The following is a 57671-nucleotide window of genomic DNA, read 5'->3' as shown; positions in this document are numbered from 1 at the left end:
GTGGTGGAACGCGGCGGTTCCCGGCTGGTGGTGGCGGGCGTGGACGACATCACCGCCGTGCACTCCGGCCGGGCCGGGCACCGCGCCGACCACGCCGCCGCGCTGGCCGGCGCCGACCCGGACGCCCCGGTGCTGCTCCTGGCCCACCAGCCGAAGCAGATCGGTGACGCCGTCGCGCACGGGGTCGACCTGCAGCTCTCCGGGCACACCCACGGCGGTCAGATGTGGCCGTTCCACTACCTGGTCCGGCTGGACCAGCCGACCGTGCAGGGGCTGAGCCGGCACGGCGCCCGGACCCAGCTCTACACCAGCCGGGGTACCGGCTTCTGGGGTCCGCCGTTCCGGATCTTCGCGCCCAGCGAGATCACCCTGCTCACCCTGCGCGCCGGCTGACCGCCCGCAGCCGGTAGCGGTTCGCGCCGAGCGACGCGTGCGGTGGCTGCGTATGCTCGTTGCTCGTGGTGACCCCGCTCGGGGCGTCCCGGGCCGTGACACCGGCCGTGGGCGCCGTCCGCCAGTTCCTCTCCGGTGTCGGGCTGCTCGTCCGGGGGCTCGGCCTCTACGCCCGCAACCCGAAGCTGGTGCTGCTCGGCATCGTGCCGGCGCTGATCACCGGCACCCTCTTCCTCGCCGGGTTCGTCGGATTGATCTACGTGGTCTCCGACCTGGCCGGCTGGCTCACCCCGTTCGCCGACGACTGGTCGACCGGCTGGCGGGATCTGTTCCGGCTGGTCGCCGCGTTCGCCATCCTGGGGGTGGCCGGCCTGATCGGGGTGCTCACCTTCACCGCGGTCACCCTGCTGATCGGGGACCCGTTCTACGAGAAGATCTCGGAGCGGGTGGAGGAGCGCTGCGGGGGCGTACCCGACCAGGTCGACGTGCCGTTCTGGCGGTCGCTGCGGCACAGCCTGGCCGACTCGGTCCGGTTGATCGCGCTGTCGGTGCTGATCGGCATCCCGCTCTTCGTCGCCGGCTTCCTGCCGGTGCTGGGGCAGACGGTGGTGCCGGTGCTGGGCGCCCTGTTCGGTGGCTGGATTCTGGCGCTGGAGCTGGTCGGCGCGCCGTTCTACCGGCGCGGGCGGCGGCTGCCGGACCGGCGCCGGGCGCTGCGCGCCAACCGGCCGACCGCGCTCGGCTTCGGGGTCGCGGTCTTCTGCTGCTTCCTGATCCCGCTCGGCGCGGTGCTGATCATGCCGGCGGCGGTGGCCGGCGCCGCCCTGCTCGCCCGCCGCTCCCTCGGCCTGCCCATCGACCCGCCACCTCCCGGCACCGCGCCGGCGAGCACCGCGCCGGCGAGCACCGCGCCGCTCGGGAGCGCGCCGGTCGGGAGCGCGCCGGCCCGGCCAGAGGACGGGGCCGGGCGCCAGGACATGGCCGAGGTCGAGGTCGAGGAGAGGTGACGGCGATGGAGATCGTCCTGGTCCAGGGGGACATCACCGAGCAGCGGGTGGACGCGATCGTGAATGCGGCCAACTCGTCGCTGCTCGGCGGCGGCGGGGTGGACGGCGCGATCCACCGCAAGGGTGGCCCGGCGATCCTCGCCGAGTGCAAGGAGCTGCGGGCCTCCCGCTACCAGCGTGGGCTGCCGACCGGCCAGGCCGTTGCCACCACCGCCGGCGACCTGCCGGCCCGCTGGGTCGTGCATACCGTCGGCCCGGTCTGGTCCGAACGGGAGGATCGCTCGGCGCTGCTACGCGGTTGCTACACCAACAGCCTCTGGGTCGCCGACGCGCTCGGCGCGACCACCGTGGCGTACCCGCTGATCTCCGCCGGCATCTACGGCTGGCCGATCGAGGACGCGGCGCGGCAGGCGCTGACCGCGTTGCGCGAGGCCACCCCGTCGACGGTAAGCGAGGTGAGGCTGGTGCTGTTCAGCGCTGAGACCTACGCCGCCGCCGAACGGGCCCGCGCGGCCGGCTGAGTCGTGCTGCCCGCTCTGCGCCCTGACTCGGCAAACCCGCGATCGTGGCGCATTGAGCCGTCGAGTTCGGCGGTGTCGTGACGGCTGGGTGGGCCACGATCCTGAGCCGCCCACGCAGCTGCCGTGCACGACCGAGGTACCAGGTTGCCGGACGCTAATCGTGTCCTGCCTGTTGACGGACGAGTTCGGCGAACCGGCGGTTGCGCACCATCTCCCCCAGTGGTACGCCGGCCCGCTCCTCGATCTCGATGGCTCTGGTGATCGCCGGAAGCAGCCCGACGACCAGGCGTTCCGCCGCACCCTCGGGCCACATCACCTCGGTCAGTTTCCGAGCCCAGTCCCGTGCCTGTTTCGGCGCGTTCGGTGGCCGTCCGTCGCCGAGTAGTTGCCGTTTCACCGCCGCCATCAGGTGAAAGCGCGCAGGCCGCAGTCGGGCCGGGATTCGCCGGGTGCGGAACAGCCACTCGACGCGGTAGTGGGTTACGGCGGCGGCGTAGTACACCTCACGGTGCCCGCCCGGCTGGAACAGCTGGGCTCGGTGCCGGTCCGTGAGCGATCTGTAGTGGCCGACCGTCGACGGTTCACCCAGTACGATCGCCGCGTACGCGCGGGTCAGCTGAGCTCGGTTGACGACCCTGGCCTTGTCAAACTCCTGGCGGGCGCTGTACTGCTTGGACCGCCGCTCGTAGTAGAGCCGATGGGCAGGCTCCTGCGCGGCGAAGAAGTCCTCCAGCTCCATGTGGAAGTCCTCGCGTGAGGAGAGCTCCTCCTCGCTCACCGCGGTCTGCCGGTTCGTCGCGGCGATGATCCCGGCAATCACGTCCTCGTCCTCGGAGTGGACAATCCGGACGCTGACCTGCGTCTCGTCGGTGAGCTGGTCCCGTTCGTGGAAGAGCACGTGGCAGGTCTGACAGCCGTTCACGATCTGGAAATCCCGGATCTGGATCCGGTCGCCGACCACGGTCAGCTCCCGGCCGACGATGGTGATGCCGTTGTTGAGGACGGCAAACCTCTCCCGGCGTACGGGATCCCGCAGGGTGTCCCGGATCTGGGTGTTGACGGCGTTGTACCCCTGGAAGTCGCGGACGTTCTCGTGGAACAGCGCCTTACGGATGTTGCCGGTCGGATCGGTCAGCACCTGTTCGACAAGTCGACGGGCCGGGACCAACCCGAACACCGACTGCACCACCCCCGGCATCGTGGGCGGAGACAGTTTCTTCACCATGTCGAAGGTGACCGACACCGCCTGGGTCGCCCGGTGGTACAGCCCGCGCAGCTCCCGCTGAGTCACGCAGCAGACGTCGACCTGGTCGAAGAGTTCGGCCCTGGACAGCAGCCGTTCGGCGGATCGAGCCTTCTCGGCGACCAGCTTCGCCACCTGACTGCCCGTGGTGATGTAGCGGATGTGCAGCTTGGGTAGCTTGCCGGTGAACTTGCCGATGTTGGCGAAGATGGCACGCAGACAGCCACGGATGTTCTCCACGTCCGGGGAGATCGGGTACGGCGGCGGGGCCTCGCCGAACAGGTGGTGCAGGTTGTCGGCCAGGTCGGAGAGCACCTTTCCCTCGAACCCGGCGGTAGTCTTCGCCTGGCCGAGGACGATGCGTACGTCGAGCTGGCGCGCCTGCTCGGTGGCCGCCCTCACCTCGGCCTCGTCGTGCAGCAACTCGCCGTTGATCAGAATGCCGAAGAAGTCGATGCCGAGGTCGTTCCCGCCACCCGTCCGGAACACATCAGGGCTGAACTCGTCCTCGTAGAACGAACTGAGGACGCAGAACCCCGCGAAGGTCTCGAACGCCTCCTCCAGCTTGAGGTCGGTCAGGTCGCGGTCGCGCTGGAACTGCCGGACCAAACCCTCGATAACGATGTCCATCTTCGCCTCCTCCCGCCGAAGGGTCGTTACGCTCGGGCCCGTCTCAGGACCTCTTCGTTGGTCAACGCGCTCTTGGGGTGCGCACTGAGGCACATCGGAGTGGCCACCTTCTGGAAGCCAAGGCCCTCGCCCGCGGCGTAGAACTGGCCGGCGGTCAGTCGGGAGATGTCCAGCACTCCGCTTGCCTTGGCCTGTGCCATCTCCTTGGCGGCGGTGATCTGGGCCTGGCTGTTGAGGAAGCCGTAGAACTGGGTGGCCGCGTTCCCGACGATCCGGTTGTGGATGCCCCGGGGTGCCTGAGTGGCGAAGACCAGGCCGAGTCCGTATTTGCGAGCCTGACTGGCCAGCGCCAGCGTGCTCTCGGTGCAGGCCGTCATGGCACCGGACGGCGCCAGGGTCTGCGCCTCGTCCATCACGAACAACCCGCCGAGCGGGCGGTCGCCGGCCGGATGCTGCTTGATCCAGGCGAAGAGTGCCATCTGCAACTGGTTGGCGAAGCTCTGCCGCTGCTCGTTGCTGGGCAGGCCGATCAGGCTGATCACCGAGACCCGGGCCCGCTTGCCCGCCGCCGGGGTGAACAGCACGCCGGGATCGAGTGGCACCCCGGAACCACCGAAGAGTGGGTCGTTGATCATCGCGGCGGCGAGTGTCTGCGCCATCTCGTGGGCGAGTTCGGCCGCCTTCGACAGCGGTGTCACCTCGTCGGGCAACTCCGCCAGCAGGTCGACGAAGCCGGTCAGCCGGTTACCACCGCGACGGGCGTAGAAGCTGAGCGCTTCCCGCAGCACCGCCCGCCCGCGTTCCATCTTCGCGGTGTTGCCGGCCATCCGGGCGCGGGGCGCGAGCGCCGCTACGGCCGTGTCCAGGGCCAGCTCGAAGTCGTCCGGGTCGTCGAGCACTGCCCCGAAGTCCGGCAGCGGCTGCAGGCTGAGGGGTCGGCCGGACTCCCGGCGCGGAGTCCAGATCACGACGTCCGTGCCGGCCAGGTAGGCGTCGGCCCGGCGGCTGTCCCCGGCGGCCCAGGTAGCGGGGGGCACCGGCCACCGGTCGCCGAGCCGGGCCAGGTCGTTGTTCGGATCCAGCGCGATCGTAGAGACGCCGGCCAGCGCGGACTCCTCGATCAGGCGCCGGATGAGCACGGTCTTGCCGGAACCCGAGCCGGCGAAGATCGCCACATGCTTCCGGAGCGACTCCAGCGCGACTTGGAAGGGAGTGCCGGGACCAAGCACGGTCCCCAACCGGATCGACGCGGCCGGTTCCGCTGGTCCGGCCGGTTCCGCCGGGTCGCCCGCCGGTCCGGCCTGGTCCGAGGCCGGACCTTGTCTCGGTCCATTCGGCGGGTCGGCGACTGGCCGTGCCCCGCCCGGCGGCGGTGGCCCGAAGACGGTTCGGAAGAGGTCGGTGCTGCAGGCCGGGCGGCGCGACTTCAACCACGCAGGAAACGCTTGGTGCTTTTCGTCGAACATCGTGGCCAGCGAGTCGAAGACCTTGAGGTCGTCGACGATCGCCGTGGCGACCGTGCCGCCCAACCGCCTGAACTCCCGCAGCTTCCGCTGGGTGACAGGCCCGCCCGGCCACGGGACGCCAGCCGGGCGCAGCAGGACAGCCCGTCGGCTGGTGATCTCCGGATCGAGATCCGCGATCACCCGAACCCGTTCGATGCGGGCCTGTACGGCCCGGTGGTGCGACCGGGAGATCGCCCGGAACGACCAGTGCGCCTCGTCCTCGATCGTCTCGTCGAGGATCTCCCGCAGCATCGCGTGTACGGTCGGATTGGTGCCGAGCCCCGGCGTGACGACGTAGCGGCCGGCCGGCGCGCCCTGCTCCTCCACCCACGCGTGCAGACCCGCCGACAGGAGCTGCGGCATCCGCTGGTCCTCGGTCGCTGGGTCGAGCGCGGCGCTGACGTCCGCCGACTGGCACAGTCGGGCGAATCGTGCGTCGAGCTCGGCGAGTTCGTCAGGTCGAGCCGGCGTTTCGTCCGGGGCGGTCAGGTCGAGGGTGTCGGCGAAGCTCTCCAGCGGCACCACCCGGTCGCGACGCAGGCAGGACTGGATGTGTGCCTCCACCCGTTGCAGCAGCTGGCGGGGGGTGAAGTCGGGCGCATCCTGGAAGGCGGCCGGTCGTACCGGCCAGGTCGGCCAGGGCGGCTCGAAACCGGCCGCCTGATAGGGCGGGGCCAGGCTGGCGGCGATCAGTTTCCGGCCGACCTCGGGCGAGGCCAGCCTGGTGAGCCGGGTCTCCCGCCGGAACCGGTCCCCGATAGAGGCAAGCGCGTGATCTCTTATCAACTGCCAGGAGGTCGATAGGCAGGCGACCACGGTGACGGTTCGGTGCAGCGTCTCCCGAAGATCCATCAGACCCGTGCCGAGCTCGTCCGCCACCTGGACCCGGTGGTCCGGCTCCGGCCTGTCGCCGGTGGCCCGGACAGTCGTGTGCTGGGCCTGGGCGAAGATCGTGTCGATCTGGTCGGCCGCGATCAGGCTCGGCCCGGTGGTCGCCAACAGCCGGGAGATCTCCTCGGCTACCTCGTGTGGGGTCTGGGGCGCGACCGATACCCCCCACCTGGCCCACTCCTCGGCCTCGCCGTCGGGCTGACAGGCGAGAACAGCCTCGCCGATGTCCTGGAGGTCGACGTCGGCGGCGCCGAGGAGGACCAGCGCCCGGAGTACCTGCCGGGACCGCCGGCCGAGGTTCGGATTGGCCCGGCGGACCGCGGCGACGAAGGCTCCGAGCGACTCGCCGGTCAGTGCTTGTCGACCGGTTACCCGGTCGCGCAGGCCGGCGTCGACGCCGGCGCGGTCGGCCAACCGGTCGAGCAGGGCGACCAGCTGGCTGCGGTCATCCGATCCGGGCTTACGCAGACCGGTGAGGTAGGTCTGCACGATCGTCGACCAGAAGTTCTTGCCCTGGGTTAGGCCGATCAGGAAGAAGTACCCGTTGCGTCGCAGCACCTGGGTGCGCGTCCAGCGCAGCATGTGGGTCTTGCCGACCCCGTGCTGTCCCTCCACGACGACGCCGAGCGGACAGGGACCGGGACTCGCCGCCGCCTCGTCGAAGGCGTCCAGGATGGCCCGCGCGACGTAGTCGTTCAGCCCTTCGACGTGGACACCGGGGGGCTGCCAGACCTGCTCCCGGTTGGGTGCCAGGTCGAACCTCACTTCGCCGAGCGCACGCCGCTCCCACTCGTTCACGAGCGCCCACTCGTGATCAGATGCTTGTCCTCACCACCGATGCTGATCGCGGCCTCCCTGGCCTCCGGTTCGAGCGCCTTGCGGTTGGTCTCCGGTTCGAGATGGATCCGCCGATCCCGGTCCATCGCCTTGAGCGCGGCGTCCAGCACCGGACGCTCGACATCGGCCAGTCGGCGCCGCACTCTGGCCAGGCTCACCAGATCGCCCGGGTTGCCGGCCAGTTCGTGGTAGACGGCCAGCACCCGCTCCTCGACCCCGGCCGGCGCGGCCTGGGTGTCGTCGGTCGCGGGGTGTTCAATCGCGCGCAACGCGTCCTCGAACCGCACACCGGTACGGGCCAGGTGGCGGGAGAACATGTCGACCCAGCCGTAGAGCAACCTGGCGAGCGCGGTCACCTGTGGCGGTAGCGGCTCGGCGGCCACGGTGCCTCCGCGTTCCCAGCCTTTCGGGGTGAGCGTGTGGAAGATCGTGCCGCGGAATCCAGCCCGCCATTCGATCAGTTTGGCGTCTGCCAGTTCATTCCGGACCGATTTCTCGATCTTGAATCGGAAGCGCTCGTGGAGCTGGGGATTCGATGCCTCGTTGACATTGATCATTAGTGCGATGAGGGCCTGTCGAGCGGGCGCGCTCAACTGCTTGTCCGGCATGGTCATGATCTCCGGGGGTGAGCCGACGGACGGGAATCGCCATCATGGCGAAGCGCAACAGGCAACAGGGAGGGGTTGATCGGTGGAAATTTCCCGGCCAGCCTGTCTGGTATTGGACATCGCAGATCCGAAGGCCGGCCATTACTCGGTGCCGATTCCCCGCCAACAGGCCGATTCCCCACCCATCGTTCGGCGCGGATCGGACGGACGGACCGTCCCGGTGAGTCAGGCCGACTCGCGGACGATCAGGTCGGTCGGGAGGATCAGGGCCGGTTCGATCTGTTCGCCGGCCGCCAGCCGGAGCAGTTGCCGGGTCATCTCCCGGCCGATCTGCAGGATCGGCTGGCGCACGGTGGTCAGCGGCGGATCGGTGTAGCGGGCGATCTCGATATCGTCGAAGCCGATCACCGCCACGTCGTCGGGCACCCGCCGGCCGGCCTCGCGCAGCGTGCGCAGCGCGCCGTGCGCCATCAGGTCGGAGGCGACGAAGACCGCGTCCAGCTCCGGGTCGTCGGCGAGCAGTTGCCGCATGGCCAGCGCCCCGGACTCCCGGGTGAAGTCGCCGACCGCCACGATCGACCGGCGGCTGGAGTCCTGCAGCTCGGCCCGGTAACCGGCCAGCCGTTCGATGCCGGCGACCATGTCCTGCGGGCCGGCGATGGTGGCGATCCGCCGCCGCCCCGAGTCGAGCAGGTGCCGGACCGCCCGGGTCACCCCGCCGATGTGGTCGACGTCGATGTACGACACCGGCACCGGGGCCCGGCCGAGCGGGCGGCCACCCACCACGACCGGGATGCCGAGCCGGGCCAGCGTGCCGGGCAGCGGGTCGCTGCCGTGCAGCGAGGCGAAGAGTACGCCGTCGACGTGCCGGCCCATGGCGTACCGCTCGACCCGGTCGTGGCTGGCGGTCGACTCGGCCAGCATCAGCACCAGCTGCTTGTCGGCGGCCTCCAACTCCTGGCTGACGCCGCGGATGATGCCGGGAAACCACTGGTCGTCGGAGAAGACCCGGGTGGCGGCCTCGGGCAGCACCAGCGCCACCGAGTCGGTCCGCTGGGTGACCAGGCTGCGGGCGGCCAGGTTCGGCACGTACCCGAGTTCCTGGACGGCCCGGCGGACCGCCTCCTGGATCGGCTCGGCGACCGTGGTCGAGCCGTTCACCACCCGGGAGACGGTGGCCCGGGACACGCCGGCACGGCGTGCCACCGCCTCCAGCGTGGGTCGCTCCCGTGCCGCCGTCATCCCGCCCCCCATGTCCCGGTCGCCGCCGGCCCTTACAGACCGTTACGGCGTATCACGTCCTGGTACCACAGTGCGCTGTCCTTGGGCACCCGTCGCTGGGTCTGGTAGTCGACGTGGATGATCCCGAACCGCTTGCGGTAGCCCTCGGCCCATTCGAAGTTGTCAAGCAACGACCATACGAGATAGCCGCGCAGGTCGACCCCCCGGGCGATCGCCTCGTGCACGGCCCGCAGGTGGCCGTCGAGGTAGCTGATCCGGTCGGCGTCGGGGACCCGGTCCCGTTCGTCGCCGCCGAACTTGTCGGCGAACGCGGCACCGTTCTCGGTGATCATCAGCGGTACCGGTGGGTAGTCGCGGGCGATCCGTTCCAGCAGCCGGGTCAGCCCGGCCGGCTCGATCATCCAGCCCATGTCGGTGACCGGGCCGGTGGGGGCCTTGAACTCGATCCCCTCGGTGCCCGGGTACGCCCCACCGCCGCCGGCCGCGTCCGGTCGCCCGGCGACGTAGGTCGGCGCGTAGTAGTTGATGCCGAGCAGGTCCAGCGGCTCGTTGATGATCTTCTCGTCGCCGTCCTGCAGAAAGGCGGTGTCGGTGAACCGGTCGATGTGCGCCAGCACGTCCTCGGGGTAGCGGCCGAGCAGCAGCGGGTCGTAGAAGATCCGGTTGTGCAGGCCGTCGACGAGGTGCGCGGCGGCCAGGTCGGCGGCGCTGTCCGGGTCGGCGGGGAAGACCGCCGCCGGGTTGAGCGTGATCCCCAGCGTGTCCACCCCGGCCGCCCGCAGCGCCCGCCCGGCCAGCCCGTGGCCGAGCAGCAGGTGGTGTACGGCGGCGAAGGTGTCCGCCGGGTCCTGCCGGCCGGGCGCGTGCACCCCGTTGCCGTAGCCCAGGTACGCCGAGCACCACGGTTCGTTGAGCGTGGTCCAGGTGCCGACCCGGTCGCCGAGCCGGGCGTGCACCGCGACCGCGTACTCGGCGAACCGTTCGGCGGTCTCCCGGTTGGGCCAGCCGCCCCGGTCCTCCAGGCTCTGCGGCAGGTCCCAGTGGTAGAGCGTGACGATCGGGTCGATGCCGCGGCCGTGCAGCGCGTCCACCAGCCGGTCGTAGAAGTCCAGCCCGCGCGGGTTGACCGGGCCGGCGCCGTCCGGCTGGATCCGGGGCCAGGACACCGAGAACCGGTACGCCTGCAGCCCCAGCTCGGCCATCAGCGCCACGTCCTGCGGGTACCGGTGGTAGTGGTCGCAGGCGACGTCGCCGGTGTGGCCGGCGTGCACCTTTCCCGGCGTACGGCTGAAGGTGTCCCAGATCGACGGGCCGCGACCGTCGTCGTGGGCCGCGCCCTCGATCTGGTACGCGGCGGTGGCCGCGCCCCACAGGAATCCGTCCGGGAACCGCACGCTCGCCTCCAAGTGGCTCACTGTTTGACCGCGCCTTCCATGATGCCGCCGATTATCTGTCGGCCGAAGATGACGAAGACAGCCAGTAGCGGCAGGGTGGCCAGCGCGGTGCCGGTGAAGACCTGCGACATGTCCTGGTAGTAGCCGTTTGACAGGGCCCGCAGGCTCAGTTGCACGGTCGGGTTCTCCGGGTCGTTGAGCACCGCGTACGGCCAGAGGAAGTCGTTCCAGGTGGTCATGAAGGTGAGCAGACCGAGTACGGCGGCGGCCGGCCGCAGCGCCGGCAGCACCACGTGCCAGAAGATCCGGACCGTGCCGCAGCCGTCCATCCTGGCCGCCTCGATCAGCTCGGTGCTGACCGCCTGGCTGGCGTACTGGCGCATCATGAACACCCCGAAGCCGGTGACCAGGGCGGGGACGATGACGGCCTGGAGCTGGTCGTTCCAGTCCAGCCGGGTCATCAGCATGTAGAGCGGGATGACGCCGAGCTGGGTGGGCACCATCATGGTCGCGATGATCACCATCAGCAGCGCGTTGCGGCCCCGGAACCGCAGCTTGGCGAAGGCGAAGCCGGCCAGCGAGGAGAAGAACACCACCGAGATGGTGACCGAGCCGGCCACGATCGCCGAGTTGAGCATGCCGGTGAGGAAGTACGCGTCGGTGTTGGCGAAGAGCCGTTCGATGTTGCCGGGCAGGTTGCCGCCGGGGGTGACCGGCGGCGGCACCTGCCCCATCGTGTCGCTGGACCGGGTGGCGACGACGAACATCCAGTAGATCGGGAAGATCGACAGCACCGCGGCGGCGACCAGGGCGAGGTAGGTCAGCGGGCTGGCCGCCCAGAGGTGGCTGGTGGCGCCGCCGCGCCGGTTGGTGGCGCCGAGCCGGGGCTTGGGCGCGACGGCCGGTGGGGGAGCGGTGAAGGTGGTCAAGGTCGTCACCGGCCTTCGCTGGGGTCGCCGGCGCGTGAGCCGTTGCCGAGCCGGCGGATGATCAGGACGTTGATGATGGCCACGACGACGATCAGCGCGAAGAGCATCCAGGCCACGGCGGAGCCGTACCCGAAGTTGTAGTTCGGGGCGAACGCGTTCTCGAACATGTACATCGTCATGGTCTGCGACTCGCGCAGCGGCCCGCCCCGGATCGGGTTGGTGCCGGAGTTGAACAGCAGCGGCTCGGTGAAGAGTTGCAGGCCGCCGATGGTGGAGATGATGACGCAGAAGATGATCGTCGGCCGCAGCAGCGGCACGGTGATCGACCAGAACTGCCGGGCCCGGGCGGCGCCGTCGATGGCCGCCGACTCGTACAGGTCGCGCGGGATGGCCTGCATCGCGGCGAGGAAGATCAGCGCGTTGTAGCCGGTCCAGCGCCAGTCGACCATGGTGGAGATGGCCACCCAGGAGGCGAACCGGTTGGCCTTCCAGTCGATGGCGTCGACGCCGACCAGGTCGAGCAGCCAGTTGATCATGCCGAACTCGCGGCTGAAGAGCTGGGCGAAGATGATCGCCACGGCGGCGGTGGAGGTGATGTTCGGGATCAGCACCCCCATCCGGAACAGCGTCCGGCCGCGTAGCCGCCGGTTGAGCAGGTTGGCCAGCCAGAGCGCGAGCAGCAGTTGCGGCACCGTGGAGATGACGAAGATGCCGAGGGTGTTGACGACCGCGTTCCAGAAGTCGCCGTCGGCGAGCAGCGTCGAGTAGTTGTCGAGGCCGACGAAGGTGTGTTCGGTCGCCAGCAGGTCCCAGTCGTGCAGTGAGACCCAGAGCGTGTAGCCGAGCGGGTAGGCCCCGAAGATCGCGAAAAGAACGAAGAACGGAGCGATGAACAGGTACGGGGAGAGCTTCACGTCGAGGCGGCTGAACCCGACCCGGGGCGGCTTCTGCGGGGGCGCCGCCGCTCTGGTCCGCGGGCGCAGCTCCTGCTGGACGGTCATGCGCGGTCTTCCTTTCGATCCGGCCGGGGGGCGATCCGGCCGGCCGGCGGCGGCGCCTGCCGTCCCGGGCCCTGTCGGTGGTCCGGGACGGCAGGCGGGACGGGCTACTTCTCGGCGGCCTTCTTGGCGTTGCCGACCGCGTCGGCCCAGCCCTCGTCCGGGCTCCGCTGTCCCAGTTCGACGGTCCGGACGGCGTTCTCCACCTCGGTGCGGACGGCCTGGTTCTTCGGACCCATGTAGACCGGCTTGAGGTTCTTGGCGCCGGAGCCGAAGATCTGCCCCACCGGCGCGTTGTTGAAGTACGCGTTCGTCGAGTCGGCCACCGCCGGGTCGTCGAGCGCTTGCGGCGAGGACGGCAGCGGTCCCTTGGCCTTGAACGCGCCGATCTGCCCTTCGGTGCTGGTCAGGAACTTCGCCAGCGCGGCCGCCTCGGCCTGGTGCTCGCTCTGTTTCGGCACGGCCAGGAACGAGCCGCCCCAGTTGCCGCCGTTGCCGGGCACGGTGGCGATGTCCCACTTGCCGGCCGCGTCGGCGCCCGCGTTGCCCTCGATCACGCCGGTCATCCAGGCCGGGCAGGCGATGGTGGCGAACTTGGCCTGTTTGAAGGCGGCCACCCACTCCTCCGACCAGGCGCCGTACTTGCCGGACAGGCCGGAGTCGATGATGTCCATGGTGATGTCCCAGGCCTGCCGGACGGCCGGGTTGCTGTCGACGACCAGGTTGTCGCTGGTGTCGTAGTAGTGGTAGCCGCCCGCGTTGCCGGCGGTCTGCAGCACGATGGTGTTGAAGGTGTTGGTGGCCGCGTCGAGGAACGACGCGCCGGTGTCGGCGGCCTTGAACCGCTCACCGGTGGCGATGTAGTCGGCCCAGGTCGGCCAGAGCTTGCTGACCTCCTCCCGGTCGGTCGGCAGGCCGGCCTTGGCGAACAGGTCGCTGCGGTAGCACATCGCCATTCCGCCGACGTCGGTGCCGAGCCCGATGAGCTGGCTGCCGTCGGCGGTCAGCCCCTGGTTCCACTTCCACTCCATGAAGTTGCCCTGGAGTTCGGCGGCGCCGTGGTCGAGGAGGTTGACGAAGTTGCCGGGGTTGGCCTTGTACTCGACGAGCAGTCCTTCCTCGATGGCGACGATGTCGCCGGCGCCCTTGCCGGCGGCCAGCCACTGGGTCAGCTTGGGGGAGTACTCGTCCAGGTTGCTGCCGGTGCCCCGCTCGACGATCTTCACGTCGGGGTTGGCGGCCATGTATTCCTTGTAAAGCTCTTCGTAGCCGAACTGGCCGAAGACGTCGACGGTCAGGGTGATCGTGCCGTCCTCGCCGGCATCGTCGCCGCCACCGCAGGCGGTGGCGGCGAGCAGCACGCCGACGGCTGCGACGGCGGTGGCGACGAGTCGGCGACGGCGCGGGTTGACGCCCATCTGGACCCCTCTCAGGTCGTGATGTGGTGGGGTGTTTGTCCGGTTCTGACGGTCCGGAGCGCCCGCCGCATTCGGCTGTGAGAGCGCTCTCAGGAAGCGTGGGACTTGTGTCGAGCGGTGTCAAGAGAGCGCTCTCAGAATGTTGCCGGCGCGTTACCTGAGCCGGGGGAGAGCGTTGACGCGGCCGCTCAGCGGGCGCGCAGGCCGGCCAGCAGGGTGGCGTCGCCGGTCACGTCCAGCACGTCGAAGCCGATCCGGCCCCAGAGCGCCAGCAGCAGATCGCTTGCCGTACCGGTGGCGTGCACCCGGGCGTGGTGGTCGTCGTCGTCCAGGATCGTATCGGTGTCCAGCAGCGCGATGCCCTCGCCGCGCAGCCGCAGATACCACTCCTGGCCGGCGTCGGCCGCGACCAGTTGGACCACTCCGTGCAGCGGCTCCCGGGAGAGTCGCCGGCCGCCCGGCAGCCAGGTGTCGAGCACCTCGCTGACCCCGTCGATGGCCAGCTTCATCTCGACCGGACCGCCCGCTGCGGTGGCCATCTGCGCGTCCCACCGGTGAATCGCCGTCTCGTGGGCCATCCGGCGGTGCCAGAAGATTGCCTTGTTCGGCTGCGGCGCCCAGTTCCACCGGGTCGCTTCCGGGTCCACCGACTCCAGCGCCGCCATCAACGCGTCGAACTCGGTGCGCCACCAGTCGAGGGCGGCCGTCCCGGTCGGCAGGTCGGTCGGCTGGGAGCGCGGTGCGGGTGGCTCGGTGTCGTCTCGGTCCAGCACGCCGCGGACCCAGCCGTACACCGAGCCGAGGTGATGGACCAGGTCGGTCATGGTCCACTCGGGACAGGAGAGGATCGGGGTGTCCGGGGGAGCCTGGGAAACCGCGTCCGCGAAGGCCGGACCCTCGGCGCGGAGCGCGCTGATCCAGAAGTCCTTCGTCCCGTGCGGTCTGCTCATGCGTTCCTCCGTGTCCGACCGGGCGACCAGTGGGTCGCGCGGCTGCCTCTCAGCCTAGGGTGAATGGCGTGCGAGACGTTAGTGCCCAGCCGACAACCGCGACAGACCCGGCCCGCCCGGACCTGTTGGCGAGGTACACCACCCTGCGTCTCGGTGGGGCACCCTACCGACTGGCGGTGGCGAACTACCGGGACGAAATAGTACAAAACATACGGGAAGCGGAGCGTCGGGGTGACCCAATGCTCATTCTCGCGGGTGGCAGCAACGTGGTGATCGGCGACGCCGGCTTCCCCGGCACCGCCCTGCTGATCCGCTCCCGGGGCTCCCAGGTGGTGGCCGAGGACGACACCACGGTCACCCTGCGGGTCGAGGCGGGCGAGCCGTGGGACGACCTGGTGGCGACCACCGTCGAGGCGGGCTGGTCCGGCGTCGAATGCCTCTCCGGCATCCCGGGCTCGGCCGGCGCCACCCCGATCCAGAACGTCGGCGCGTACGGCCAGGAGGTTGCCGAGACGGTCGTCTCGGTGCAGGTCTACGACCGGGTGCACGGCGAGATCGGGCAGCTCCCGGCCGGCGACTGCGGCTTCGCGTACCGGTCCAGCGTCTTCCGGCACAGCGACCGGTGGGCCGTGCTCGCGGTCGACTTCCGGCTGGCCCGCTCCCCGCTCTCCGCCCCGGTCCGCTACGCCGAGCTGGCCCGGGCCCTCGGCGTCGAGGTAGGCGACCGGGTGCCGCTGGCCGACGCCCGGGCCGCCGTCCGCGCCCTGCGGGCCGGCAAGGGCATGGTGCTCGACCCGGCCGACCCGGACACCCGCTCGGTCGGCTCGTTCTTCACCAACCCCGTCCTGGACGAGACGGGCTACCGGTTGCTGCGCGACCGGGCGGCCGACCTCGGCGACCCGCCGCACTGGCCCGGACCCGGCGGCACCGTCAAGATCAGCGCTGCCTGGCTGATCGAGAAGGCGGGTTTCCGCAAGGGTCACCGGGGCGCCGAGGGGGTCGCCATCTCCAGCAAGCACACACTGGCCCTGACCAACCCCGGCACCGGCTCGACCGCCGCCCTGCTCGGGCTGGCCCGGCAGATCCGCGACGGCGTACACGACCGGTTCGGCGTCCCGCTGCATCCGGAGCCGGTCCTGGTGAACTGCACGATCTGACCGGCCGCCCCGCCCGCCCCCGGGCCGTGCCGCCGCGCCGCGTCGCCCTGCCCCCGGCCGTCGCCGGCTGGGCGGGTCAGGTCGGTGGGGCCACCGCTGACCAGGCCACGGTCAGCTCGCCGAGCCGCCAGCGGGCCGGCCGGTCCAGTACCGGCCAGCCGGCCGCGCGGACCGCCGCCACCGCGTGTCGCCACCGCTGCCGGGGGCCGAACGGCGCGTACGGGGCGGCCGCCGCCCACCCGTCGTCCAACGCCCGCAGCAGGGCGTGTACGCCGGTGCCGGGCACGTTGTGGTGGATCAGCGCCTTCGGCAGCCGCTCAGCAAGCGTCGCCGGCCGGTCGAGGGTGGACAGCTTCGCGGCCAGCGTCAGCGACCGGGGACCGTCCCGGTCCAGCAGCAGCCAGCTCGCCAGCCGGCCCAACTCGTCGCAGGTGCCCTCCACGATCAGCCCGCCGGGGGCCAGCGCGGCGGCCATCGTCCGCCAGGCGTCCGGCACCGCCCACTCGTCGTACTGGCGCAGCACGTTGCAGGCCCGCACCAGGGCGGGGCGCAGGCCGGCCAGCTCGAAGCCGCCCCGGCCGAAGGTCAACCAGGGCGGGTCGGCGGCCGGCGCGGCGGCGGCCACCCGTACCGGATCGATCTCCAGGCCGACCACCCGCAGGTCCGGCCGGACCGCGGCGGCCAGCCGGGCGCGCAGCTCGACGGCGGTGATCGGGGTGGCGCCGTAGCCGAGGTCGATCACCAGCGGGTCGGCCGCGTCGCGCAGCGCGGGGCCACACGTCGCCGCGATCCAGTTGTCCACCCGGCGCAGCCGGTTCGGATTCGTGGTGCCCCGGGTCACCGCCCCGACGGGCCGGCCGGCGGGCACCCGGTCACCCGGTGGCCGCCGGGTCGCTGACCCGGTGCACCTTGTGCTGGGCGGCCTGGGCCAGCGGCCGGACCACCAGCCGATCCACGTTCACGTGCTGCGGCCGGGTCGCGCACCAGGCGATGCAGTCGGCCACGTCCTCGGCGACCAGCGGCTCGGCCACCCCGGCGTAGACCGCCGCCGCCCGCTCGGCGTCGCCGTCGAAGCGGACCAGCCCGAACTCGTCGGTCTTCACCATCCCCGGATCGATCTCGATGACCCGCACCGGGCGGCCGCAGAGCTCCAGCCGGAGCGTCTCGGTGAGCGCGGTCTGCGCGTGCTTGGCCGCCGCGTAACCGCCGCCTCCCTCGTAGACGATCAGGCCGGCGGTCGAGCTGACCATCACCACGGTGCCGGCGCCGGAGGACTCCAGCGCCGGCAGCAGCGCCCGGGTCACCCGCAGCGTGCCGAGCACGTTCACGTCGTACATCCACTGCCAGTCGGCGACGTCGCCGGACTCGATCGGGTCCAGGCCGCGTGCCCCGCCCGCGTTGTTGACCAGCAGCGCCACCGGCCCGGCCAGCGTCCCGGCCCGCTCGGCCAGCTCCGCCACCGAGTCGTCCGAGGTGACGTCGCAGACGGCCGCGGTGGCCTGCCCGCCGGCCGCGGTTATCGACTCGACCAGCTCGGCCAGCCGGTCGGCCCGCCGGGCGGCGGCGAGGACATGGAAGCCGTCGGCGGCCAACCGCCGGGCGGTGGCCGCGCCGATTCCGCTGGAGGCGCCGGTGACGATCGCGACGGAGGTCATCGCGACATTGTCCCCCAGCCCGGCGGGGGGGCCGCCGGATGAGGTCGGTCACCTCCGGGGACACCTGGCAGGCATGGGAGATCGCCGATCGGGAAGATGACAGCCGCGGCAGAGGTTGTTCCCTGGGACGCCCGGTGTGTGGGGCACGGCACAGAACCGACGTGACCAAAGGAGCGGATGTGGCGGAGCAGCACACCGGCGTGGCGCGGCAGCGGTGCGCCCAGGCATGGCCGACCCCTCGACGGATCGCGACCCTGTCGGTCCACACCTCGCCGCTGCACCAGCCGGGCACCGGCGACGCCGGCGGCATGAACGTGTACGTCGTGGAGGTGGCCCGGCGGCTGGCCGAGTTCGGCGTGGAGGTGGAGATTTTCACCCGGGCCACCGCCAGCGGCCTGCCGCCAACGGTGGAGATGGCGCCCGGCGTGTCGGTCCGGCACGTCACCGCCGGCCCCTACGAGGGGTTGGCCAAGGAGGAGCTGCCGAGCCAGCTCTGCGCGTTCACCACCGGAGTGCTGCGGGCCGAGGCCGCCCAGCCGCCCGGCTTCTACGACCTGATCCACTCGCACTACTGGCTCTCCGGCCAGGTCGGCTGGCTGGCCAAGGAGCGGTGGGGGGTGCCGCTGGTGCACACCGCGCACACCCTCGCCAAGGTCAAGAACTCCCGGCTCGCCGAGGGCGACCGGCCCGAGCCGAAGGCCCGGGTGATCGGCGAGGAGCAGGTCGTTGCCGAGGCCGACCGGCTGGTGGCGAACACCTCGGTGGAGGCCCGCGACCTGATCGCCCGGTACGCCGCCGACCGGGCCCGGGTCGCGGTGGTCGAGCCCGGCGTCGACCTGGACCGGTTCCGCCCGGCCGCCGCCGGTGGCGAGGCCGCGGCGCGGCGCGCGGCCCGCCGCCGGCTGGGCCTGCCCGAGCGCGGGTACGTGGTGGCGTTCGTCGGCCGGATCCAGCCCCTGAAGGCGCCCGACGTGCTGCTCTACGCCGTCGCCGCGCTGCGCGCCCGGGAACCCCGGCTCGCCGACGAGCTGACCGTGGCCGTGGTGGGCGGTCCGAGCGGCACCGGCCTGGACCGGCCGACCGCGCTGATCGAGCTGGCCGCGTCGCTGGGTATCTCCGACGCGGTCCGGTTCCTGCCGCCGCAGACCGGCGACGATCTGCCCGAGCTGTACCGGGCCGCGGACCTGGTGGCGGTGCCCTCGCACAACGAGTCGTTCGGGCTGGTCGCCCTGGAGTCCCAGGCGTGCGGCACCCCGGTCGTCGCGGCCGCGGTCGGCGGCCTGGTGACCGCGGTACGCGACGGAGTCAGCGGGGTGCTGGTGGACGGCCACGATCCGGTCGACTGGGCGCGGGTGCTGACCGGGCTGCTGCTGGCCCCCGGCCGCCGGGCGGAGCTGTCCCGGGGCGCGGTCCGGCACGCCGAGGACTTCTCCTGGGACCGGACCGCCGCCGGACTGCTCGCCGTCTACCGTGAGGCGGTGGCGGAACATCGCAGCAGGCTGGTGGCCGAACTGGCCGGCGAGGCGGCGGCGCTGACGGCGGGCTGCCGGTGAACGCCCCGGACCGGGCCGGCCTGGCCGCCCTGATCGAGCGGGTCTGCGCCGAGCGGGAGCTGGCCTGCGAGCCGACCGGCGAGTTCTCGTACGCGGTGACGCTGCCCGGCACCCACAAGCTCAAGACGATCTGCAACCTGATCCTCGGCGAGCACGCGCTGCGGGTCGAGGCGTTCGTGATGCGCCAGCCGGACGAGCGGCGTGAGGAGCTCTGGTCCTGGCTGTTGCAGCGCAACTCCCGGATGTACGGGGTGGCGTTCTCGATCGACGCGGTCGGCGACGTGTACCTCACCGGCCGGGTCGGGCTGGCCGGGGTCACCGAGGAGGAGCTGGACCGGTTGCTCGGTTCGGTACTGACGTACTCCGACGAGTCGTTCGACACGATGCTGGAGATCGGGTTCGGCACCGCCATCCGGCGGGAGTGGGAGTGGCGGGTCAAACGCGGCGAGTCGCTGGCGAACCTGCAGGCGTTCGCCCACCTTTTCGAGCCGTCAACCTCCGGTCAGGCGGGTTTGGACCGGCCCTGACGGGTATCGCATCAGTGGTGGCGTGAGTGCGGACAGTGACGCGCTGCCTGTCGATGCCACACCGTCAAGGGAGCGTGGGGGTCATGGCTCAGCGGAACAGTTCCGGCCGCGGCGGGACCGCGACGGCGACGAGGAACAGGCAGTCCACCCGGTCGAAAATGAGCGAGAGCGATATTTCTCGGCTGAAAGCGGACGACATCCGGGCCCAGCTCAGGAGGCGCGGCGTCTCCGGCGTGTCCGGTCTCCGGAAGCCGGAACTGGTCAAGAGCCTGGTGAAGACGATGCGCGGTGAGGGCGTGGGTTCCCCGCCCTCGCGGCGCTCCGGCACGGCGCCACCCAAGAAGAGCACCACGGCCCGCCGCTCCGGCGCCACGAAGAAGACCGCCGCCGCGACCAGCCGCACCAGCACCGCAAAGAAGTCGACCCCGGCCAAGAAGTCGACGGCAGCCAACAAGCCGACGGCAGCCAAGAAGTCGACGGCGGCGAAGAAATCCACGGCCGCGAAGCGCACCACGGCGACGACGCGCACCCCGGCGGCGAAGCGCACCGCGGCAGCGGCAAAGTCGGCCGCGGCGAGGAAGTCGACGGCGGCGAAGAAGTCCACCGCGACCAAGAAGTCGGTGGCAGCGAAGAAGTCGGTGGCGGCGAAGCGGACCACTGCGGCGGCTAGGCCCACCGCGGGCAGGAAGGCTGCGGCGGCCAAGAAGTCCACGGCGGCCAAGAAGTCCACGACGGCCAAGAAGTCCACGACGGCCAAGAAGTCCACGACGGCCAAGAAGTCGACGGCGGCGAAGAAGTCGACGGCGGCCAGGAATGGCTCGGCGGCCGGTAGGTCCGCGCCGGCGGCGAACCCGCCAGCGACGAGCACGATGCCGGCGGGCGATGTTACGGCCCGCTTCGAGCCAGCAGGTGGTGTTGACCGTTTCGAGTCGGCTGGTGGCATGGGCGGGTCTGGGTCGGCTGGTGGCATGGGCGGGTCCGAGGCGGGCGGGGCGGTGCCGGGTGGTATCCGGGAGGGTCAGGGGATGTCCCGGTCGCTGCAGTACGCCCAGGTGATCTCGTCACCAGACGAGCACCCGCAGCGGCCCGGGCGGAGTCTGGTCACCACCAACCACGAGGTGATCCGGCAGTGGGCGGCGGAGCGCCAGGCGTCGCCGGCCACCATCGAGGGGACCGAGCGGGACGGCCGGGCCGGCGTGCTGACGTTCGATTTTCCCGGCTGGCAGGAGGGCGGCCGGTTGCGGCATATCACCTGGGATGAGTGGTTCCAGACTTTCGATGCCCGACGACTGAATTTCATCCATCAGGAGCAGCGTTCCGATGGTCGGCAGAGCAACTTCTTCCGGCTGGAGTCACCCGATCGCGAGGATGCCTGATGGGCCGCGGAATCGGCCGCGACCTGCGATGGTTGTCATGAGCGGGCGGAAACTGACGGCTCCCGGACAATGTGACGGGCAAGACAGATGTTCGGGTTGTGCCGCTCAATAGCCGCCAACTAACGTTGATCAGCAAGCGCCTCATCCGGGAAATCGTTCGGGGGAACGGCAGATCGGCGACGATCTGTTCACCCGATGTAGGCGCGGGGGACGGGTGGCAGGTTTGCCGTTGGGGGACGGCGCCACCTGAGGCCGGCGGCGCGAGCGGGCGACGCTTACGGGGGTGAGTGTTGCCCGCCGCCGCCGAGCCGTCCGTCCCCAACTCCACCCCACAGCATGGTTGATGATCTGAGCACTACTGCTGTTAAAACCCACGGGTAACAGCAGTGGCGCTCAGATCATCAACCGTTTCTAGACGGGGGAGGGCAGCGACTTCGGTGTCGCGGCCCGCCCATCGCCATCGCCATCGCCAGCGGCTGCGGCCGGTGCTGGCTCCGGGTCGCGCAGGTGCCGGGCGCGGCGTTCCCGGGCCGGGCCGGAGAGCAGGTGGCCGACCGCCACCGCCGCGGCCAGCCCGCCGCAGCACAGCCAGAGGGTCGCGTCGCCGAACTGCTGCCGGACGAAGCCGCCCGTGATCGGCGCCGCGAACGCCGCGATCGACCAGGAGAGCGAGAAGACACCCTGGTAGCGGCCGCGCAGCGCGTCCGGTGAGAGCTCGGCGATCAACGTCGAGTTGGAGGGCGAGTTGAGCATCTCGCCGAGCGTCCAGATCAGCACCGTGACGGCGTAGAACCAGGCCACGTCGGCGAAGGCGGTCAGCCCGAACCCGAGGCCGGTGATCGCCGCGGCCAGCGCCAGCACGTGGGTGCGGCTGCGGTGGCGGATCAGCCGGGGCACGAAGAGCTGCCCGGCCACGATCAGTACGCCGTTGAGCGCGATCACCGACCCGTAGGTGGCCGGCGGCAGCCCGTCCTGGTCCATCGCGATCGGCAGCATCGACAGGTGCTGCATGAAGACCAGCGCGAGCAGGATGTTGAGCCCCACGAAGCCGAGGAACACCCGGTCGCCGAGGACGGTGTGCAGACCTGGCGCGAGCCGTCGACGGGCTGTCCGCGTACTCGATGGGGGGTTTGGGCTTGCGGCGCGGGGCCGGCGGGTTTCGCGGACCCGGCCGAAGACGATGCCGGCGGTGACCAGGGTGGCGCCGGCGTTGATCAGGAAGAGCAGCAGGTAGTTGGCCTGGGCTACGAAGCCGGCCAGCACCGCCGAGCAGGCGAAGCCGAGGTTGATCGCCCAATAGTTCAGCGTGAAGGCGCGCAGCCGGTCGGTGGCCGGCACCACGTCGATCATCATGGCGCCGAAGGCGGGTCGGGCCGACTCGGCGAAGAGGCCGAGCAGCAGGGCGCCGGTGGCGATCGCCCAGAACGGTTCGGCGAAGCCCAGGCCGAGCATCGCGGCGGCGGCGCCCAAGTGGGCGGTGAGCAGCGTCGGGCGGCGCCCCCACCGGTCGGCGAGCACCCCGCCGAGCAGGGTGCCGACCGTGCCGCCGGCCCCCCAGAGGCCGAGTACGAAGCCGGCGTCCAGTTCGGAGAAGCCGCGCACGGTGGTCAGGTAGATGGCGAGGAAGATCAACACGAACGAGCCGAGCCGGTTGATCAGGGTGCCGGTCCAGAGGTACCAGAAGGTGGCCGGCAGGCCGCCGGCGGTGTCCCGTAACCAGCCCCGCACCGACCGCACACTGTCCCCCGTTTGGTAATGACCGACAATCTCTGAATGCCTTACAACCTAATCGGCCGGATGTTCGCTGGTCATCCGCTTTTCCACGTGTTGGTCGTCACCGGTGCTCCCCGCGTGTCCGATTGGCGGTTCGGGCAGGATGGGGCGCATGACAGCGAGTACGAGTACGACCGTGGCGAGCGAGGGTGCGACCGTGGGCACGCTGGTGCTGCTGCGTCACGGCGAAAGCGACTGGAACGCCAAGAATCTCTTCACCGGCTGGGTGGACGTGGACCTGACCGCCAAGGGCGAGGCCGAGGCCCGGCGCGGCGGCGAGTTGATGCGCGAACACGGACTGCTCCCCGACGTGGTGCACACCAGCGTGCTGCGGCGGGCGATCCGCACCGCCGAGCTCGGGCTCAACGCCGCCGACCGGCACTGGATCGCGGTCCGCCGGTCCTGGCGGCTCAACGAGCGCCACTACGGCGCCCTGCAGGGCAAGAACAAGAAGCAGACCCTGGACGAGTACGGCGAGGAGCAGTTCATGCTCTGGCGCCGCTCGTACGACACCCCGCCGCCGCCGATCGACGACGCCGACGAGTGGTCACAGGTGGGCGACGACCGGTACGCCCTGCTCCCGCCGGAGCTGATGCCGCGCACCGAGTGCCTCAAAGATGTGGTGCACCGGATGCTGCCCTACTGGTACGACTCGATCGTGCCGGACATCCTGGCCGGCCGGACCGTCCTGGTGGCGGCGCACGGCAACTCGCTGCGGGCGCTGGTCAAGCACCTGGACGGGATCTCCGACGAGGCGATCGCCAAGCTCAACATCCCGACCGGCATCCCGCTGCGCTACGACCTGGACCCGCAGCTGCGGCCGCTGACCACCGGCGGCAGCTACCTCGACCCCGACGCGGCCCGGGAGGCCGCCGCCGCGGTCGCCAACCAGGGCCGCTGACCGTTGCGGCCTGGCCCGGTCCGGCGATCGGGCCAGGCCGCAACGGCGACGCAGGTCGGCCAGGCGGTCCAGCGGGTTGGGGCTGGCGCGGGTCAGGCCGCCGGGTCGGTCGGCTCCGGCGGTGGGAATCCGCCGGCGGCCTCCCGGGCGATCTCCCCGGTGATCAGATAGACGACCCGGCGGCCGGCGTTGACGGCGTGGTCGGCGAAGCGCTCGTAGAAGCGGCCGAGCAGGGCGCCGTCGATGCCGGTTTCCACGCCGTACGGCCAGGCGTCGTCGAGCAGGATCACGAACAACTCGCGGTGCAGGTTGTCCATCGCGTCGTCGTCCTGGTCCAGCTCGGCGGCCAACTGGACGTCCGGCTTCGAGAGCACCACGGCGATCTTCTGGGCGATCCGGTCGGCCACCTCGGCCATGTCGCCGAACGCGCCGCGCAGCTCGGCCGGCACGGCCGGCAGCGGGTGCCGCCGCAGCGCCGTCTTCGCGACGTGGTCGGCGAGGTCACCCATCCGCTCCAGGTCCGCGGCGACGTGCAGCGCGGTCACCACGGTCCGCAGATCGGTGGCGACCGGTGCCTGCCGGGCCAACAGGTCACAGACCAGCTCCTCGACCCGCAGATAGAGCTGGTCCACCACCGCGTCGTCGGCGAGCACCTCCGTGGCGGCGTCCTTGTCTGCGGTGAGCAGTGCGTGGGTCGCCTTACTCATCGCCGCGCGGACCGCCTCCGCCATCTCGACCAGCAGTTGGTTGACGGTATTCAAATCGGCCTGGAACTCGTCCCGCATCATCACGTCCTGTGCTCAGTCGGGCCGCCGCCTGGGGACCAGCGCCGACGCCGGGAGTTGGGCAGGTGCCGGACAACCGTAGGCCGGGGGAGCGGCGGCGAGGTGAACGGCGGTGAACGACGTCGGGCCAGGGGGTGAACAATCCTCGACGTTGGTCTGATTGATCCTGTTCGGTGCGGTGGCCAGGTGAACAATGACCATACGATCGCCTGGTGGACTGGGGCGTCGTGGCCGGCGCGGCCGGCGGGCTCGGGGCCGGACTGGCCGCCGGTGCGCTGATGGTGCGCGCCGCGCGGCGGTCCCGGCCGGCCGAACCGCCCACCCAGCCGGAACCGGGAGACCTCACCCACGGGAGGGCAGCGATCACGGACCATCAGGACCCGCTGGCCGGGCTCGGCCGCAAGAGCCTGGACTCGCTGCGGGTAGGTGTCGTTGTGCTCGATCCGGAGGATGTTCCGGTCCTGGTGAACCCGGCGGCCCGGGCGATGGGGCTGCTGCGGGCCGGGACCTCGCCCGGCACCATCGCCGCGCACCCGTTGATCCGTACCCTGGCCGGGCAGGTCCGGCGCACGGGCGTGCGGCGCGAGGTGGAGCTGAACCTGCCCCGGGGTCGCGAAGGCGGCATGCAGGACTCCCTCGGCGTCCACCTGCGGGCGATGGGGCTGGGTGCCGGCTACATCGCCGTGGAGGCGGCCGACGTGACCGAGTCGCACCGGGTGGCCCGGGTACGCCGGGATTTCGTGGCCAACGTCAGCCATGAGCTGAAGACCCCGATCGGTGCCCTCCAACTGCTGGCCGAGGCGCTGCTGGACGCCACCGAACCGGCGTCACCGGAGGCGGATCGGGACATGTCGGAGGACGTGGTGGCGGCCCGGCGGTTCGCGGTCCGGATCCAGCACGAGTCGATCCGGCTCGGCCGGCTCGTCAACGAACTGCTGGAGCTGACCCGGCTGCAGGGGGCCGAACCGCTGCCGGCGCCGGAGCCGGTCGCGGTCGACTGGGTGATCGCGGAGGTGGTCGACCGGACCCGGACAGCGGCCGCCGCCCGCCGGGTGGTGGTCTCCGTCGAGGGAACCCGCGGCCTGACCGTGTACGGCAGCGACACCCAGGTGGCCACCGCGGTCACCAACCTGGTCGACAATGCGATCGCGTACTCCGCGGAGGAGACCAAGGTCACAATCTGTGCCCGGCTGGACGGCGAGCACGTGGAGATCGCCGTCACCGACCAGGGCATCGGGATCGCCCCGAACGACATGGACCGGATCTTCGAGCGGTTCTACCGGGCCGACCAGGCCCGGTCCCGATCCACCGGCGGCACCGGCCTGGGGCTGGCGATCGTCAAACACATCGCCACGAACCATGGCGGAAGGGTGGTGGTGACGAGCACGCTGGGTGGTGGATCCACGTTCACCCTGCGGTTGCCGGCCCGCCCACCGGACGACGCCCTGCCGCTACCGCCGTCGGTTGGGATCGAGGCGGGTCCGGCCGGGCTGTACCCGGTTTGACCAGGCCGAGCCAGCCTCGGCCGACTGAGGAAAGGAAGATGGGTTGAGCCGCGTTCTCGTGGTCGAGGATGAGGAGTCGTTCTCCGACGCCCTCTCCTACATGCTGCGCAAGGAAGGATTCGAGGTCTCGGTCGCCGCCACCGGCACATCGGCGCTCACCGAGTTCGACCGGACCGGCGCGGACATCGTGCTGCTCGACCTGATGCTGCCCGAGATGTCCGGTACCGAGGTGTGTCGGCAGCTCCGGCAACGCTCACATGTGCCGATCATCATGGTCACCGCCCGGGACAGCGAGATCGACAAGGTGGTCGGGCTGGAGATCGGCGCCGACGACTACGTCACCAAGCCGTACTCGCCCCGGGAACTGGTGGCCCGGATCCGGGCGGTGCTGCGCCGGCAGAGTCCGGAGGCGGTGGACCCGGGCGCCCCGACGCTGAGCGCCGGCCCGGTCCGGATGGACATCGAGCGGCACGTGGTGACGGTCGACGGCGCCGCCGTCCAGTTGCCGCTGAAGGAGTTCGAGCTGCTGGAGCTGCTGCTGCGCAACGCCGGCCGGGTGCTCACCCGGGGCCAGCTCATCGACCGCGTCTGGGGCGCCGACTACGTCGGCGACACCAAGACCCTCGACGTACACGTCAAGCGCCTCCGCTCCAAGGTCGAGCCCGAACCCTCCGCCCCCCGCTACATCGTCACCGTCCGCGGCCTGGGCTACAAATTCGAACCCTGACCGACCCTGCCTCTTCCGGCGTCAGGGGGTGGCGGGGTGGGGGGCGATCTGGCCCTGGTGGGCGCGGGTGGTGCAGAGTTCGGCGAGTTTGGTGTAGGCGGGGCGGCCGATCAGGGCGATCAGCTCGGGGCCGTACGACAGGTACATCGGTTCGGCGCCTACGTGGGCCTCCGGTGAGGAGGTGCACCACCAGTCGAGGTCGTGCCCGCCGGATCCCCAGCCGCGCCGGTCGAACTCGGTGATCGTGGTGACCAGCACCTTCGTGTCGTCCGGTCGCTTCGACCACTCCTGGTCGCGGCGGACCGGCAGCTGCCAGCAGACGTCGGGCTTGTACTCCAGCGGGTGCACGCCGTCGCGCAGCGCCTGGGCGTGCAGGGCACAGCCACCGCCGCCGGGGAAGTCGGCCTCGTTGAGGAAGACGCAGGGCGCCTCGGGGCCGCGGGTGGCGGTGCGGCGGGCCGGGGTCTTGCCGTCCACCGAGTCCATCTCGGTGTAGTTCTTGAAGCCCCGCCGGTAGTGCTGCCAGGTCTGCGGGGTGAGCCGCTTGGCCGCCTGCCGGACCCGCTTCTCGTCGTCGCCGTCGGTGAAGAACGCGCCGTGCGAGCAGCAGCCGTCGGCGGCCCGGCCGGCGATGATGCCGTGGCAGGAGCCGCCGAACACGCAGGTCCAGCGGGACAGCAGCCAGGTCAGGTCGGCCCGGATGACGTGCTCGGCGTCGGCCGGGTCGGTGAACTCGATCCATTCCCGAGGGAAGTCGAGCGCCACCTCGCGGCTGCGTGGATCGGTGGGATCCTCGACCAGGATCCGGAGTTGCTTGCGGGCTGCCACCCGGTCAGCCTACGCCGCTGACCTGCGGTTGGCTGGTTGCCCGCGCGGTGGGGCCGGGTGAGCGCGGGCCGCATAGGGTCAAGGGATGCGACTGGGTGTGCTCGACGTCGGCTCCAACACCGTCCACTTGCTGGTGGTGGACGCGCATCACGGCGCCCATCCGTGGCCGGCGCACTCGGAGAAGGCGGTGCTGCGGCTGGCCGAGCAGATCGGCCCGGACGGCGCGCTCAGCCGGGCCGGGGAGGATGCGCTGGTGGCGGCGGTCGCGGAGGCGAAGCTGGCGGCGGCGCACCGCAACGCCGAGGACGTGCTCGCCTTCGCGACCTCCGCGGTCCGGGAGGCCACCAACGCGGCCCAGGTGCTTTCCCGGGTACGCGAGGAGACCGGCGTACAGCTGCAGGTGCTCTCGGGGGCCGACGAGGCCAGGATGACCTTTCTGGCGGTACGGCGGTGGTTCGGCTGGTCGGCCGGGCGGCTGCTGGTGCTGGACATCGGCGGCGGGTCGCTGGAGGTGGCGGCCGGCATCGACGAGGACCCGGACATGGCGCTGTCGCTGCCGCTGGGCGCCGGCCGGCTGACCCGGGACCGGCTCGGGGTGGCGCCGGGCTCGTCCGCGCCGCCGTCGGCCCAGGCCGTGGAGGAGCTTCGGGAGTACGTCGAATCGGCGCTGGACCCGGTAGCCGAGAAAATGGCACAAATAGGGTGGGATCGGGCGGTAGCCACCTCGAAGACGTTCCGCACGCTGGCCCGGTTGGCCGGCGCGGCGCCCTCCACCAGCGGGCTGTGGATCCGGCGCAGCCTGTCGCACACCGGGCTGCGGCAGGTGCTCGGGTTCATCCGGCACATCGCCCCGGCGAAGGTGGCCGAGCTGGAGGGGGTGAGCGCAAGCCGGGCCCACCAGTTGCTGGCCGGTGCGGTGGTGGCGGAGGCCACCATGCGCCGCCTCAACCTGGAGGTGCTGGACATCTGCCCCTGGGCGCTGCGCGAGGGCGTGATCCTCCGTCGGTTGGATCAGCTGGAACCGGCCTGATTGCGGGGGCGGGGATAGGCTGGCAATCGTGACCACCCGCGTACTGCTGTCCAGTTCTTCGGTTTTTCCCGAGCCGACGGCCGCCGCCTTCGAGCTGGCCGCCGCGCTCGGCTACGACGGTGTCGAGGTGATGGTCTGGACCGACGCGGTCAGCCAGGACGCGGGCGCGCTGCGCGGCCTCGCCGGGCACTACGGGGTGCCGATCGGCGCCATCCACGCCCCGTGCCTGCTGGTCACCCAGCGGGTCTGGAGCCCCGACCCGTGGGAGCGGCTGCGCCGCTCGGCGATCCTGGCCGAGACGCTGGCGGCGCCGACCGTGATCGTCCACCCGCCGTTCACCTGGCAGCGCGACTACGCCCGGACCTTCGCCGACGGGCTGGCCAAGCTGGCCGGCGAGCACCCGGGGGTGCGGTTCGCGGTGGAGAACATGTACCCGGTGAAGATGGCCGGCCGGCAGTTCGTGCCGTACCAGCCGGGCTGGGACCCGGTCGAGGCCGGTCATGACGCGTACACCCTCGATCTTTCCCACTGCGCCGCCTCGCACAGCGACGCGCTGACGATGGCGGACCGGATGGGCGACGGGCTGGCCCACATCCACCTCGGCGACGGCACCGGCGAAGGGCGCGACGAGCACCTGGTCCCCGGGCGCGGCAACCAGCCGTGTGGGGAGCTGCTGGCCTCGCTCGCCGATCGGGGCTTCGCCGGCTCGGTGGCGGTCGAGGTGGCCACCCGGGGGGCCAAGAGCCGCGCCGACCGGGAGGCCGACCTGCGCGCCGCCCTCACCTTCGCCCGCGACCACCTGCCCACCCCCACCCCGGCCCGGTAGCCTGGTCGGCCGGCAAAGGCCGGTCAGCCCGGCCCGGCCCGGCGTGCGCCGGCCAGCCGGCCGGCCCGGGATGGGGCCGCTCGGCGAGCCGGGTCGGGGCCGGTCAGCCCGGGATCGGTAGGGCGGCCCGCTTCCGGGCGCGGTGCGCGGCGACGTGCGAGCGGGTGGCGCAGCGCTCGGAGCAGAACCGGCGGCAGCAGTTCGACGACGTGTCCAGGTAGACGTTGCCGCACCGCTCGTCCGCGCAGACCCCGAACCGGGCGCTGCCGTACTCGCAGAGCCAGACCGACAGGCCCCAGACGGCGCCGGCCAGGAACTCGGCGCTTACCGAGGCGCCCCGGCTGGTGACGTGCATGTGCCAGTCGCTGGAGTCGTGGCCGGAGATCCGCGGCTGCACCGGGAACGCCTCCAGCAGCGCGTTCAACTCGGTCACCGCGTCGGCGTCCCGACCCGTGGTGCCGTAGACGAAGACGTCCCGGAGGCGTTTCTGCGCCCGCCGGAAGATGGCAACGTCCCGCTCGGTGACCTCGTCCCGCATCCAGACCTGGTCGGCGCCGAAAACGGCCCGCAGATCGTCGAGACTGTCGAGCGGCGCGTTGACGAGGTCGACCCCGGTCCGAGCGTACGCGTCGAAGTTCACGCGACAACGGTAGACGAATTCCACCGGTGGAGGGAAAACCCGTAGCAGCGCCGGAACCGGGTGTGACGGCCGGCGTCCAGTTGATCAGTGCACGAAGGTTAGGCTCGGAGCATGCTGCGTTCGGTCATTCTCGCCGCGTCCCGGTCCGCCCGGGTCGAGCGGCTCGTCGAGACGGCCCCGTTCACCAGGGGGGCGGTCCGGCGGTTCGTGGCCGGCACGACCACCGACGACGCGCTGCGGGTCAGCGGGGAGCTGACCGCCGACGGGATGGCGGTCAGCCTCGACCACCTGGGCGAGGACACCGTCACCCCCGAGCAGGCGGGCGCGGTCCGGGCCGAGTACGTCACTCTGCTCGGCGCGCTGGCGGCCGCCGGCTACACCCCGGCCGCCGAGGTCAGCGTCAAGCTGTCGGCGCTCGGCCAGCGTTTCGACGAACAGGTGGCGTACGACCACGCGCGGGCGATCTGCGCGGCGGCGGCCGAGGCCGGCACCACGGTCACCCTCGACATGGAGGACCACACCACCACCGACTCGACCCTGGACATCCTGGCCAAGCTGCGCGGCGACTTCCCGGGCACCGGGGCGGTGCTGCAGGCGTACCTGCGGCGGACCGAGGCGGACTGCCGGGACCTGGCGACCGCCGGTTCCCGGGTACGGCTGTGCAAGGGTGCGTACAAGGAGCCGGAGTCGGTGGCGTACCAGTCCGGCCTGGAGGTGGACCGGTCGTACGTGCGGTGCATGAACGTGCTGCTGGCCGGCGGCGGATATCCGATGCTGGCCACCCACGACCCGAGGTTGATCGCGATCGCCGAGGACCGGGCGCACTGGTTCGACCGGGGCGCGGGCGAGTTCGAGTTCCAGCTGCTCTACGGCGTCCGGCCGGAGGAGCAGGCCCGGCTGCGCGACGAGGGCTACACGGTCCGGGTCTACGTCCCCTACGGCGACGACTGGTACGGCTACCTGATGCGCCGCCTCGCCGAACGCCCCGCGAACCTGGCCTTCTTCGCCCGCGCCCTCACCTCCCGCCGCTGATCCGCCCGGTCACCCGATGGCTCGGGTGAGAGCGGCCAGGTAGCCGTTGCGGTAGCCGGTCGCGTTCGGGTGGAAGGGGCCGTCGGAACCGAGGCCGTTGATCCACGGTGCCGGGTCGCAGAGCCGGTGGCCGTTGAAGTACGGGTCGACCGGGACGTAGACCGGGGTCACCCGGGCCTGGATCTCGGCGACCGCCGTCTTTATCGCGGCGTTCAGGGCCATCGCCACCACGTTGATCAGTTTGCGCTTGGTCGCGTCCATCGGCAGGCCGCGACAGGCGTCGGTCTCCTCGAAGAGCCGCGGATAGCCGAGCACGACGAGCCGGGCGTACGGGGCGGCGGCCAGGATCGCCCGGTAGGTGCCGGTCAGGCTCGTCGGCAGGGTGGTGACGATCGTGTCGATGGCGGTCCCCGCCACCTTGCGGCAGTCGTCGTCGGTGCCTTCGATGCAGATCTTGAGGCCGGCGCTGAAGCCCAGGTCGTCGCCGCCGACGGTGACGGTGACCAGGGCGGTGTCGGGTCCCAGCACACCGAGTTGGGTGGCGCGCACGTCGGCGGTGGTCGCCCCGCTGCAGGCGGCGAAGTCGAACGAGCCGATGCCCTGGTTTTCGGCGTACAGCTCGGGGTAGGAGCCGGCGCTGCGGTCGCAGGGCGGGTCGAGGTAGGGCGCACCGCCGCCGACCCCGGAGGAGTACGAGTCGCCGAGCGCCGCGTACGGGGCATCGGCGCGGGCGGCCTGGGCAGGAACGGTCGTCACCGCGAGGAGGGTGGACACCGCCAACGTGATCACTACGGGAATCTTCCGGACGTGGTAATGCATCGCGACACCTTCCAGGTCAAGTGTTGTGGCAACAGCCTGATCAGGTTCGGACACTAATGCGGACCGATCGATTCGTTGGTCGGAATCCTGATCGATGGTGAATGGCCGACAGTCGGGTGGCTGGCGAAAAAGTGTTGGTCCGACGTCGGTTGACGCCTCTCAGCCATGCCCGGCACCGCGCCGGGTCGGGAAGAGGGTGACGAGATGATCTACACGAAGCGGTCCCGGTGGGTCGGGCGATCGGCCTGGTGGTGGGGAGCGGGCACCGTCGTCGGGGCGGCGGCGCTCGGAGTTCTGCTGTCGGCGACTCTTGTCGCCTGCGGTGGTCGGCCGGGTCAGTCCGGCAACCCCGACCGGCTCGCCGAGGCGCCGACCGCGTCCGCCGTTCCCGCCGGTACGGGGCTCGGCGGGGCGGAGCCGAGCCCCGGCGGTACGCCGGACGCCCCGGCCGGGGGCGACGGGGCGGCCGGGGGCGACCCCCAGGGCGGTGCCGGTGATCCGGCCGATCCGCCGTCGAGCCCGCCGGAGGTCGAGCCGTCGGCCGAGGACTGCGTTTCCTACGACCCGGCGGATCTCACCGTCGAGGCGGTCGGTGACGCCTGGCGGATGCGGTCCGGTTCACACCTGATGAAGGTGTTCGACACGAAGGTCGACGCCGAGGACGGCGTGAAGGTCGCCCGCAACTGGACGCTGATGTGCTTCATCGGCCGGGGCAACGACCGCGCGGACCGGCACCGGTACATCTTCACCTACTGGCGGCAGCCGTCCGGCCTGCCGCTCGGGCCGGCACCCGCCCTCGACTGTGTCCACTACGACCCGACGGAGCTGCGGATCCACGGTCCCGACGGGTCCGGCTGGGGGCTGCGTGCCGGCGGCGGCGTGCCGTTGCTCTTCCTCGACACCGCCCCCGACGCCGAGCGGGCGCGGCTGGTGGCCGCCGGGCACCGGCAGCTCTGCGTCATCGGGCACGGCAACGACCGGCCGGACCCGGCCCGGTACCTGATGCAGCACTGGCGAGGGTGAGGGGCCGCGCGGCGGCCCCCCGCCGTCAGTCCTCGCAGGCGACGCCGTCGCCGTCGCGGTCCAGGCCGTAGATGTCCGAGCCGATGACGTAGACCGGACCCCGGACATACGCGGGTCCGTTGCCGCTGCCGCCGGCGCAGTCCACATCACTGGCGATAGGTACGCAGGCACCGCTGTAGTTCGGGTCGCACTTCGAGGCGGGCTTGGTGCCGACCGCGATCACCTGGGTGACCGGTTGCTTCGTCACCTTGTTGCCGACCAGGCGACGGTCGGTCTCCACGCCGTCGGTGAGGGTCACCTCGTAGGTGAGGGTGCGGACGCCGGGGACGCCCTTGGTGCGTACCGAGGTCTTGCCCTTGGCCAGGTTGGGGTCGTTGACCTTCTTCGTCTTGAAGCCGATCTTCTCGGTCTCGGTGACGGTTTTCGTCTGCACCGAGGCAGCTGGGGTCGCCGTGGCGGACGGTGTCGGACTGTCGGCCGGCGCCACGGTGACCGGTCCGGGCGGTGGCGCGACGCCGTCGGTGGCCGCCGCCGGCCGGTCCTGCTGGTCGGGCGCGGCGATCTCGGTCGGTTGCGGGTCACCGGTGAGGGCGCTGATCGCGCTCACTCCACCGCAGCAGAGCAGCAGCATGAGCACCGGGCCGACGAACAGGACGGTCTTCGAGCCGCGGTTCAGGCCGCCTCGGACGGGAGGGGGCGGCGGCTGCCAGCCGGGTGGTGGTGGGCCGGCCTGGGGACCGACGACCGGCACCTGGCCGGGTGAATACTGTGGATGGTGCGGCGGCGGGTAGGTCACCGGGGAAGTGTCCGCCTCCTGCAAGATCAACCATAGCGGCCGAACGCCGGTTCCGAAGCCGCCGACCGGTACGTCCGTCCACACTGTTGATCGCCAACGGCCGTCGATCGACCGGGGCAGTCCCGTCAACGGGACGGCGGGCCGCTCCGACCGATCATGGGAAGCCCGCATGATCGTCCGGCCACGCCGGTCGAGTGACCGGGGTCGGGTCGACCGTTCCGTCACCGTGTGGATCATGACGGCAACCCTGGGTTGCGGGGTCCGCTATCCTTTGGCCTCGCCGGGGGTGCCGATGGGGAGGGGCGCGGCTGTGGACGAGCGGCAGATCCGGCGACTGGCGGCCGAGTCGGTCAACTTCGGCTTCCTGCGGCCGTACCCGCTGCTGCTCTTCTACGGCGCGGGCGCGGAAGCACTGGTGCATGTGGACGCGCAGTCGGCGATGTTCAAGGCCCGCGCCTTCGGTGACGTGCTGACCCAGGAGCTGATCCACCGCACCGACGCCAGGAGCGGCACCGGGTCGTTCTTCCACCGGGTGCAGGCGCTCAACGCGGCCGGCCTGCTCACCCGGCGCAACCACCGGCAGATCGAGCGGCTGCGCAATATCGGTAACCAGGCGGTGCACGACCACCTGACCGCGCGGCAGGCAGCGCTGGAACTGGTCGAGGTCTGCTTCGAGCTGGGGCGGTGGTACCACCGGCTGGTCACCGGCGACCGGTCCCCGATCGGGTACCGGGAGCCCCGGCCGGCCGGCGGCCGGCACCGGCGAGACGAAGCCACCGAGCTGGTGGCCCGGCTCGAACCGGACGCCGAGGCGGCCCGTGAGGCGCTGGACGGCACCCGCGGCAAGCGGGTCTCGGCCAGCCAGCGCGACGACCTGATCAGCGCCGCCCGGCGGGCGTCCCGGGAGCCGTTGACCGAGACGCAGACCCGGCGGGAGATCGACCGCCAGCTCGCCGCCGCCGGCTGGGCGGTGCAGGACGAGCGGCAGGTGAACCTCTGCGCCGGCCCGGGGGTGGCGCTACGCGAGGTGGGGCTGGCCGGTGGCCGGGCCGACTACCTGCTCTACGTCGACCGCAAGCTGGTCGGGGTGATCGAGGCGAAGCGGGAGGGGGTGGAGGCGCAACTCGACCGCTACCGGCACGGGCTCAAGCCCGAGCAGCGGTCCGCCGCCTGGCGCCGGGACGAACCACTACCGTTCGGGTACGTCGCCACCGGCACCGAGACCACCTTCGTGAACGGGCTCGACCCGAATCCGCGTACCCGGGAGGTGTTCGCTTTTCACCGGCCGGAGTCGTTGGCGCGCTGGATGCGGGAGGCCGACGAGGAGCCGGCGGCGCCGACGCTGCGGGCCCGGCTGCGCCGGCTGCCGGAGCTGGACACCGAGGGGCTGCGGCCGGCCCAGGCCGAAGCGGTACGCGGACTGGAGCGCTCGCTCGCCGCCGACCACCCGCGGTCGCTGATCCAGATGGCCACCGGCGCCGGCAAGACGTTCACCGCGGTCACCGCCAGCTACCGGCTGCTCAGGCACGCCCGCGCCAACCGGATCCTGTTCCTGGTCGACCGGAACAACCTCGGCAAGCAGACCCTGCGCGAGTACGCCGGCTACCAGACCCCCGACGACCGGCGGAAGTTCACCGAGCTCTACCACGTGGACCGGCTGGCCGGCGCCGGCATGCTCGGCTCCTCCACAGTGGTCATCTCCACCATCCAGCGGCTCTACGCGGTGCTGCGCGGTGAGGACCTGCCGGACGTGGACGCCGACGAGAAGGCGTACGACAGCTACGACCTGGCCGCGATGGCGGAGGCGACCTACCACCCGGCGATCCCGCCGGAGACCTTCGACCTGATCGTGATCGACGAGTGCCACCCGTCGATCTACGGCAGGTGGCGGACGGTGCTGGAGTACTTCGACGCGTTCCTGGTCGGGCTGACCGCCAGCCCGGTCAAGCAGACCGTCGGCTTCTTCCACCAGAACCTGGTCTCGCAGTACACCTACGAGCAGGCGGTCGCCGACCGGGTGAACGTCGACTTCGACGTGTACCGAATCCGCATCCGGCAGACCGAGGCCGGCGACCAGATCGAGGCCGGCACGGTGGTGCCGCTGCGGGACCGGCGGACCCGGGCCGAGCGCTACCAGGAGCTGGCGGACGACTTTCCGTACGAGGGCACGTCGGTGACCTCCAAGGGTCAGCTCAAGCTGGTGCTGGAGACGTTCCGGGACCGGTTGTTCACGGGGATCTTCCCCGGCCGGTCGACGGTGCCGAAGACGCTGATCTTCGCGCGGGACGACAACCACGCCGAGGAGATCGTCAAGATGGTCCGGCAGGTCTTCGCCCGGGGCAACGACTTCGCCGCGAAGATCACGTACGCCTCCCGCCGGGACGGCAACACCCCGGACGCGTTGCTGCAGGCGTTCCGCAACAGCCCGGAGCTGCGGATCGCGGTGACCGTCGACATGATCGCCACCGGCACCGACGTGAAACCGCTGGAGTGCGTCTTCTTCCTGCGCGAGGTGCGCAGCGCCACCCACTTCGAGCAGCTGAAGGGGCGCGGCGCGCGGACCATCGACCCGGCCGACCTCCAGGCGGTCACCCCGGACGCCAAGGTCAAGGACCGGTTCGTGATCGTGGACGCGGTCGGGGTCACCGAGGGCGACCTGGACGAGGCGGTGCCGCTGCAGCGCCACACCGAGCAGCAGGTCAGCCTGCGCGACCTGCTGCGCAGGGCCGACGCCCTGACCGCCAGCCCGGACGAGGTGGCCACCCTGGGCGCCCGGCTGGCCCGGCTGGACAAGGGGCTCACCGACGCGGACCGGGCGGAGCTGGCCGGGCTGGCCGACGGGCAGCCGCTGACCGCCATCGTGCGCGGGCTCACCGACGCGGTCGCACCGGAGCGGCTGAACCCGGCCAAGGAGGCCGGGCCGGACGCCGTACGCGATCTGGCGGCCGACGCGTTGCGTCCGCTGGCCGCAAAGCCGGAGCTGCGCGAACGCATCCTGGAGATCCGGCAGGCGCACCTGATCACCATCGACGAGGTGAACCCCGACCAACTGCTGGCGGCGGCCCGGGTGCCGCCGGAGCAGCGGGTCCGCAGCACCGGCCAGGACTTCCACGCCGACACCGAGGAGCACCGGGACGGGATCACCGCGCTGCAGATCAACTTCGAGATGCGGGGGCGGGCGAACTACACCCAGCTCAACGAGTTGGCGGCCCGGATCGCCCGCCTGACCGGCTGATGGACGCAGGTGGGGGGTGCTGGCAGGATCGCCAGCGTGTCTGACGTGCTGAGAAACCCGCGGCGGGTTGGTGGGGGCGGGACGGTTCCGCGCAAGCCCGGTGCGGTGCCGGCGCCCCAACTGGGTGTCACCGGCGGTCGGCCGGTGGCCGGGCAGGCGCCGTACGCCGCCCAGGTGACCGCCGTGCTGAACCGGCACCTGCCGGCCACCGCACAGACGCTGCAACACCAGGGCTTCCCCGGCGCGGTCGCGCTGGCGCTCGTCGACGGGGAGATGACGGTGTACAGCGTGGTCGGCGAGGCGCTGCGCTACGGCGCCGGCCCGAAGCTGCTGCCGGCCACCGAGCGCATCCCGATGCGCCCCGACTCGATCTTCGACCTGGCGTCGATCACCAAGGTCTACACCTCGATCCTGCTGCTGCAGCAGGTCGAGCGGGGACGGGTGCGGCTGGACGCCCCGGTCCGCGACTATCTGCCCGGCTTCACCGGCACCGGCAAGGCCGCCGTCACGGTCGAGATGCTGCTCACCCACACCAGCGGCCTGCCGGTCGGCGCGACGGTCACCGGGCTGCCGAACAACGACGCCCGCTGGCAGGCGGTGCTGACCACCCCGCTGGTCGCGGGCGCGGTGCCGGGCAACACGTTCCGCTACTCCAGCGTCGGCGTGATGGTGGCCGGCAAGATCGTGGAGGCGGTCACCGGGCAGCGGCTGGACCAGGCGCTGACGGCGAACCTGACCGGGCCGCTCGGCCTGCGCGACACCGGCTTCACCCCGAACACCTGGCTGTCGCGCAGCGCCAAGATCCTGCGGCTGGTCGCCACCGACGCCCGCTCGTCACGCGGCCTGCTCCGCGGGGTGGTGCACGACGACGTCGCCAACCACCTGGGCGGAATCGCCGGTCATGCCGGCATCTTCGCCAGCGCGGCCGACGTCGCCGCGATCGGCCAACTGCTCCTCGACGGCGGCAGCTACCGGGGTCACCGAGTGCTCGCCGCGGAGACGGTGCAGCGGATGCTGACCAACCACAACGCCGGCAAGCCGGCGATCGACCCGGAGCGGCCGAACCGGACCTCGGCGCACGGGCTCGGCGTGGTGCTCGGCCAGCCCTGGTTCATGGGCCGGCTCTCGTCGGCGGCCACCTTCGGCCACACCGGCTTCGCCGGCCCGTCGTTCCTGGTGGACCCGGGCCGCCGGCTGGTGCTCGCCCTGCTCACCAACCGCGCCCACCCCAACTGGAGCTGGTCGAACCCCGACCCGGTCCGGGTCGCCGTCGCCGACGTCCTGGCCGGCGCGGTCAGCCAGTAGCGTCGCACGTCGCCGGGGGACCGGCCTATCCCGCCGGGCCGTTGTGGCCCGCGTCCTCGGCCGGGCGCTGCGGGGTGCACGCCTGGCGTGCGGCCTCGGTGAGCCGGTCGGTGGCGGCCGGGGAGAGGTCGCGCTCGGTGGCGGTCCAGGCGACCCAGGCGTACGCGAGGTCGGGGAAGAGCCGGGCCAGGTCGGGGTCGGCGTCCAGTTCGGCGAGCAGGTCCGGCAGGCCGAGGACCGCCTTGACCCGGCGCGGGCCGATCTGCAGCGGGTGGCAGGCGGCGGCGTCGAGGAACTGGTGGATGAGCAGGTCGAGCGCCCGGCCGGTCGCCTCGCCGGCCGGCAGCCGGGCGGCGGCGGGGGAGGCGAGGAACGACTGCTTCAACAGCTCGATCTCGACGCTGTTGGGCAGGGTTTCCGGCGGGGCCGGCCGGTCGCTCAGCGCGCGGGCGCGAGCCAGGATCAGCGCCCGCATCTTCCGGTACGGCACGGGCACCGGCCGCAGGTTGTATTCCTTGTGCTCGCTCAGCTCGTCGGAGGTGCTTATCGCGTCCTCCAGCAACCGCCGGGCCAGGGCCGGGTCGAGCGGCTCGCTGACCAGTCCGTCCTCGCTCCCGTCGGCCTTGCGGACGATGCTCAGCAGCGAGTCGGGGTTCATGCTGAGCAGGATCTCCCGGACCATCCCGCCGCCGAGCGCGCGGTCGATCATGACGAAGATGGCGTGTTCGTCGGTGCCGTCGTAGGAGAACGCGCAGACCACGACGGCGGTCTCGCCGTACTCGTCGTGGGCCCACCAGCAGTCGTCCACCCGGACCCGGCCGACGGTGTCCACCCAGGGCGGCTCCGGCTGGCCCTGCTGGACGAGCCGGTCGGCGTTGATGCGGGCCAGCTCGCGTTGGGTGTCGATGGTGCTCATCGCCTGGAAGCCGCGCAGCGCGGCCACCGCCGTCGGAGTCGGCCGCCGACCCAGCTCATGAATGATCTTGGCGTCGTCCTCGGCGCAGATCTCCAGCCGGGGCGAGAAGCCCTCGGCGCTCTGGTGGGCGAGCAGCTGGGTCATCCCCTCCTCGACCGACCACGGCGAGGTCTTCATCGTGATGGTGAAGTTCCACTCCAGAAAGTCCGCGCCCGCCTTGACCCGGTCGATGCCGAACGGATTCTCAGTCATGAGCTGATTGTGGCATTCGGTAGCGGAGGAGTCGCACAACGCGTGCGTTCATTCGCCATGGCGGGCCACGAATTCCTGGATCGGCGCGATCTGTTCGGCCGGCACCACGTACGGCCCCACCGTTACCGCCGCGGAAAGGCTCGCCAGCAGTTGGTCGAGATTCCGCAGTACGCCGCGCCGGTCCCGCCGACCGGTCGCCAACTCCCCCTGCACGGCGTAGATGTGGCTGACGGCGTCGTCCGTCTGCGCGGTAGGAGGCTGGGCGACCAACCGGACGAGCAGGTTCGTCAGGTCCCGACGGAGCTTTTCGAGTTCGGCCCAGAACCGCTCGTCCGGCCCGCCGGACCCGCCGTGCCGGGCGGTCGCGCCCCGGCCGGCGGCCACCGCCGAATTGTCGAACGTGCTGTGCTCGATCCGGATGTCATCGCCCACGGTCGGTCGTCCTTTCCGCTCACTTGCTCGCCGACGCGTTGGCGCCGACCGCCACCGCGCTGTTGACGAAGGTGCTGTCGGAGATGGTGGTGTTGTTGTTCTGGATGAAGGCCATCCGGCGGCGGTACTCGGAGGTGTCGATCTGGCGCTCATCGAGATAGTCCAGCAGCGCTTCGGAGACCGCCTTCTCGACGAGCTGCAGGTATTTCTCCGCGTCGAGGGCCTGAAGGAACTTGCGGGGCAGCTCCTCGCTCGCCAGTTCCCGGACGCTGATCCGCGCCCCGTAGTCGTTGATCAGGTTCTCCCGGCTGTCGGTGCGGGCCCGGTTCATCCGGGACTGCAGGGTGGCCATCTGCCACAGCGAGCGGGCCACCCGCAGCGGCGCCTTCACCGTGTCGGGCCAGCTCTTCACCGCCGTCAGCAGCGCCGCGCCGAACCCGGGGGCCGCCGTGGGGCGGAGCCGGTCGGCGACGTGGAACTCCTCCCGGACCGGCGGGAGCAGCATCCCGATGAACTCGGCGTAGAGGCGGCCACCCTCGACCGCGACGTGCACGAAGGCGGAGATGGCGATCTCCTGGCTCTGCGCCGGCAGGACCAGGCTCCCGTCGTCGGCCATCACCTGCTTGCCGTCGACCCCGACGACGAACCGCTGGTAGTAGCGGAGCCCACCCTGCGGGTGCCGGATGATCGCCGTGATCGCCTCCGGTGCGGCGACCGCGTGCGGCCGGTGTTCCCGGTCGAGGAGCGGGTCGCCGTCGCGGCGTTCACCGTCGGCGACGACGTGGTCGGCGATCCGCACCCCCGGCACCCGCTGGTGCTCCGGCAGCGCCGGGTCGGCGAGCGCCAGTACCCGCTCACGCAGCCGCAGGTGGATCTCCTGCGGGTCGACCAGGGTGTGCACGTCGGTGGGCGGCCGGGAACCGCCGTGGGTGGCGTTCGGGTCGGGACGCAGGGTCAGCGCCATCGTCCAGGACGCGCCGCTGACCGGGTTGCCGGCGCCGAGCAGGGGATTGCGGGCGTGCACGGTGACGTTGCCGTACTGCGCGGCGCGTACCCAGGCCATCCGGCGGGCGATCCGGTCGTTCGGCAGCGGCGGGGCGGTGCCGGGCACGGCGGCGCCGAATGACGACAGCATCGCCCGGAACGCGGAGATCCGGTGCACGGCGCTGGTGACGAGGGTGCCCGCCGCGAGCGCCACCGGCAGCATCACGAGCAGGAACACGAGCGCGGTCGCCGAGAACGCGGTCTGCAGGGCCGCCTCCTCCAAGCTGCTGCCGAGTCCTCCGGTATCGCCGCCGTACGGTCCGCCGAAGGGGTCGCTGGCGGAGGAGGTGTCCGAGCCGCCCGGCAGCAGCAGCAGCGGGGTGAAGGCGCCGAGGCAGCAGAGCACGATCAGGGCGGTGACGAAGAGCGCGGTGCTCCGAAGACCGGCAGCGGCTCCCGAGCCGAGGGTCGCGTTCCTGCGCATGGCGAGGATGCCGGCGGCGGTGAGGATCCAGGCCAGCGTGACGAACGGGACCAGGATCAGGCCGGCGAGCAGCAGTCCGGTGAGGACGAGGTCGCGGACGAAGAGCATCTTCCGGGCCCGGTACGAGTGCCGGACCACCGGTTCGAGGTCGAAGTCGGCGCTCGGGGCGACCGCCCGCTGCTCGTTCTCCACCACCTCGTCGATGACCGTGCGGGCAAACCCGTGATCAAGGTACGCCGCACTGCAGAGCAGTCGGGTGGTGGTGCTGAACGACGGCGGTGGCGGGGCCGGTGCTGGTGTGTAGAAGTACGGCGTCGTCCGCTGCCCGTACCCAGCAGGATCTGTCATGTCGGAGCCACTCCTGTCCGCCGCTGCGAATGGAGGGCAAGAGTAGGTTTCGCGGATTGGTCGCGGGGATCGCTTGATCCGTTCCACCGTCGGTCCACCCGGGATGGTCAACCTGACCGAAAAGCCGACGGGGTACCGGGCCGCTCGGCACACGTCGTCGCCGTCGTCCCAGCTCAGGCCGGCCGACGCGGAGTGGCCGGGAACCTGCCGCGCAACCCGCTCCCGCCCTGTTGCCTGTGGCCTCTTGCGGCCCGAGGGCGGTGGACGCGGTGGCGCGGGCCGTCCCGCGAGCATCGGCTGAGCGACAGTTTCCCGGTCCAAAGCCGACACGAAATCGGCTGATCCCTATGTAGCGTGCTGCCTCATCGGGTGCGAGGTGGGGAGGACCGGATGGGGGTACGGCGACACGCGGGCCGGCGGGCGCGGCTGATTGCCGGTCTGTCGGCGGCGCTGCTCGGCCTGGCCGCCGGCACGGCCGGGCTGACGGTGGACCCGGCGGCAGCAGCCCTGCCGCCGGCAGCCCTGGCCGCAGCAGCCCTGCCGCCGGCAGCCCTGGCCGCGTCGACCGGCCACGAGACGGCAACGCGTCCCGGGCCGGCGGCGGTGACGCAGCCCGGGCCGGCGGCCGGGGCGCTGCGGCGGGACCTGGGGATCACCGACGACCAGCTCCGGGCGCGGCGGGCGACCGAGGGGTCCGCGTACCCGATGGAGTCGGTGTTGCGGGCGAAGCTCGGGGCGGGTTTCGCCGGGGTGTGGGTGGCGGCGGACGGGTCGGGCCTGGTCGCCGGGGTGACCGGCGCGGGCGACGGTGCGGTGGTCGAGCGGGCCGGAGTCCGGACGCGGTTGGTGCGCTACCGCGCGGCCCAGCTCGACGAGATGAAGGAGGCGCTGGACCGCAACGCGGCGGCCGTACCCGGATCGGTCTTCGCCTGGTACGTGGATCTGCCCAGCAACAGCGTGACCGTGCACGCCCAGCCGGGCCGGCGGGCCGACGCGGTCGGGTTCGCCGTCGACTCCGGCGTCGACGCGGCGGCCGTGCGGGTCGAGTTCCGGGACGGGCCGATGCAGACGGTGGAGGACCTGCGGGGCGGGGAGGCGTTCCGGTCCTCGCGGGGGCGGTGCTCGGTCGGGTTCGCCGTCGAGGGCGGGTTCCTCACCGCCGGGCACTGCTACGAGGAAGGGGAGGTGAAGTCGCCGCTCGGCGTCAAACTCGGCGAGTGGGCCGGCGTCACCTTCCCGATCCACGACCACGCCTGGGTCCGGACCACCCCGAAGTGGAACAACCTGCCCGAGGTGGTCGGGCTGGGCGCGGTGGCGGGCTCGCAGGAGGCCGCGGTGGGGGCGGCGGTGTGCCGCAGCGGCTTCAAGACCGGCGTGCGGTGCGGCACCGTCGTGGCCAAGGACGTGAGCACCACCACGAAATCGGGTAACTACATCGAAGGGTTGACGCTCACCACCGCGTGCGTGGAGCCGGGCGACTCCGGCGGGCCCTACCTCGCCGGTGACCAGGCGCAGGGGCTGACGTCCGTCGGTCGCGGGGACTGCACCGAGGGCGGGGATTCGATGTTCCAGCCGGTGAACCCGGCCCTGGCCGCCTACGGCCTCACGTTGCGTACCGTGCCGGAGCCGGACCCGGATCCGTGGTGGAACCGGTCGCCGGCCGACAGCGAGCGCGGCAGCCTCCGGGTCGACATCAACCGGGACCACCTCGACGACGTGGTGATGTTCCTCGACAACGGCGCCGGGCAGGTTGAGCTGTGGGTGACGCAGGGCCGGCCGGGGGGCGAGTTCTGGGCGCCCGAGATGGTGTGGGACAGCGGTCGGGGCAACTGGGACCTGAACCGGTCGCGGCTGGTGGCCGGCGACTTCAACGGCGACGAGTACGCCGACGTGGCGGTCTTCTACGACTACGGCGGCGGCCTGGCGCGGCTGCTGGTGTTCGAGTCCGACGGGTTCGGCGGGTTCTACGAGCCGCTGGTCAGATGGGAGAGCGGGGAGGGTAACTGGGATCTGCCCCGGTCCCGGTTCGTCGCGGGCGACTTCACCGGCGACGGGTCCGCCGACATCGGCGCGTTCTACGACTACGGCGACGCGCGTACCCGGTTGTTGGTCTTCGAGGCGGACGGGACCGGTGGCTTCCACGACCCGGTGCAGCGCTGGGACAGCGGGGAGGGTGGCTGGGAGCTGGGGAGTTCCCGGCTGGTGGTGGGCGACTTCACCGACGACCGGATCATCGACATCGGCGCGTTCTACGACTACGGGGGCGGGTTGACCCGGTTGTTCGTGTTCGAGGCGGCCGGCGACGGTCGGTTCGTCGAGCCGGCGGTCCGGTGGGACAGCGGCGACGACGCGTGGGACGCCGGCCGGGCCAGGTATGTGGCCGGGGACTTCACCGCCGACGGGCTCGCCGACGTCGGCGCGTTCTACGATTACGGGGGTGGGTTGACCCGGTTGTTCGTGTTCGAGGCGGTCGGCCGGGGCCGGTTCGCCGCGCCGATGGTGGGCTGGGACAGCGGTCCGGGCAACTGGCACGCAGGCGCCTCCCGGTTCGTGTCCGGCGAGTTCACCGGCGATCACGTGGTGGACATCGCCGCACTCTACGACTACGGCGACTACCGCACCGGCCTCTGGCTCTTCGCGTCACAGTCCACCGGCCGCTTCAACGCCCCGGTCATGAGCTGGGACAGCGGCCAGGGCAACTGGAGCTGCCCCCGCACCGCAACCCTGTGATTTTGTCCGGAATTAAGGAATCTGACGAAAATAGCGGATCGCTTGCGAATCTTTCGAGTTGGTCGACAGGATGTGTCCATGGGGGATGCTCAACGGGTCATGGACGAGCAGACGATTCTTCCGGAGGCGGCCGACACCGGCGTCGTCGTGGACCTGCTCCAGGTGCTCCGACGGCGTGGGCAAGACGTGCCCGAGGCCCGGGCGAAGCTGTTGAGTGCCGACGGCTCCAGCGCCATCGAATTGCCGGACGGGCTGCATGCGGTGCTGGTCAAGGCGCTTGAGGCATTGGCGAGCGGTTACGCGATCACCATCGCGCCGCACCACACGACCCTGACCAGTCAGCAGGCCGCCGACATGCTGGGGGTGTCGCGTCCAACGCTGACGAAGCTGCTCGACGATGGCAAGATCCCATTCGAGCGTCCCAACAGCCATCGTCGCATCAAGCTTGCCGATCTGTTGCGCTATCAGGAGCGGAGAAGGGGCGAGCGGCAGGAGATCCTGCAGGAGTTGACCAACGAGGCAATGGACCTCGGCCTTTACGATCTCTCCGGTTCCGCGTACGACGAGCGCGATTCCGCATCCGGTTAAGGTCAACTTCCGTGGTGAGCAATCGCCGCCTATCCTCGTCCGGTGCCGTTCTCCGCCCTTCTTGACGCGAACGTCCTGGTGCCGAACGTGCTTCGAGACACGCTTCTCCTCGTCGCGGAGTCTGGGCTATATCGTCCACTGTGGAGTGGGGACATTCTCGCGGAGGTGCGCCGGACGGTCCTGCGGCTTCGACCCGACATTCGGCCAGATCGGCTTGACTACACCTTCAGCCGAATGAACGAGGCGTTCGAGGGCGCCTGCGTGACGGGCTACCAGTCGATCATTCCCCACATGTCGAACGACGACGGCGACCGCCACGTGCTCGCGGCTGCCGTCGTGGGCCGCGCGGATCTGATCGTCACCAGGAATCTGAGCGACTTTCCGATCTCTCTCTGGTGCCGTTCGAGTTGGAGGCGCAGGATCCCTACCAGTTCCTCTGTCATCAGTACGATCTGCAACCAAATCTGGTGGCCGACATCATCCGTCGACAGAGCGCGATGACAGGGCGTGCCCCGGGGCACCGACGGCGAACCGTGCCCGAGGTGCTCGACCGGCTCAGCAAATGCGGCGCCGCAACCTTCGCCGACCGCATCAGCGCCCGCCTCGACCTATCAACCGGCTCCGATCTTGGGAGCCAATGGCCCCTATGAGGGCCTATGAGGGCCGTTTCTTGCCAAGATCTGTTGAGTCGAGCGGGGTTGTGAGGCGGGAGCCGGTGGGGTCGAGGCGGGAGGCGACAGGTCGGCCGGGGTGGGTGGCGGCGAGGGTGCGGAGGCGGATCGTCAGGGCGGCGGCGTTGGGGGTGGCGGCGTCGGCGGGAGTGTGCGCGTCCGGTGGAGTGGGTGCGCTGGTGGGAGGGGGTGCGCCGGGGACCGGGATGGGGTGGGTGGGGTCGGTGGGGAGGGTGGAGCGGAGGGCGCCGCCGAGGTAGCGGAGGCAGTGGGCGACCGCTTCGGGGAGTCCGTTGTGGACGGGGAACTCGTCGGCGGTGAGCGGGGCGGACGGGTGGACGACGCGGACGGACCAGCTCACGCCCTGGACCAGATGCGGGTTGCCGGCGTTGAGGCGGTGGTCGACGGCGGTGACGTCCAGCGCCAGGCCGAGGCCGAGCACCAGTCGGGCGAGGTCGTCAAGGGACGGGCCGGCCCAGTCGTTGGCACGCACGAACAGCCGCGCGCCGGGCACTCCGGCGGTGGCGCGGGCCAGGTACAGCGCGACCGGGTCGGCGTCCGGGTCGGTGTGGTGCACGATCCCCTCCCGGAGGAACCAGTCCAGCACCAGCTCGCCGTCGACGCTGGTCAGGTCCTCTGGGCGTACCGCGAAAGTGCTGGCGTGGGCGCCGAGCCGCAGGTGCGCGGGGAGCCGGAGCACCGGGGCGCCCGTGCCGTAGCTGGCGGCCACCGCGGCGCCGGCGCCGTCGTCCGGGCGCAGGTTCACGTGTACGCAGCGGGCGTGCAGATCGGTGACGGTGAGGGTGGAGCCGTGCCGCACGATCCGGGTGCCGCCGCAGTAGGGGCAGTGTGGCCGGCCGGCGCCCGGCTCCGGCGGCGGGCAGTGCGGGCAGTCCGACGACGGGATCGGGTCGCCCTGGTAGGCGGGGGCGGGCGGTTCCCAGCCGCGCACCAGCGGCACCGGCCGGTGCGGGGCGGAGGCGACATCGGGGGCGGACCGCAGGGTGACGTGCCACCAGGTGCGGTCCCGCCAGATGGCCTGCCCGCCGACGCTGTCGTGCGCGTCCCGGAGGATGCGGCGTTCGAGCTGGTCGAGGTCGTGCGCGGCCGGGTACCCGTTGACGCCCACTGACCGGGGCAGGTTCGCTGGATCGTCGGAGGCGAAGTAGTGGGCGGGGGCGGCCGGGTCGGCGTGGGCGAGGGCGGCTGCCGCGCGTACCGGATTGACTGTGGCGACGGCCGTGAGCAGGTCGCGGAGCCGGCGTCGCGGCAGCTCCGGCACGGGCGAGCCGGGCAGCTCGTAGCGGATGTCCCAGCTCGGCTCGGCGCGTACCGGGTCGCGGCGGGCCTCGACGACCAGGTCGACGCGGAGCTGGTCGGCGAGCGCGCAGAGCCGGCCGAGTAGCTTGAGATGGTCGGCCGGCCCGGGCGCGGTGGTGTGGCCGAGCAGGACCAGCCAGCGCAGGCTGGCCTGCTCGGCGAGGGCGGCGCCCTCCAGCTCGTGCCGGCGCGCTTCGGGCAGGTCGGGCCGCCAGTCGGGCGGCAGGGTGATGCCGTCCCGGTCGAGCCCGCCGGGTCGCTCGGGAAAGTCGGGGTCGTAGAGGCTGGCGGGGGCGACCCCGGCCCGGCCGGCGAGGTCGGCCACGATAGGCCGCAGCGGCAGCCACCAGCGCCCGTCCGGGGTGGGGGCAAGATCAAGGGATCCGGGCACGAGGTTCGCGGAGGCGACCTGCCCGGTGTCGAGGTTGCCGACGGTGAGCACCACCTGGGCGCGTCGCCGGCCGCGCCGCTCACAGTCGTGGCAGGGCACGGTGATGATGCCGGTGCCCCGGCAGTCCCGGCAGCCGACCCACGGTCCGCGCAGGTCACGTAGCGGCTTGGCGGTGCCGGGTCGGCCGGTGACGGCGGCGAGCTGCCCGTCCCGGCAGTCGCAGGTGCGCTGCCGCCAGGTCAGCCCGGCACACCAACCGCAGATCACCGTGTACGCGTCAGCCATGCCGGCGCCTCCGGTCGTAGTAGGCGCCCTCGTTCGGCATCCGCCGGACCGGCCGCCGGCCACGCCGGCAGCGGGGAAAGATCAGGTGAAACAGTCGACGCACGCGGGGTACCACCCTTCGGGGTCACGGGATCCGGCCGGGTCGTGCCATGAGCCGTTGGAAGGGCGGCCCGACCCCGGATAGGGGGAGAGCAGGGTCGGGCCACCCGCCCTGCGACCGCAGCCATCACTTCAGCGGTACGACCACAGAGCCGCACGTGGTCGGCCGGGGCGGACCATCCGGACCTACGCAAACACCAAGCCCGCCCCGACCGGGGGTGAGCGCCCCAAGAGCCATCCGGGAGCGTTCGCTTGGAACCTACAACCGGTGGCGATTGTAGGTCAAGGCGATACCTGCAACTGGTTGAGATTGGAGGTCTCGACGTGATCTCATGGGCATGCCATCCGGGGAGCGTGTATGCCCAAGCAGCAGTACCAGGTGCTCGCAGACGAACTGCGGCGGAAGATCGAGTCGGGCGAGTGGCCGGCTGGGACGAAGCTGCCCAGCCGCTCTCAACTCTGCAAGGAGTACGGGGTCTCGGACACCGTGGTCGGCAAGGCGATGATGATCCTTCGCGCCACCGGCCTGACCGAGACCCTCGAAGGAGTCGGCGTCTACGTTGCTGAGCGCCGGTAACTGCCTTGCCGGCAATCCCGGACTACCTCCGGATCGCGAACGCGATCATGGACGACGCCAGAAGTCGTCGGCTGAAGGCGGGAGACAAGCTCCCGTCGATAGACCAGCTCTGCAAGAATTACCACGTCAGTCCTTCGACGATCCGACTCGTCTTCGTCCGCCTCGAAGCCCTCGAAGTGATCGACCGTCACCAGGGCAAGGGCATTTTCGTGACCGACCCGGGCACCTGGCTCCGCAAACCATAGCGGGGATCATCGGATCCAATGGCTGGTCTGAAGTTGGTCCGCCTAGGATCGGAGGGCGGACGTCGTCGTGGCGTCGAAGGTACTGGAGCTCGTAGCGATGATGCGGACAGTCGCCGAGGATGTGCATCGACGTGACGGGTGGGCGATCTGATGCGCTCTGCGTTGCAGAATAGAAGGTGTGGACCTGTGGCGAATGAATGGATCGGACCGATTGTGACGGGTGCTGTCGGGACCGTTGGCATATCAGCGACTGTCTGGCTGGCACATAAGCAATTTCGGATCCAGGAGGAAAGAGCACTGAATACCGACCGGCGGACCGCCTATGGCGCGTTTCTGAAGTACACACAGCAGATGGAAGATTGTGCGGCGAGGCTGCGAGCGGAGTCGTCGTTACCTGAACCGACCGAAGTGAGCATCACAGCATACAAAGATGCCCGATCGGGAGCAACTGCCGCCTTGGCTGAAGTGTCGATTCTCGGCCCCGATGCTGTGTTTGATATTGCAGAAGCTTACCTCTCGACACTTGTGCGAAACGGGCTACAGAGCGACAGGGATGAGATTGTTGCTTACAAAGCCGCCGTCCTCCAAGTGATGCGCGCAGAGTTGGTTGGAAAGAAGAGTTCAAGCCCTCATTAACATCCTGCCATCTCTTGTTCCTTTACGTTTCGGACGTGGCGATTCGGCGCCGCATCTGGCATGATCTCCACCTCTGCTCGCTCGAGTTTCTGTGTCATTTCTCCTGCGCGTAAGAACGTTCGCTCCTGTAGGCCTCGAATAACCGTATTGCCGGCCACCACTGTATCCATGCCCTTCATCTCAACGGTGTCGGGCTCGTCCTCTCGAGCTATAGCGATGCTCTGGCCAGTGACTCTCTGCGCCGGAATTGGAGTGTGTCGCAGTCGTAGCCAGAGTCGGAGCACCCGCTTCAACATCTTGAAGCCAGGTACCGCAAACCATCCCAGCACGGATCCCCACCTCAAGTGGCTAACCGTCGCCGCTCGAATCTCTTGAAGATATAGGGCAAGCTTCTCGACATCGGCCGGAGGAATTTCTGCATATATCTCGCGGAAGATTGACGTTTCTCCGTCAACCTCAAAGATGGCGATCGCGAGGATGGTGTCCTTTAGCGTATGCCTACCTGCAACTTGTATCTGCTTCTCTAGAAGGTGGTAAATGGTTTCGGCGGCGGTGCTTCGTGAAACTCCTCCGGTCCTTATGTCGTCGGCGAGCCGGTCGCGAACCAGCCATAGTCGGTTGCGGTATGAGCTATGGGCGAGTCTGGTCAGCTGCATTGCCAGGATCAACGGGGCGAATGCGATGAATGTAACCATTCCGAACAAAATGATGGGATCGAGATTCACTTCGCGCTCACCCCCGGTTCCTGCGTAGATCGTCCAGCTCGCGTTCCAACCGTTCCAGCCGCTCGCGCTGGCTCTTGATCTTGCGCTTGCGCAGCCGACTCTGCACGCCGACAACACCCAAGACTACTACGACAGCGAGAGCGAACGCAATCGATATGTATGTATCGGTACGGATGGCTGTCGGACTTGCGATCAAACGCGTGATTACGCCCTCGGCTGCGGTAAGGGGGAAATATGCAACAGCGACAATTGCGGCATAGGTTGCGCCGTTGATTCCGCGGCTCCACAGTTGGTACCGCGTGTAGCGCTGCTTCGCAAGGTTGTCATCGCGGGCTCTGGTGAGGTCTGCCTCAAGATCCTTGATTCGAAGCATCGCCTCAGCAGTGCGTAGTTCTGCGCGGTCGGCCCGAAGCTCGGCTTGTTCTGCACGCAGCACGGCGATCTCGATACGAGGCGTGCCGGGCTGGATGTCCTTGGCCATGACGCGCATCATAGTAGCTGATAAAAACTCACCTTCGGCACCTCCCATGTGCCGTCGTGGTTTCTTGATCAAGATGTAGCTTGATCAAGAGGTCTTGGCCTCCGCATGGTCGATCGTTCGGATCTGCCGGATGTGTAGTTATCCCGTCGAAGACTTGAGGTTCCACAGGTCCTGTTCCTACACTTTCCTTCTTACCCGAGACAGTTGAGGACCCAGGCCTTCGTGTGTATGTGTGCGCGTTCGGCGACATGGCTCCTCGTTCTCTAGGGGTTCGCTTGATCGTCAAGCCCGACCGGATCTTTGACCGCGACTTCGAGTGGCGGCCGCTTGCGGTGTTCGTTGAGCGGGCGGGGCCGCAACTGGGGGTGGTCAGCGGGCGGCGACGGCAGGGCAAGACGTACCTGTTGGAGGCCCTGACCCGGGAGACCGGTGGGCTCTACTTCGGGGCCACCCAGGCCACGGCGGCGGAGTCGTTGCGGCTCTTTCACCCAGGCGCTCACTTCCTGGCTGGGCGTTACGGCGCCCGTCCGGTTCGGCGACTGGGACGAGGCGATCACCTACCTGTGTGCGCCGCACGAGCGGCCCGGCCCGATCGTGCTGGACGAGTTTCCCTACCTCAGCAAGGTTGAGCCGGCGCTGCCTTCGATCCTGCAACGGGAGATCGATCGGGCGGTGTCGGCCGAGCGGTCACTGTCCCTGCTGCTCTGCGGGTCGGCGATGTCCGTCATGGGCGGGCTGCTTGCCGGGTCGGCGCCGCTGCGGGGGCGGGCCAGCCTGGAACTCGTCATCCGGCCGTTCGACTATCTGCTCACCGCCCAGTTCTGGGGGCTGACCGATCCACGGTTGGCCGTACTGCATCACGCCGTGGTTGGGGGCACTCCGGCGTACCGGCGATTTGTGGGTGACGACGCGCCGGGCGACCTGGGCGACTTCGACGACTGGCTCATTCGAACCGTGCTCAGCCCGGCCACGGCGTTGTTCCGGGAGGCGCTGCACCTGTTGGCGGAGGAGGCTGACGTCCGGGACACCGCGCTGTATCACTCGGTGCTGGCCGCCGTTGCCGCCGGGAACAACACCAGGGGCGGGATCGCCGGCTACATCGGGCGTAAGGCGGCCGACATCGGCCATCACCTCAACGTCCTGGAGGACAGTTGCCTGCTGGTGCGGGAGCCGGACGTGTTCCGGTCCGGGCGGGCGGTGTACCGGATTGCGGAGCCGCTGATCACCTTCTATCAGGTGGTGATGCGACCGCAGTGGGGGCAGTTGGAGAGCGGGCGGGCCGAGCTGGTGTGGCGGGACGCGCGGTCGCGGTTCGCGGCGCAGGTTGTCGGGCCGCACTTCGAGCGGCTGTGCCGGGAGTACGCGCTGAACGCGCCGCCGGAGCTGTTCGGGGCGTTGCCGGGTGAGGTTGGGGCGGGGGTGGTGGCCGATCCGCAGCGGCGGCGTCAGATCGAGGTGGATGTCGCGGTGTTCGCGCCGGCGGTACCGGGGGAGCGGCGGCGGCTGCTCTCACTCGGCGAGGTGAAGTGGGGCGAGGTGATGGGGGCGCGGCACGTCGACCGGCTACGGCGGGCTCGCGACCTGCTCGCCGGCCGCGGCTACGACACCCGCGACACCGTGTTGACCTGCTACAGCGGCGCCGGCTTTGAGCCCGGTCTCCTTGGTGGCGGGGAACGGGTACGGACGGTAGGGCTCGACGACCTTTATGGAGCGGCGCCTTGATCAAGGCACGGAAGCTGAGAATCGCTTCCCCCACGGCCACGGCTATCTGGGTCAGGTGTTGTTGCGGTAGTCGCGGGGTGGGATGCCGGTGTGGCGCTGGAAGGCGCGGCTGAATTCGGCGGGGCGGCTGAAGCCCCAGCGGCGGGCGATGGTGGCGATGGTGAGGTGGTCGAGACGGCGGTCGGCCAGGTCACGGCCGGCCCGCTCCAGGCGACGGGTGCGGATGTGGGTGGCGACGCTGACCAGGTGGTGCTGCTGGAAGATGCGGTGCAGGTAGCGCAGGGAGATGCGGTGGGCAGCGGCGACCATGGTGGGACGGAGCTGCGGCCGGTGCAGGTTCTCCTCAATGAAGGCGATGATGCGCAGGTAGAGGGTGTGCGTGGCAGAGCGCAGCGGGGGATTCTTGCGTTCCAGGTGGTGGGCGAGTACCGCGGTGGTGAGGTCCACCATGATGGTCTCCAGGCGCAGCGCATCACGGTCGGTGCAGTGGGTCCGGCAGGCGGCCAGAGAGGCGAGGAAGGCTGCTAACGGGCGGCCGACGACTTCGGCTCCGGGTAGCAGCGAAGTAGCGCACAGGTCGGCGACCTGATGAGCGGGCAGCGGAAGCATCCTCTTGGGGAAGTGCAGTTGCACGGTCTCCGCCGGTGAGGTTGCATCGAACATCGTCCTGAGGGGCCGGGAGCTGTCGTAGAGGACCAGGTCCCCGCCGGCCAGCACGGAGCTGTTGTCGTTCTGTTCGATAATCTGGCAACCAGCCCGGACGAGAGCGAGTTGGTAGTACTCCGGGTCTGACCTGCGAATATCCCTTGGCGATCGTCGTGATGACAATGACGTGTACGCCATGGAGGCCAGCTGCGCGTCGCCGAACGGCATGACGCGGAGCTGCGCGGTGAACGCCTCCGGCTTCGGGCTGTCGACGGCCGTCGGTATCAGGAAGGTGCTGGTGATGTCACGCCAGGCATCCAAGCGTTCTCGTGCGGCGATCGTGGCGCCGTCGAACACAGTGATCATGGCCCCCGCTTCCCTCGGTGCGGCTACAGCATAGCGAGAGATCCGTCGATGTGCGCCGCAGGAGTACAACCGTGCGCTCTGTGCTAACGACAGGCCGGGTCTGTGGACCGAGAATTGTTGCTCGGGACAACGGTCCGAGATATTTCGCGTCCAGGAGGGAAGTTCGACGATGAAATGGCAGCGCATCGTAGCCAACACGACAGCGTTCGTAGTGGCAGCGGGGGCAGCGCTGACGGCCGTGGCCACTCCTGCTCAGGCCGCGGCCGGCGTATGCAACGAGCAGGGGAACTACGAGGTCTGTTCCATCTTCGGCGGCGCCGCAGAGGACACGCTGATCGCCCGAAAGATGATCGCGAAAATCAACGCGACTGCCAACGCGGCGCAGAGCGGTGACTACATCCGGGTCGCGATGTTCGCCTGGCGGAAGTCCGGCCACGGTGAGGAGGTCGCTGATGCGCTGGTCCGCGCCAAGCAGAAGGGCGTCAGCGTTCGCATCGTCATGGGCACGGAACATGTCGATTCGGGGATCGTGGCGAAGTTCGAAGATAAAGACGTCGACATCGACCTCGTCCAGTGTAGAGATTCTTGCATGCCGCCCGAGCGGGGTGCCATGCACAACAAGTTCATCGCGATCAAGAAGGGCGACACCAGGCTGGTGTTGCAGACCTCGTCGAACCTGGACGCCAACCAGGCGATGCATGCGCAGAACATGCTGATCGTCCGCGACGACACCGAGTTGTTCTCGGCCTATGTCAACTACTGGCGCCGGCTGTACGCCAGGAGCTGGACCTGGGAAGGAGTAAGTTGGAACGACGACGACGCCAAGAACCACTATGGCAGCAACGGCAACTCCCGGGCCTACTTCTTCCCGCAACCCACCAAACAGCCGCTGCCAGGCGTCCTTCGCAACGTCACCGAATGTACGAGCGGAAACAACCGGGTCTGGGTGCAGGCGAGCCACATCGACGAATCGTCGTTCTCCCAGAACGTGTTCATCGAACTGGGGCGGCTGCGCGCACTCGGGTGTGACGTCAGGATCATCGTCCAGAAGACCAGTCAGATGTACATCGTGTCGAGGTACGCGTTGCCCGCTCGTTGCGACGGCTACAACCACAACAAGCTGGTCCTCATCGACGCGAAGTATGCGGGAGAGTGGCGGAAGGCGGTGTTCGTCGGCTCATACAACCTGAGCGAGAACTCAAACGACCGAGCCAACGACGCGATGTTGCGAATCATCAACGGATGGGTCACCAACCGGTACATCGACCAGTTCAACCAACAGTGGAACTCCCCGGGGCAATGTGATGCCGATTAGTGCTGCTCCGGGAATCTAGAAGCAAGCTCTACCTAGAAGGATCACAAAGGCGAACCCCGAAGGGAAGACTGGAGATGAAATGGCAGCGTATTGTAGCCAAAGCGACGGCCGTCGTAGTAGCGGTGGGAGCAACGCTGATGGCTGTGTCCACTCCTGCTCAGGCCGCGGAGACCGCCACGATCTCCCGGTCGATCTATCTTGCGCCTCAGTCGACAGGCAACGCGCCCCTGCCAGTCAGCGCACCCCGGCGCATCTACTTGGCATCCGGCACCTACCTGTGGGATGCGACAATCTCACTCTCGGGGAGCAGCGTTGGCCCTGAAAGGACGATCTATCTGGCGGCCGGTTGGTACAACTGGCGCTGCCACATCAATGGCACTGGCAATCCCGGTATAGGCGACAGTAACTACTACACGTACTGCTACCTTGACCCGGAAAATACGAACTATCAAACTGTCTACGTACCCTCATCGGGGCTCTACTACTTCGCGCTTCCGCTCGGCGGGACGGTCAACTGGGTCAGTCGGCTCGACCCGCAATTCTGACCCCATGCCCCAGCGACGGTAGGTCAGTAGGTTCCTGCAAGGCGACTCTCCGATGAGTGCTCACCTTGTGTGACGTGATCGAACCATCTCGAGCAGGCTGGTCAGCGTCGGCCTGGACACGACCAGGACTCGCGCGACTTCGCTCGCAAGCCGCCGCCACAGTCCAGGACGGCGCTGACCAGCCACAGTCGACTACCCGCCGGATCTGGTGGGCGAACGATATTCTCCGATCCTATGATGCCGCCCAGTCCATCTGGCTCGCGTGGTCCTGCCATGGCTGCGGCGGGCTGGCGGCTGGGCGTTGACTTCGGGACCTCTCACACGGTCGCGGCACTTCGAGGACCCGTCCGCTGATTCCCGGCTGTCCGGCGTGACGCAGCGCTGGGACGCCTGACGGTTCAGCGTCTGCCGGCCGGATCCGCGTCCAGCCGGAGTCCAGTTTCTGTCCAACGAGGACTGAGAGCCTGCCCTGACCGACACCAGGGATGGAGCAGGCATGAGACGGACGAGAACCGCCCGGATGGTCAGCCGGGCATTGGCGTCGACGGTGGCGACCGCGGTGGTGCTGCTCGGGGCGGTCGGTACCGCCCTGCCGGCGCACGCCCAGGCACCGGCGGACCCGGGGGCGGCCCCGGCCCCGCCGAGCCGGACGGCCGTCAAGGTGGACGGCCTCACCGCCACGAAGGCGGACGGCGCCAAGCGGCCCGCAGGTCCGCGATCGACAATGAACAAGGGCGACACCGCCGTGCTGGAGCTGGACGCGGGGTCCGCGGTGCGCATGGTCGCCGCCGCGCCCCAGGCCGCCGGATGCACGCCCTACATCAGCGGGTACGTGAGCAAGAGCGGCCTGATGGTGCGGATTGACTACCTGGCCGAGATCGTCTGCAACTTCTACCTCGCCGGAGCGGGTCAGGCGTACCTGCTCGAACGGACCGCCGGCTCCCCGTACGACGGTCAGGTCGTCTCCGTCGCCACTCCCTTCACCTTCTACAACGGCTACTACGGATACAGCCTCGGGGCGGTGCTGATCGATGGCGCCGTCTACGACGGCGGTGCCGTCATGGAGGTCGGGTTCGACATCGGCCTGCAGACCCTCAACGGCGCGACCTGGGCCGGCTGCTTCGCGTTGCCGGCCGGGCACCGCTACCTGAGCCCCTGCTACGGCGTCGGCACCACCTACGTGTCGGTGGCGGTCGGCACCGGCGGGTTCGCCACCGGCCTCGCCCCGGGCCGGCTGGACCTGCTGGCGAGCTGGACGCAGATCAGCGAGAGCAGCTCCCAGGCGTTCCACTCGGCCCGGCAGAACCAGGCCGCGTACGCGGCTTACCAGTTCGACTGGTCCCACGACTACTGCACCTGGGCGCCGGACAACCCGCTCGGCTTCTCCTTCGAACGCTCCTGCATCCGCCACGACTTCGGCTACCGCAACTACAAGGCGGCCCAGCGGTTCCCGGAGAACAAGCCCCGCCTCGACTCCGCCTTCTACGAGGACCTGAAGCGGGTCTGCGCCGGGTACGAGGCGGCACTCCAGCCGCCCTGCTACGCCCTGGCCTGGCTCTACTACGAGGCCACCGTCATCTTCGGCCGCGTGCAGGTCACCGACGAACAAATCGCCGAGGCCGCCAAACTCATGCCGGACTCCGCTGCCGCCAAGACCCAGTCAGCCTGACCCACAACCCCACCCTTCCCAACGACCCCCGGTGCACGACGAGGCCGCGCCCGGCCCCACCCGTGCACCGGGGCGTCGCTGATCACGGAACCACCAGCTGGCGAGGTGTTGAGACGCTGCGTTGTCGCTGGGACGACGACAGAACGTCTCAACACCCTTGGCTACTGCGGGGGGCGCCAGCCGGCGGCTAGGAGGGCGGTGCGGATCTGGGTGATGACGTAGTCGGGGCGGTTGCGGACGTCGAAGGCGGTGAAGCGCAGGATGCGGTCGCCGGTCAGCCAGACCTCGTTCTGCCGCTGCAGGTCGGCGGCCCACTGGCGGGCGTCCATGTGGTGCGCGCCGTCGATCTCGACGTGCAGCCGCCACTGGCGCCAGTACGCGTCCAGGTAGCGGTTCCTGCCCTGCCCGTCCTTGCGGCGTTCCTGCCGGCTGGGCTCGGGGAGCCCGTGGCGGCGGCAGAGCCGGATGAAGTCGATCTCGGAAAGCGCGTGCGCTCCGCCGGCGATGTCCTCGACCGTCCGCCTGATCAGCGTCCGGCGGGGAATCTGCGGCATCCGGTCCAGCACCTGCGTTATCTCGTCCGGTGTGACCTTGCGCTGCTGGCAGCCCGCCGCCAACATTCCCTGCGCATCGCGGTCACTCTCGGCCCACTGCGCGGCGTCGACAAGCGCGCGGGCCATCGTCGTGCGCATCGGGCGCGCGAACTGCAGGTCGCTGTCGGGCAGGTGCCTGGTGCGGCGCACCTTCACCGCCGGCAGCTCGAAAGAGAAGGTACGCGGCAGCCGGCTCGCGTGCCGGGGATAGGGAACGAGGACGTCGATCACCTGCCGCCGCCAGTAGCCCTTGAGCCCTCCGGCGAGCGCGGCGGTCAGGCCCGCCAGCACGGCCCTCTCACCCGCGGCGAGCACAGCCACCCACCACTGTGCATCCTGGGTCAGCGGTCCCGTTCCGCTGGCCAGCACGCCTCGGCAGAGACGTTGCCAGCGGCCGGTGGCGAGCAGGTGCCGCACCCGCGACGGCCCCAACTCGGCCACCGCCTGCCCCCACGTCACCACCCCCGCCTGCTCGAACAGCAGCCAGTCCAGAGCGCTCGCATCATCCCGCGGCAACCGCACCCGCCGATAAAACCACCCCACCACCCCCCGCCGCCGCCCCGTCACTCACCGTTTGTTCCTGTTGAGACGCG

The 57671-nt window shown here is 70.2% G+C and carries 51 protein-coding genes and 1 pseudogene (1 of these 52 running past the window's edge); 26 read left to right on the top strand and 26 right to left on the bottom strand.

The window, feature by feature from the left end; all coding sequences use genetic code 11:
• The 3 genes from O7627_RS30650 to O7627_RS30640 form a co-directional block, all read left to right on the top strand.
• Window positions 1-393: the 3' portion of a metallophosphoesterase gene (locus O7627_RS30650; RefSeq protein WP_278096927.1), read on the top strand. The gene continues 789 nt to the left of window position 1, outside the view; 393 of the gene's 1182 nt are visible here — the last part of the coding sequence; the start codon falls outside the window, past its left edge; it ends in the stop codon at window positions 391-393.
• A gap of 65 nt (window positions 394-458) precedes the next feature.
• On the top strand, window positions 459-1400 hold the full coding sequence (locus O7627_RS30645) for an EI24 domain-containing protein (RefSeq protein WP_278096926.1): 942 nt from the start codon (window positions 459-461) through the stop codon (window positions 1398-1400).
• Between the two features lie 5 nt (window positions 1401-1405).
• Window positions 1406-1921 (top strand): O-acetyl-ADP-ribose deacetylase, encoded by a 516-nt coding sequence (locus tag O7627_RS30640; RefSeq protein WP_278096925.1) that lies wholly within the window; start codon window positions 1406-1408, stop codon window positions 1919-1921.
• 154 nt (window positions 1922-2075) lie between these two features.
• Here O7627_RS30640 and O7627_RS30635 read toward each other — a convergent pair whose 3' ends face one another.
• The 9 genes from O7627_RS30635 to O7627_RS30595 form a co-directional block, all read right to left on the bottom strand.
• Complete coding sequence (locus O7627_RS30635; RefSeq protein WP_278096924.1) at window positions 2076-3794, bottom strand: AIPR family protein; 1719 nt, start codon at window positions 3792-3794, stop codon at window positions 2076-2078.
• 26 nt (window positions 3795-3820) lie between these two features.
• Window positions 3821-6955, bottom strand: a complete 3135-nt coding sequence (locus tag O7627_RS30630) for a DUF87 domain-containing protein (RefSeq protein ID WP_278096923.1) — start codon at window positions 6953-6955, stop codon at window positions 3821-3823.
• 29 nt (window positions 6956-6984) lie between these two features.
• Complete coding sequence (locus tag O7627_RS30625) at window positions 6985-7635, bottom strand: hypothetical protein (protein WP_278096922.1); 651 nt, start codon at window positions 7633-7635, stop codon at window positions 6985-6987.
• Window positions 7636-7860: 225 nt separating this feature from the next.
• Entirely contained in the window at window positions 7861-8877 is a 1017-nt protein-coding gene (locus O7627_RS30620; protein ID WP_278096921.1) for a LacI family DNA-binding transcriptional regulator, read from the bottom strand.
• A 32-nt stretch (window positions 8878-8909) separates the two neighbouring features.
• Complete coding sequence (locus tag O7627_RS30615) at window positions 8910-10283, bottom strand: GH1 family beta-glucosidase (RefSeq protein WP_278098495.1); 1374 nt, start codon at window positions 10281-10283, stop codon at window positions 8910-8912.
• 5 nt (window positions 10284-10288) lie between these two features.
• Window positions 10289-11095, bottom strand: a complete 807-nt coding sequence (locus O7627_RS30610; RefSeq protein ID WP_278098494.1) for a carbohydrate ABC transporter permease — start codon at window positions 11093-11095, stop codon at window positions 10289-10291.
• Window positions 11096-11205: 110 nt separating this feature from the next.
• Window positions 11206-12201, bottom strand: a complete 996-nt coding sequence (locus O7627_RS30605) for a sugar ABC transporter permease (protein WP_278096920.1) — start codon at window positions 12199-12201, stop codon at window positions 11206-11208.
• 104 nt (window positions 12202-12305) lie between these two features.
• Window positions 12306-13616, bottom strand: a complete 1311-nt coding sequence (locus O7627_RS30600) for an ABC transporter substrate-binding protein (RefSeq protein WP_278096919.1) — start codon at window positions 13614-13616, stop codon at window positions 12306-12308.
• A 188-nt stretch (window positions 13617-13804) separates the two neighbouring features.
• The gene (locus O7627_RS30595; protein ID WP_278096918.1) at window positions 13805-14566 is read right to left on the bottom strand and encodes a maleylpyruvate isomerase N-terminal domain-containing protein; all 762 of its coding nucleotides are present in this window, start codon (window positions 14564-14566) and stop codon (window positions 13805-13807) included.
• 68 nt (window positions 14567-14634) lie between these two features.
• Here O7627_RS30595 and O7627_RS30590 point away from each other — a divergent pair, with 68 nt between their 5' ends.
• Window positions 14635-15723, top strand: coding sequence for a UDP-N-acetylmuramate dehydrogenase (locus O7627_RS30590; RefSeq protein WP_278096917.1), 1089 nt, complete (start codon window positions 14635-14637; stop codon window positions 15721-15723).
• A gap of 76 nt (window positions 15724-15799) precedes the next feature.
• Here the strand turns inward: O7627_RS30590 and O7627_RS30585 are convergent, their stop codons facing one another.
• Complete coding sequence (locus tag O7627_RS30585; protein WP_278096916.1) at window positions 15800-16591, bottom strand: class I SAM-dependent methyltransferase; 792 nt, start codon at window positions 16589-16591, stop codon at window positions 15800-15802.
• Window positions 16592-16595: 4 nt separating this feature from the next.
• Window positions 16596-17378 carry an SDR family oxidoreductase gene (locus tag O7627_RS30580; protein ID WP_278096915.1) on the bottom strand — a complete coding sequence of 261 codons (783 nt, stop codon included), beginning with the start codon at window positions 17376-17378 and terminating at the stop codon, window positions 16596-16598.
• A 179-nt stretch (window positions 17379-17557) separates the two neighbouring features.
• Between O7627_RS30580 and mshA the strand changes: the two genes are divergently transcribed.
• Window positions 17558-18931 carry a D-inositol-3-phosphate glycosyltransferase gene (gene mshA, locus O7627_RS30575; protein WP_347404690.1) on the top strand — a complete coding sequence of 458 codons (1374 nt, stop codon included), beginning with the start codon at window positions 17558-17560 and terminating at the stop codon, window positions 18929-18931.
• Window positions 18928-19458: a YbjN domain-containing protein gene (locus O7627_RS30570; protein WP_278096913.1), complete on the top strand. Its 531-nt coding sequence runs from the start codon at window positions 18928-18930 to the stop codon at window positions 19456-19458. The genes mshA and O7627_RS30570 overlap by 4 nt, the downstream gene beginning before the upstream one ends.
• Before the next feature lie 88 nt (window positions 19459-19546).
• Here the strand turns inward: O7627_RS30570 and O7627_RS30565 are convergent, their stop codons facing one another.
• Window positions 19547-20326, bottom strand: coding sequence for a hypothetical protein (locus O7627_RS30565; RefSeq protein ID WP_278096912.1), 780 nt, complete (start codon window positions 20324-20326; stop codon window positions 19547-19549).
• 139 nt (window positions 20327-20465) lie between these two features.
• Here O7627_RS30565 and O7627_RS30560 point away from each other — a divergent pair.
• Window positions 20466-20834 (top strand): annotated as a pseudogene (locus O7627_RS30560) (hypothetical protein); the annotation flags it as partial.
• Between the two features lie 411 nt (window positions 20835-21245).
• Here O7627_RS30560 and O7627_RS30555 read toward each other — a convergent pair.
• On the bottom strand, window positions 21246-22571 hold the full coding sequence (locus O7627_RS30555) for an MFS transporter (RefSeq protein WP_278096910.1): 1326 nt from the start codon (window positions 22569-22571) through the stop codon (window positions 21246-21248).
• Between the two features lie 148 nt (window positions 22572-22719).
• On the opposite strand from O7627_RS30555, the gene O7627_RS30550 reads away from it, so the two are divergent.
• The gene (locus tag O7627_RS30550; RefSeq protein ID WP_278096909.1) at window positions 22720-23508 is read left to right on the top strand and encodes a phosphoglyceromutase; all 789 of its coding nucleotides are present in this window, start codon (window positions 22720-22722) and stop codon (window positions 23506-23508) included.
• A gap of 92 nt (window positions 23509-23600) precedes the next feature.
• Here O7627_RS30550 and phoU read toward each other — a convergent pair whose 3' ends face one another.
• On the bottom strand, window positions 23601-24293 hold the full coding sequence (phoU, locus tag O7627_RS30545) for a phosphate signaling complex protein PhoU (RefSeq protein ID WP_278096908.1): 693 nt from the start codon (window positions 24291-24293) through the stop codon (window positions 23601-23603).
• A gap of 278 nt (window positions 24294-24571) precedes the next feature.
• Here phoU and O7627_RS30540 point away from each other — a divergent pair, with 278 nt between their 5' ends.
• Both O7627_RS30540 and O7627_RS30535 read left to right on the top strand, forming a co-directional pair.
• The gene (locus O7627_RS30540) at window positions 24572-25798 is read left to right on the top strand and encodes an ATP-binding protein (protein WP_278098493.1); all 1227 of its coding nucleotides are present in this window, start codon (window positions 24572-24574) and stop codon (window positions 25796-25798) included.
• Between the two features lie 43 nt (window positions 25799-25841).
• A complete protein-coding gene (locus O7627_RS30535; RefSeq protein WP_278096907.1) occupies window positions 25842-26525 on the top strand; it encodes a response regulator transcription factor in 684 nt (227 codons plus the stop codon).
• Between the two features lie 21 nt (window positions 26526-26546).
• Here the strand turns inward: O7627_RS30535 and O7627_RS30530 are convergent, their stop codons facing one another.
• Window positions 26547-27353, bottom strand: a complete 807-nt coding sequence (locus tag O7627_RS30530; RefSeq protein ID WP_278096906.1) for a hypothetical protein — start codon at window positions 27351-27353, stop codon at window positions 26547-26549.
• An 85-nt stretch (window positions 27354-27438) separates the two neighbouring features.
• Between O7627_RS30530 and O7627_RS30525 the strand changes: the two genes are divergently transcribed.
• Together O7627_RS30525 and O7627_RS30520 are read left to right on the top strand one after the other, a co-directional pair.
• Window positions 27439-28383, top strand: coding sequence for a Ppx/GppA phosphatase family protein (locus tag O7627_RS30525; protein ID WP_278096905.1), 945 nt, complete (start codon window positions 27439-27441; stop codon window positions 28381-28383).
• 28 nt (window positions 28384-28411) lie between these two features.
• Window positions 28412-29209, top strand: coding sequence for a sugar phosphate isomerase/epimerase (locus tag O7627_RS30520; protein ID WP_278096904.1), 798 nt, complete (start codon window positions 28412-28414; stop codon window positions 29207-29209).
• 103 nt (window positions 29210-29312) lie between these two features.
• Here O7627_RS30520 and O7627_RS30515 read toward each other — a convergent pair whose 3' ends face one another.
• Window positions 29313-29849, bottom strand: a complete 537-nt coding sequence (locus tag O7627_RS30515; RefSeq protein WP_278096903.1) for a CGNR zinc finger domain-containing protein — start codon at window positions 29847-29849, stop codon at window positions 29313-29315.
• Between the two features lie 111 nt (window positions 29850-29960).
• On the opposite strand from O7627_RS30515, the gene O7627_RS30510 reads away from it, so the two are divergent.
• Complete coding sequence (locus O7627_RS30510) at window positions 29961-30881, top strand: proline dehydrogenase family protein (RefSeq protein ID WP_278096902.1); 921 nt, start codon at window positions 29961-29963, stop codon at window positions 30879-30881.
• Window positions 30882-30890: 9 nt separating this feature from the next.
• Here the strand turns inward: O7627_RS30510 and O7627_RS30505 are convergent, their stop codons facing one another.
• Window positions 30891-31637 carry an SGNH/GDSL hydrolase family protein gene (locus tag O7627_RS30505; RefSeq protein ID WP_278096901.1) on the bottom strand — a complete coding sequence of 249 codons (747 nt, stop codon included), beginning with the start codon at window positions 31635-31637 and terminating at the stop codon, window positions 30891-30893.
• A 267-nt stretch (window positions 31638-31904) separates the two neighbouring features.
• On the opposite strand from O7627_RS30505, the gene O7627_RS30500 reads away from it, so the two are divergent.
• Entirely contained in the window at window positions 31905-32723 is an 819-nt protein-coding gene (locus O7627_RS30500) for a hypothetical protein (protein ID WP_278096900.1), read from the top strand.
• Between the two features lie 25 nt (window positions 32724-32748).
• Here the strand turns inward: O7627_RS30500 and O7627_RS30495 are convergent, their stop codons facing one another.
• Entirely contained in the window at window positions 32749-33519 is a 771-nt protein-coding gene (locus O7627_RS30495) for a G5 domain-containing protein (RefSeq protein WP_278096899.1), read from the bottom strand.
• Between the two features lie 235 nt (window positions 33520-33754).
• On the opposite strand from O7627_RS30495, the gene O7627_RS30490 reads away from it, so the two are divergent.
• Both O7627_RS30490 and O7627_RS30485 read left to right on the top strand, forming a co-directional pair.
• Window positions 33755-36754, top strand: coding sequence for a DEAD/DEAH box helicase family protein (locus O7627_RS30490; protein WP_278096898.1), 3000 nt, complete (start codon window positions 33755-33757; stop codon window positions 36752-36754).
• A gap of 45 nt (window positions 36755-36799) precedes the next feature.
• Window positions 36800-38059, top strand: coding sequence for a serine hydrolase domain-containing protein (locus tag O7627_RS30485; protein WP_278096897.1), 1260 nt, complete (start codon window positions 36800-36802; stop codon window positions 38057-38059).
• 25 nt (window positions 38060-38084) lie between these two features.
• Here the strand turns inward: O7627_RS30485 and O7627_RS30480 are convergent, their stop codons facing one another.
• Genes O7627_RS30480 through O7627_RS30470 form a run of 3 tightly spaced genes read right to left on the bottom strand, consistent with a single transcriptional unit; the run spans window position 38085 to window position 41475 of the window.
• Window positions 38085-39227 (bottom strand): hypothetical protein, encoded by a 1143-nt coding sequence (locus O7627_RS30480; RefSeq protein WP_278096896.1) that lies wholly within the window; start codon window positions 39225-39227, stop codon window positions 38085-38087.
• A 48-nt stretch (window positions 39228-39275) separates the two neighbouring features.
• Window positions 39276-39659 carry a hypothetical protein gene (locus tag O7627_RS30475; protein ID WP_278096895.1) on the bottom strand — a complete coding sequence of 128 codons (384 nt, stop codon included), beginning with the start codon at window positions 39657-39659 and terminating at the stop codon, window positions 39276-39278.
• 19 nt (window positions 39660-39678) lie between these two features.
• A complete protein-coding gene (locus O7627_RS30470) occupies window positions 39679-41475 on the bottom strand; it encodes a hypothetical protein (protein WP_278096894.1) in 1797 nt (598 codons plus the stop codon).
• A 390-nt stretch (window positions 41476-41865) separates the two neighbouring features.
• Between O7627_RS30470 and O7627_RS30465 the strand changes: the two genes are divergently transcribed.
• From O7627_RS30465 to O7627_RS30455, 3 genes are all read left to right on the top strand, one after another.
• Complete coding sequence (locus O7627_RS30465; RefSeq protein ID WP_278096893.1) at window positions 41866-44205, top strand: S1 family peptidase; 2340 nt, start codon at window positions 41866-41868, stop codon at window positions 44203-44205.
• 99 nt (window positions 44206-44304) lie between these two features.
• Window positions 44305-44793, top strand: a complete 489-nt coding sequence (locus O7627_RS30460; RefSeq protein WP_278096892.1) for a helix-turn-helix domain-containing protein — start codon at window positions 44305-44307, stop codon at window positions 44791-44793.
• Window positions 44794-44835: 42 nt separating this feature from the next.
• Complete coding sequence (locus O7627_RS30455; RefSeq protein WP_278096891.1) at window positions 44836-45294, top strand: PIN domain-containing protein; 459 nt, start codon at window positions 44836-44838, stop codon at window positions 45292-45294.
• A 153-nt stretch (window positions 45295-45447) separates the two neighbouring features.
• Here O7627_RS30455 and O7627_RS30450 read toward each other — a convergent pair whose 3' ends face one another.
• Window positions 45448-47460: a hypothetical protein gene (locus O7627_RS30450; protein ID WP_278096890.1), complete on the bottom strand. Its 2013-nt coding sequence runs from the start codon at window positions 47458-47460 to the stop codon at window positions 45448-45450.
• A 457-nt stretch (window positions 47461-47917) separates the two neighbouring features.
• Here O7627_RS30450 and O7627_RS30445 point away from each other — a divergent pair, with 457 nt between their 5' ends.
• The 3 genes from O7627_RS30445 (at window position 47918) to O7627_RS30435 (ending at window position 49017) form a co-directional block, all read left to right on the top strand.
• Window positions 47918-48136: a winged helix-turn-helix domain-containing protein gene (locus O7627_RS30445; protein WP_278096889.1), complete on the top strand. Its 219-nt coding sequence runs from the start codon at window positions 47918-47920 to the stop codon at window positions 48134-48136.
• Between the two features lie 5 nt (window positions 48137-48141).
• Window positions 48142-48381 carry a winged helix-turn-helix domain-containing protein gene (locus O7627_RS30440; protein ID WP_278096888.1) on the top strand — a complete coding sequence of 80 codons (240 nt, stop codon included), beginning with the start codon at window positions 48142-48144 and terminating at the stop codon, window positions 48379-48381.
• A gap of 186 nt (window positions 48382-48567) precedes the next feature.
• Window positions 48568-49017, top strand: coding sequence for a hypothetical protein (locus tag O7627_RS30435; RefSeq protein WP_278096887.1), 450 nt, complete (start codon window positions 48568-48570; stop codon window positions 49015-49017).
• On the opposite strand, the gene O7627_RS30430 is transcribed toward O7627_RS30435, so the two are convergent.
• Both O7627_RS30430 and O7627_RS30425 read right to left on the bottom strand, forming a co-directional pair.
• Entirely contained in the window at window positions 49014-49742 is a 729-nt protein-coding gene (locus O7627_RS30430) for a hypothetical protein (RefSeq protein WP_278096886.1), read from the bottom strand. The two genes, O7627_RS30435 and O7627_RS30430, sit on opposite strands and share 4 nt — an antisense overlap.
• Before the next feature lie 7 nt (window positions 49743-49749).
• Window positions 49750-50223, bottom strand: a complete 474-nt coding sequence (locus O7627_RS30425) for a hypothetical protein (protein WP_278096885.1) — start codon at window positions 50221-50223, stop codon at window positions 49750-49752.
• Between the two features lie 429 nt (window positions 50224-50652).
• On the opposite strand from O7627_RS30425, the gene O7627_RS30420 reads away from it, so the two are divergent.
• On the top strand, window positions 50653-51945 hold the full coding sequence (locus O7627_RS30420; protein WP_278096884.1) for an ATP-binding protein: 1293 nt from the start codon (window positions 50653-50655) through the stop codon (window positions 51943-51945).
• 51 nt (window positions 51946-51996) lie between these two features.
• Here O7627_RS30420 and O7627_RS30415 read toward each other — a convergent pair whose 3' ends face one another.
• A complete protein-coding gene (locus O7627_RS30415) occupies window positions 51997-52956 on the bottom strand; it encodes a helix-turn-helix domain-containing protein (RefSeq protein ID WP_278096883.1) in 960 nt (319 codons plus the stop codon).
• 169 nt (window positions 52957-53125) lie between these two features.
• Here O7627_RS30415 and O7627_RS30410 point away from each other — a divergent pair, with 169 nt between their 5' ends.
• The 3 genes from O7627_RS30410 to O7627_RS30400 all read left to right on the top strand — a co-directional run bounded on the left by O7627_RS30410 (window position 53126) and on the right by O7627_RS30400 (window position 56485).
• Window positions 53126-54271 carry a phospholipase D-like domain-containing protein gene (locus O7627_RS30410; RefSeq protein WP_278096882.1) on the top strand — a complete coding sequence of 382 codons (1146 nt, stop codon included), beginning with the start codon at window positions 53126-53128 and terminating at the stop codon, window positions 54269-54271.
• Between the two features lie 74 nt (window positions 54272-54345).
• On the top strand, window positions 54346-54816 hold the full coding sequence (locus O7627_RS30405) for a hypothetical protein (protein ID WP_278096881.1): 471 nt from the start codon (window positions 54346-54348) through the stop codon (window positions 54814-54816).
• Window positions 54817-55312: 496 nt separating this feature from the next.
• Complete coding sequence (locus O7627_RS30400) at window positions 55313-56485, top strand: phospholipase (RefSeq protein WP_278096880.1); 1173 nt, start codon at window positions 55313-55315, stop codon at window positions 56483-56485.
• Between the two features lie 161 nt (window positions 56486-56646).
• Here the strand turns inward: O7627_RS30400 and O7627_RS30395 are convergent, their stop codons facing one another.
• Entirely contained in the window at window positions 56647-57600 is a 954-nt protein-coding gene (locus O7627_RS30395; RefSeq protein WP_278096879.1) for a DUF559 domain-containing protein, read from the bottom strand.
• Window positions 57601-57671: the final 71 nt, after the last annotated feature.

This window comes from Solwaraspora sp. WMMD1047 (genome assembly GCF_029626155.1).
Lineage (GTDB): Bacteria > Actinomycetota > Actinomycetes > Mycobacteriales > Micromonosporaceae > WMMD1047.
Note: the sequence above shows the minus strand (reverse complement) of the source record. Positions and strands in the feature narration are given on the sequence as shown.

What these genes read in the sequence shown, in the direction of transcription:
- O7627_RS30640 (WP_278096925.1), top strand. Translation starts at nt 1,406, where the DNA reads ATGGAGATCGTCCTGGTCCAGGGGGACATCACCGAGCAGCGGGTGGAC.
- O7627_RS30635 (WP_278096924.1), bottom strand. Translation starts at nt 3,794, where the DNA reads ATGGACATCGTTATCGAGGGTTTGGTCCGGCAGTTCCAGCGCGACCGC.
- O7627_RS30625 (WP_278096922.1), bottom strand. Translation starts at nt 7,635, where the DNA reads ATGCCGGACAAGCAGTTGAGCGCGCCCGCTCGACAGGCCCTCATCGCA.
- O7627_RS30620 (WP_278096921.1), bottom strand. Translation starts at nt 8,877, where the DNA reads ATGACGGCGGCACGGGAGCGACCCACGCTGGAGGCGGTGGCACGCCGT.
- O7627_RS30605 (WP_278096920.1), bottom strand. Translation starts at nt 12,201, where the DNA reads ATGACCGTCCAGCAGGAGCTGCGCCCGCGGACCAGAGCGGCGGCGCCC.
- O7627_RS30600 (WP_278096919.1), bottom strand. Translation starts at nt 13,616, where the DNA reads ATGGGCGTCAACCCGCGCCGTCGCCGACTCGTCGCCACCGCCGTCGCA.
- O7627_RS30595 (WP_278096918.1), bottom strand. Translation starts at nt 14,566, where the DNA reads ATGAGCAGACCGCACGGGACGAAGGACTTCTGGATCAGCGCGCTCCGC.
- O7627_RS30580 (WP_278096915.1), bottom strand. Translation starts at nt 17,378, where the DNA reads ATGACCTCCGTCGCGATCGTCACCGGCGCCTCCAGCGGAATCGGCGCG.
- O7627_RS30550 (WP_278096909.1), top strand. Translation starts at nt 22,720, where the DNA reads ATGACAGCGAGTACGAGTACGACCGTGGCGAGCGAGGGTGCGACCGTG.
- phoU (WP_278096908.1), bottom strand. Translation starts at nt 24,293, where the DNA reads ATGCGGGACGAGTTCCAGGCCGATTTGAATACCGTCAACCAACTGCTG.
- O7627_RS30540 (WP_278098493.1), top strand. Translation starts at nt 24,572, where the DNA reads ATGGTGCGCGCCGCGCGGCGGTCCCGGCCGGCCGAACCGCCCACCCAG.
- O7627_RS30525 (WP_278096905.1), top strand. Translation starts at nt 27,439, where the DNA reads ATGCGACTGGGTGTGCTCGACGTCGGCTCCAACACCGTCCACTTGCTG.
- O7627_RS30510 (WP_278096902.1), top strand. Translation starts at nt 29,961, where the DNA reads ATGCTGCGTTCGGTCATTCTCGCCGCGTCCCGGTCCGCCCGGGTCGAG.
- O7627_RS30500 (WP_278096900.1), top strand. Translation starts at nt 31,905, where the DNA reads ATGATCTACACGAAGCGGTCCCGGTGGGTCGGGCGATCGGCCTGGTGG.
- O7627_RS30490 (WP_278096898.1), top strand. Translation starts at nt 33,755, where the DNA reads ATGACGGCAACCCTGGGTTGCGGGGTCCGCTATCCTTTGGCCTCGCCG.
- O7627_RS30480 (WP_278096896.1), bottom strand. Translation starts at nt 39,227, where the DNA reads ATGACTGAGAATCCGTTCGGCATCGACCGGGTCAAGGCGGGCGCGGAC.
- O7627_RS30470 (WP_278096894.1), bottom strand. Translation starts at nt 41,475, where the DNA reads ATGACAGATCCTGCTGGGTACGGGCAGCGGACGACGCCGTACTTCTAC.
- O7627_RS30465 (WP_278096893.1), top strand. Translation starts at nt 41,866, where the DNA reads ATGGGGGTACGGCGACACGCGGGCCGGCGGGCGCGGCTGATTGCCGGT.
- O7627_RS30460 (WP_278096892.1), top strand. Translation starts at nt 44,305, where the DNA reads ATGGACGAGCAGACGATTCTTCCGGAGGCGGCCGACACCGGCGTCGTC.
- O7627_RS30450 (WP_278096890.1), bottom strand. Translation starts at nt 47,460, where the DNA reads ATGGCTGACGCGTACACGGTGATCTGCGGTTGGTGTGCCGGGCTGACC.
- O7627_RS30445 (WP_278096889.1), top strand. Translation starts at nt 47,918, where the DNA reads ATGCCCAAGCAGCAGTACCAGGTGCTCGCAGACGAACTGCGGCGGAAG.
- O7627_RS30425 (WP_278096885.1), bottom strand. Translation starts at nt 50,223, where the DNA reads ATGGCCAAGGACATCCAGCCCGGCACGCCTCGTATCGAGATCGCCGTG.
- O7627_RS30415 (WP_278096883.1), bottom strand. Translation starts at nt 52,956, where the DNA reads ATGATCACTGTGTTCGACGGCGCCACGATCGCCGCACGAGAACGCTTG.
- O7627_RS30410 (WP_278096882.1), top strand. Translation starts at nt 53,126, where the DNA reads ATGAAATGGCAGCGCATCGTAGCCAACACGACAGCGTTCGTAGTGGCA.
- O7627_RS30405 (WP_278096881.1), top strand. Translation starts at nt 54,346, where the DNA reads ATGAAATGGCAGCGTATTGTAGCCAAAGCGACGGCCGTCGTAGTAGCG.
- O7627_RS30400 (WP_278096880.1), top strand. Translation starts at nt 55,313, where the DNA reads ATGAGACGGACGAGAACCGCCCGGATGGTCAGCCGGGCATTGGCGTCG.